This window comes from Pseudomonas sp. MSSRFD41, from assembly GCF_014230245.1.
In the GTDB taxonomy this organism is placed as follows: domain Bacteria; phylum Pseudomonadota; class Gammaproteobacteria; order Pseudomonadales; family Pseudomonadaceae; genus Aquipseudomonas; species Aquipseudomonas piscis.
The window spans coordinates 1-55287 of the sequence record NZ_JACKZK010000010.1; the positions used below are offsets into that span (position 1 = coordinate 1).

57 protein-coding genes and 1 pseudogene (1 of these 58 only partly in view) are annotated in these 55287 nt (G+C 64.3%); 45 read left to right on the forward strand and 13 right to left on the reverse strand.

Annotated elements, in window-relative coordinates; all coding sequences use genetic code 11:
* Positions 1-487: 487 nt before the first annotated feature.
* Together H7A76_RS16470 and H7A76_RS16475 are read left to right on the forward strand one after the other, a co-directional pair.
* Positions 488-1300: an AraC family transcriptional regulator gene (locus H7A76_RS16470; protein ID WP_185699481.1), complete on the forward strand. Its 813-nt coding sequence runs from the start codon at positions 488-490 to the stop codon at positions 1298-1300.
* A 297-nt stretch (positions 1301-1597) separates the two neighbouring features.
* Positions 1598-2140, forward strand: a pseudogene (locus H7A76_RS16475) (amidohydrolase family protein); the annotation flags it as partial.
* On the opposite strand, the gene H7A76_RS16480 reads toward H7A76_RS16475, so the two are convergent.
* The gene (locus tag H7A76_RS16480) at positions 2092-2724 is read right to left on the reverse strand and encodes a LysE family translocator (RefSeq protein ID WP_185699483.1); all 633 of its coding nucleotides are present in this window, start codon (positions 2722-2724) and stop codon (positions 2092-2094) included. The pseudogene H7A76_RS16475 and the gene H7A76_RS16480 sit on opposite strands and share 49 nt — an antisense overlap.
* A 35-nt stretch (positions 2725-2759) precedes the next feature.
* Positions 2760-3386 (reverse strand): alanyl-tRNA editing protein, encoded by a 627-nt coding sequence (locus H7A76_RS16485; RefSeq protein WP_185699484.1) that lies wholly within the window; start codon positions 3384-3386, stop codon positions 2760-2762.
* A gap of 89 nt (positions 3387-3475) precedes the next feature.
* Between H7A76_RS16485 and H7A76_RS16490 the strand changes: the two genes are divergently transcribed.
* Positions 3476-4420 carry a LysR family transcriptional regulator gene (locus H7A76_RS16490; RefSeq protein ID WP_185699485.1) on the forward strand — a complete coding sequence of 315 codons (945 nt, stop codon included), beginning with the start codon at positions 3476-3478 and terminating at the stop codon, positions 4418-4420.
* Positions 4421-4495: 75 nt separating this feature from the next.
* Here H7A76_RS16490 and H7A76_RS16495 read toward each other — a convergent pair whose 3' ends face one another.
* Together H7A76_RS16495 and H7A76_RS16500 are read right to left on the reverse strand one after the other, a co-directional pair.
* Entirely contained in the window at positions 4496-4903 is a 408-nt protein-coding gene (locus H7A76_RS16495; protein ID WP_185699486.1) for a PA2817 family protein, read from the reverse strand.
* An 85-nt stretch (positions 4904-4988) separates the two neighbouring features.
* On the reverse strand, positions 4989-7436 hold the full coding sequence (locus H7A76_RS16500; protein WP_185699487.1) for an acyl-CoA dehydrogenase: 2448 nt from the start codon (positions 7434-7436) through the stop codon (positions 4989-4991).
* Positions 7437-7660: 224 nt separating this feature from the next.
* On the opposite strand from H7A76_RS16500, the gene H7A76_RS16505 reads away from it, so the two are divergent.
* From H7A76_RS16505 to H7A76_RS16520, 4 genes are all read left to right on the forward strand, one after another.
* Positions 7661-8320 (forward strand): transglutaminase-like domain-containing protein, encoded by a 660-nt coding sequence (locus H7A76_RS16505; protein ID WP_185699488.1) that lies wholly within the window; start codon positions 7661-7663, stop codon positions 8318-8320.
* A gap of 42 nt (positions 8321-8362) precedes the next feature.
* The gene (locus H7A76_RS16510; protein WP_185699489.1) at positions 8363-8986 is read left to right on the forward strand and encodes a glutathione S-transferase family protein; all 624 of its coding nucleotides are present in this window, start codon (positions 8363-8365) and stop codon (positions 8984-8986) included.
* Between the two features lie 132 nt (positions 8987-9118).
* Positions 9119-10051: an ABC transporter ATP-binding protein gene (locus H7A76_RS16515; protein WP_185699490.1), complete on the forward strand. Its 933-nt coding sequence runs from the start codon at positions 9119-9121 to the stop codon at positions 10049-10051.
* Positions 10048-10827, forward strand: coding sequence for an ABC transporter permease (locus H7A76_RS16520; RefSeq protein WP_185699491.1), 780 nt, complete (start codon positions 10048-10050; stop codon positions 10825-10827). The genes H7A76_RS16515 and H7A76_RS16520 overlap by 4 nt, the downstream gene beginning before the upstream one ends.
* 54 nt (positions 10828-10881) lie before the next feature.
* On the opposite strand, the gene H7A76_RS16525 is transcribed toward H7A76_RS16520, so the two are convergent.
* Positions 10882-11397: a DUF2062 domain-containing protein gene (locus H7A76_RS16525; RefSeq protein ID WP_031321234.1), complete on the reverse strand. Its 516-nt coding sequence runs from the start codon at positions 11395-11397 to the stop codon at positions 10882-10884.
* 140 nt (positions 11398-11537) lie between these two features.
* Between H7A76_RS16525 and H7A76_RS16530 the strand changes: the two genes are divergently transcribed.
* The 12 genes from H7A76_RS16530 (at position 11538) to H7A76_RS16585 (ending at position 23013) form a co-directional block, all read left to right on the forward strand.
* The gene (locus tag H7A76_RS16530; RefSeq protein ID WP_185699492.1) at positions 11538-13769 is read left to right on the forward strand and encodes a DNA internalization-related competence protein ComEC/Rec2; all 2232 of its coding nucleotides are present in this window, start codon (positions 11538-11540) and stop codon (positions 13767-13769) included.
* A gap of 102 nt (positions 13770-13871) precedes the next feature.
* Positions 13872-14507: a MotA/TolQ/ExbB proton channel family protein gene (locus H7A76_RS16535; RefSeq protein ID WP_185699493.1), complete on the forward strand. Its 636-nt coding sequence runs from the start codon at positions 13872-13874 to the stop codon at positions 14505-14507.
* Complete coding sequence (locus H7A76_RS16540; protein ID WP_022643156.1) at positions 14504-14932, forward strand: ExbD/TolR family protein; 429 nt, start codon at positions 14504-14506, stop codon at positions 14930-14932. Before H7A76_RS16535 ends, H7A76_RS16540 begins: the two co-directional genes overlap by 4 nt.
* On the forward strand, positions 14932-15942 hold the full coding sequence (gene lpxK, locus H7A76_RS16545) for a tetraacyldisaccharide 4'-kinase (RefSeq protein ID WP_185699494.1): 1011 nt from the start codon (positions 14932-14934) through the stop codon (positions 15940-15942). The genes H7A76_RS16540 and lpxK overlap by 1 nt, the downstream gene beginning before the upstream one ends.
* Positions 15943-15967: 25 nt before the next feature.
* The gene (locus H7A76_RS16550; RefSeq protein ID WP_011060103.1) at positions 15968-16153 is read left to right on the forward strand and encodes a Trm112 family protein; all 186 of its coding nucleotides are present in this window, start codon (positions 15968-15970) and stop codon (positions 16151-16153) included.
* Positions 16150-16914 (forward strand): 3-deoxy-manno-octulosonate cytidylyltransferase, encoded by a 765-nt coding sequence (gene kdsB, locus H7A76_RS16555; RefSeq protein WP_053135780.1) that lies wholly within the window; start codon positions 16150-16152, stop codon positions 16912-16914. Before H7A76_RS16550 ends, kdsB begins: the two co-directional genes overlap by 4 nt.
* Positions 16914-17378 (forward strand): low molecular weight protein-tyrosine-phosphatase, encoded by a 465-nt coding sequence (locus tag H7A76_RS16560; RefSeq protein ID WP_185699495.1) that lies wholly within the window; start codon positions 16914-16916, stop codon positions 17376-17378. The genes kdsB and H7A76_RS16560 overlap by 1 nt, the downstream gene beginning before the upstream one ends.
* Positions 17375-18400 (forward strand): UDP-N-acetylmuramate dehydrogenase, encoded by a 1026-nt coding sequence (gene murB, locus H7A76_RS16565; RefSeq protein ID WP_185699496.1) that lies wholly within the window; start codon positions 17375-17377, stop codon positions 18398-18400. Before H7A76_RS16560 ends, murB begins: the two co-directional genes overlap by 4 nt.
* 242 nt (positions 18401-18642) lie before the next feature.
* Positions 18643-19113, forward strand: a complete 471-nt coding sequence (locus H7A76_RS16570) for a (2Fe-2S)-binding protein (protein WP_185699497.1) — start codon at positions 18643-18645, stop codon at positions 19111-19113.
* Complete coding sequence (locus tag H7A76_RS16575) at positions 19110-21425, forward strand: xanthine dehydrogenase family protein molybdopterin-binding subunit (RefSeq protein WP_185699498.1); 2316 nt, start codon at positions 19110-19112, stop codon at positions 21423-21425. Before H7A76_RS16570 ends, H7A76_RS16575 begins: the two co-directional genes overlap by 4 nt.
* Complete coding sequence (locus tag H7A76_RS16580) at positions 21425-22420, forward strand: XdhC family protein (protein WP_185699499.1); 996 nt, start codon at positions 21425-21427, stop codon at positions 22418-22420. Before H7A76_RS16575 ends, H7A76_RS16580 begins: the two co-directional genes overlap by 1 nt.
* Entirely contained in the window at positions 22417-23013 is a 597-nt protein-coding gene (locus tag H7A76_RS16585) for an NTP transferase domain-containing protein (protein WP_185699500.1), read from the forward strand. The genes H7A76_RS16580 and H7A76_RS16585 overlap by 4 nt, the downstream gene beginning before the upstream one ends.
* Before the next feature lie 63 nt (positions 23014-23076).
* Here the strand turns inward: H7A76_RS16585 and rne are convergent, their stop codons facing one another.
* Positions 23077-26280, reverse strand: a complete 3204-nt coding sequence (gene rne / locus H7A76_RS16590) for a ribonuclease E (protein ID WP_185699501.1) — start codon at positions 26278-26280, stop codon at positions 23077-23079.
* Positions 26281-26994: 714 nt separating this feature from the next.
* Between rne and rluC the strand changes: the two genes are divergently transcribed.
* The 3 genes from rluC to sppA are packed head-to-tail and all read left to right on the forward strand — an operon-like array spanning position 26995 to position 29614.
* The gene (rluC, locus tag H7A76_RS16595; protein WP_185699502.1) at positions 26995-27951 is read left to right on the forward strand and encodes a 23S rRNA pseudouridine(955/2504/2580) synthase RluC; all 957 of its coding nucleotides are present in this window, start codon (positions 26995-26997) and stop codon (positions 27949-27951) included.
* On the forward strand, positions 27941-28603 hold the full coding sequence (locus H7A76_RS16600; RefSeq protein ID WP_185699503.1) for an HAD-IA family hydrolase: 663 nt from the start codon (positions 27941-27943) through the stop codon (positions 28601-28603). Before rluC ends, H7A76_RS16600 begins: the two co-directional genes overlap by 11 nt.
* Positions 28604-28624: 21 nt before the next feature.
* Positions 28625-29614 carry a signal peptide peptidase SppA gene (gene sppA, locus H7A76_RS16605; protein WP_185699504.1) on the forward strand — a complete coding sequence of 330 codons (990 nt, stop codon included), beginning with the start codon at positions 28625-28627 and terminating at the stop codon, positions 29612-29614.
* A gap of 50 nt (positions 29615-29664) precedes the next feature.
* Here sppA and H7A76_RS16610 read toward each other — a convergent pair whose 3' ends face one another.
* Positions 29665-30243 carry a nucleoside triphosphate pyrophosphatase gene (locus H7A76_RS16610; protein WP_185699505.1) on the reverse strand — a complete coding sequence of 193 codons (579 nt, stop codon included), beginning with the start codon at positions 30241-30243 and terminating at the stop codon, positions 29665-29667.
* A gap of 104 nt (positions 30244-30347) precedes the next feature.
* Here H7A76_RS16610 and H7A76_RS16615 point away from each other — a divergent pair, with 104 nt between their 5' ends.
* The 21 genes from H7A76_RS16615 (at position 30348) to H7A76_RS16715 (ending at position 48344) form a co-directional block, all read left to right on the forward strand.
* Entirely contained in the window at positions 30348-30875 is a 528-nt protein-coding gene (locus tag H7A76_RS16615; protein WP_053135801.1) for a YceD family protein, read from the forward strand.
* A 13-nt stretch (positions 30876-30888) separates the two neighbouring features.
* Complete coding sequence (gene rpmF, locus H7A76_RS16620) at positions 30889-31071, forward strand: 50S ribosomal protein L32 (protein ID WP_003179396.1); 183 nt, start codon at positions 30889-30891, stop codon at positions 31069-31071.
* 3 nt (positions 31072-31074) lie between these two features.
* Positions 31075-32085, forward strand: a complete 1011-nt coding sequence (plsX, locus tag H7A76_RS16625) for a phosphate acyltransferase PlsX (RefSeq protein WP_185699506.1) — start codon at positions 31075-31077, stop codon at positions 32083-32085.
* Positions 32086-32211: 126 nt separating this feature from the next.
* A complete protein-coding gene (gene fabD, locus H7A76_RS16630; RefSeq protein ID WP_185699507.1) occupies positions 32212-33150 on the forward strand; it encodes an ACP S-malonyltransferase in 939 nt (312 codons plus the stop codon).
* Positions 33151-33166: 16 nt separating this feature from the next.
* Entirely contained in the window at positions 33167-33907 is a 741-nt protein-coding gene (gene fabG, locus H7A76_RS16635) for a 3-oxoacyl-ACP reductase FabG (RefSeq protein ID WP_185699508.1), read from the forward strand.
* A 195-nt stretch (positions 33908-34102) separates the two neighbouring features.
* The gene (gene acpP, locus H7A76_RS16640) at positions 34103-34339 is read left to right on the forward strand and encodes an acyl carrier protein (RefSeq protein WP_004884578.1); all 237 of its coding nucleotides are present in this window, start codon (positions 34103-34105) and stop codon (positions 34337-34339) included.
* 112 nt (positions 34340-34451) lie between these two features.
* A complete protein-coding gene (fabF, locus tag H7A76_RS16645; RefSeq protein ID WP_031321260.1) occupies positions 34452-35696 on the forward strand; it encodes a beta-ketoacyl-ACP synthase II in 1245 nt (414 codons plus the stop codon).
* Positions 35696-36511, forward strand: coding sequence for an aminodeoxychorismate lyase (gene pabC / locus H7A76_RS16650; protein WP_185699509.1), 816 nt, complete (start codon positions 35696-35698; stop codon positions 36509-36511). The genes fabF and pabC overlap by 1 nt, the downstream gene beginning before the upstream one ends.
* Positions 36512-36514: 3 nt before the next feature.
* Positions 36515-37678 (forward strand): endolytic transglycosylase MltG, encoded by a 1164-nt coding sequence (mltG, locus tag H7A76_RS16655; RefSeq protein WP_185699510.1) that lies wholly within the window; start codon positions 36515-36517, stop codon positions 37676-37678.
* A gap of 16 nt (positions 37679-37694) precedes the next feature.
* On the forward strand, positions 37695-38327 hold the full coding sequence (tmk, locus tag H7A76_RS16660; RefSeq protein WP_185699511.1) for a dTMP kinase: 633 nt from the start codon (positions 37695-37697) through the stop codon (positions 38325-38327).
* Positions 38320-39306, forward strand: a complete 987-nt coding sequence (locus tag H7A76_RS16665; protein WP_185699512.1) for a DNA polymerase III subunit delta' — start codon at positions 38320-38322, stop codon at positions 39304-39306. Before tmk ends, H7A76_RS16665 begins: the two co-directional genes overlap by 8 nt.
* 84 nt (positions 39307-39390) lie before the next feature.
* The gene (locus H7A76_RS16670) at positions 39391-40182 is read left to right on the forward strand and encodes a TatD family hydrolase (protein ID WP_185699513.1); all 792 of its coding nucleotides are present in this window, start codon (positions 39391-39393) and stop codon (positions 40180-40182) included.
* A 409-nt stretch (positions 40183-40591) separates the two neighbouring features.
* A complete protein-coding gene (locus H7A76_RS16675; protein ID WP_185699514.1) occupies positions 40592-40933 on the forward strand; it encodes a hypothetical protein in 342 nt (113 codons plus the stop codon).
* Entirely contained in the window at positions 40914-41552 is a 639-nt protein-coding gene (locus H7A76_RS16680) for a TetR/AcrR family transcriptional regulator (RefSeq protein WP_185699515.1), read from the forward strand. Before H7A76_RS16675 ends, H7A76_RS16680 begins: the two co-directional genes overlap by 20 nt.
* 138 nt (positions 41553-41690) lie before the next feature.
* Positions 41691-42659 (forward strand): GTP 3',8-cyclase MoaA, encoded by a 969-nt coding sequence (locus H7A76_RS16685; RefSeq protein WP_185699516.1) that lies wholly within the window; start codon positions 41691-41693, stop codon positions 42657-42659.
* 101 nt (positions 42660-42760) lie between these two features.
* Positions 42761-43363 (forward strand): DUF4823 domain-containing protein, encoded by a 603-nt coding sequence (locus H7A76_RS16690; RefSeq protein ID WP_185699517.1) that lies wholly within the window; start codon positions 42761-42763, stop codon positions 43361-43363.
* 17 nt (positions 43364-43380) lie between these two features.
* Positions 43381-43944, forward strand: a complete 564-nt coding sequence (locus H7A76_RS16695; protein WP_185699518.1) for a DUF1285 domain-containing protein — start codon at positions 43381-43383, stop codon at positions 43942-43944.
* Between the two features lie 149 nt (positions 43945-44093).
* Positions 44094-44807 carry a GntR family transcriptional regulator gene (locus H7A76_RS16700; RefSeq protein ID WP_185699519.1) on the forward strand — a complete coding sequence of 238 codons (714 nt, stop codon included), beginning with the start codon at positions 44094-44096 and terminating at the stop codon, positions 44805-44807.
* Positions 44804-45802 (forward strand): ADP-ribosylglycohydrolase family protein, encoded by a 999-nt coding sequence (locus H7A76_RS16705; RefSeq protein ID WP_185699520.1) that lies wholly within the window; start codon positions 44804-44806, stop codon positions 45800-45802. The genes H7A76_RS16700 and H7A76_RS16705 overlap by 4 nt, the downstream gene beginning before the upstream one ends.
* A 162-nt stretch (positions 45803-45964) precedes the next feature.
* A complete protein-coding gene (locus H7A76_RS16710; RefSeq protein ID WP_185699521.1) occupies positions 45965-47431 on the forward strand; it encodes a purine-cytosine permease family protein in 1467 nt (488 codons plus the stop codon).
* Positions 47424-48344, forward strand: coding sequence for a PfkB family carbohydrate kinase (locus H7A76_RS16715; protein WP_185699522.1), 921 nt, complete (start codon positions 47424-47426; stop codon positions 48342-48344). The genes H7A76_RS16710 and H7A76_RS16715 overlap by 8 nt, the downstream gene beginning before the upstream one ends.
* A gap of 4 nt (positions 48345-48348) precedes the next feature.
* Here H7A76_RS16715 and H7A76_RS16720 read toward each other — a convergent pair whose 3' ends face one another.
* The 4 genes from H7A76_RS16720 to H7A76_RS16735 form a co-directional block, all read right to left on the reverse strand.
* Complete coding sequence (locus H7A76_RS16720; RefSeq protein WP_185699523.1) at positions 48349-48729, reverse strand: Rho termination factor N-terminal domain-containing protein; 381 nt, start codon at positions 48727-48729, stop codon at positions 48349-48351.
* 61 nt (positions 48730-48790) lie between these two features.
* The gene (locus H7A76_RS16725; RefSeq protein WP_185699524.1) at positions 48791-49117 is read right to left on the reverse strand and encodes a hypothetical protein; all 327 of its coding nucleotides are present in this window, start codon (positions 49115-49117) and stop codon (positions 48791-48793) included.
* 84 nt (positions 49118-49201) lie between these two features.
* Positions 49202-50416, reverse strand: coding sequence for an MFS transporter (locus tag H7A76_RS16730; RefSeq protein WP_185699525.1), 1215 nt, complete (start codon positions 50414-50416; stop codon positions 49202-49204).
* 114 nt (positions 50417-50530) lie between these two features.
* A complete protein-coding gene (locus tag H7A76_RS16735; protein ID WP_185699526.1) occupies positions 50531-51172 on the reverse strand; it encodes an HD domain-containing protein in 642 nt (213 codons plus the stop codon).
* 179 nt (positions 51173-51351) lie between these two features.
* Between H7A76_RS16735 and H7A76_RS16740 the strand changes: the two genes are divergently transcribed.
* The gene (locus H7A76_RS16740) at positions 51352-51831 is read left to right on the forward strand and encodes a GNAT family N-acetyltransferase (RefSeq protein WP_185699527.1); all 480 of its coding nucleotides are present in this window, start codon (positions 51352-51354) and stop codon (positions 51829-51831) included.
* A 49-nt stretch (positions 51832-51880) separates the two neighbouring features.
* Here the strand turns inward: H7A76_RS16740 and H7A76_RS16745 are convergent, their stop codons facing one another.
* Positions 51881-52933 (reverse strand): NAD(P)-dependent alcohol dehydrogenase, encoded by a 1053-nt coding sequence (locus H7A76_RS16745; protein WP_185699528.1) that lies wholly within the window; start codon positions 52931-52933, stop codon positions 51881-51883.
* Positions 52934-53116: 183 nt separating this feature from the next.
* Here H7A76_RS16745 and H7A76_RS16750 point away from each other — a divergent pair, with 183 nt between their 5' ends.
* Entirely contained in the window at positions 53117-54007 is an 891-nt protein-coding gene (locus H7A76_RS16750) for an AraC family transcriptional regulator (RefSeq protein WP_185699529.1), read from the forward strand.
* 58 nt (positions 54008-54065) lie between these two features.
* Here the strand turns inward: H7A76_RS16750 and H7A76_RS16755 are convergent, their stop codons facing one another.
* Positions 54066-55287 carry the 3' portion of an electron transfer flavoprotein-ubiquinone oxidoreductase gene (locus H7A76_RS16755; RefSeq protein ID WP_185699530.1) on the reverse strand. 443 nt of this gene lie beyond the right edge of the window, so only the last 1222 of its 1665 coding nucleotides appear in the window; its start codon lies off the right edge, out of view; the stop codon is at positions 54066-54068.

Here is a 55287-nt window from a genome sequence, read left to right on the forward strand (position 1 = left end):
GGGTCGCGAGTTCGAGTCTCGTTTCCCGCTCCAAATTCACAAGAACGCCGCTCATTCGAGCGGCGTTCTTGTTTGCGCTTCATAAAAGCCTCGCCACCACGTTGGTTTATCGCGTGCCCTAGTCCGGGGCTCCAGCGGCCTGCAGCCATGCCGGAAAATGATATTTGATTGATCGAATATGGTATTGAACCCAATGGCGCCGCGACCTGGTTTCTCCATCGAAACCAGCTTGCCCTTGACTATAAAAATAAAGGTACGCGTCGATGACCCCGGAGCGCCCTCGGCCATCACCGCCGAAAGTCGTGGCGGCAACCTGACCGATAGCATCATCATCCTTGGGGCCTTCCCTCCTGTTCAACCAGGTCAACCAACCCTTCGCCAGCGGACGTACGTCGCTCATCCACGCCATGGAGCAGCCTGCCGGGCCCTGAATGACGCTTGGGCTAGCCTGCTGTGATCTCAGGTTGCCGGGAGCAGAGGTAGGAACATGGTGCGCTTGATCGCCACGCAGGAAACCAATCGGATCGCCGCCAACTTCCTGTGCCATTTGGGTCGCTGCCTGCGGGACTTTGCCCCGGCGTTCGACTGGCCGGCGGCGCTGCACCTGAACGGCACCAGGCAAGTGCGCGACGGGCGGGTCGAGGTGATCCTCGATTCGCCCCTGCACCCGAGCAATATCCGGGGCTTGCAGGAGGAATGGCTGGCCTCCACCTGGCACTGGATCTGCCAGCGCCTGCCCGCAGTCAGCGGCAGTCGGGAGCTGCGCCTTGAACTGGATTACCCGGCGCCGGTCTACAAGGCGCTCTATGGCGAGATCTTTCCTGGGCGGATCGAGTTTTCCCGGCCCTGCACCCGATTGTCGTTTCCCGAAGCCTGGTACGAATTGCCGTTTCCGGCGGCCAACCCCTCTATGTCGCGCCTGTGTCATGAACAATGCCTGCTGGTCATGGCCCAGCTCGATGGCAACAAGAGCAATCTGATCGATGAGGTGCGGCGCCGCTTGCTGATGAATCCCCAGCGCGAGTTTGCCAGCCTCGAGGCCATGGCCGAACGGTTCAGGGTGACCCCGGTGACTTTCTACCGGCACCTGGCCAGGGCCGGGGTCAATTACCGCACGGTGGCCCTCGAGGTGCGCATGGGGCTGGCCAGGGAGTACCTGGAGAAGACTCGTATTCCCTTGCGGAAAGTTAGTTACACCCTGGGTTATGACTATCCGCCGAACTTCTACCGAGCGTTCAAGAAGTGGTTCGGCATGACCGCCCAGGAGTGTCGTTTCGGCCTGGAACAAGTCGCTCGTTGATCAACTGGCGGGTTGCCGCCTAATGATATTCGAATGCCGGGAGATGATATTGAGGGCACGTTGGGGTTGATGGATCTTGTTCGCTCGATATCCCTGGCGAAGGTGTCCACATGAGCCGCGACAAGAACAACAACTTCAAGTCGAGCCACACCGGGCATGGCACCGCAAAATCCGACACGGTATTCATCAACGGCAGCATCCACACCGTCGATGAACGACAACCCTGGGCCGAGGCGGTGGCGATAAAGGACGGGGTCTTCGTCGCGGTAGGCAGCAATGCCCAGATCCAGGCGCATGTCGATGAACCCACCCCCGATGCATGCCCTGGTCCGCGCCTATGGCGAAGGCGTGTGGTACCAGGCCGCGAGCGGGGTGGTCGGGACCCAGTACGTGCACGTCTGCGAACATCGCCTCGATGCCCTCAAGACCCTGGATCATGCCGGTGACTTGACCTTGCGGGTGGAGGCGGCGATCAGTTGGCAAGACGATATCTTCCCGGTCAGGCGGCGTTGGGAGTTGCTCGCCGGCGAGCGGCACTTCTATCGCAGTGCCCGCTTGAATGCCGGCGCGGTGAAGTTCCACTTCGACGGCACCCACGAGACCCAGACCTCGTATTTCGCCACGCCCTACAGCGGCGCCGGGCAGTGGCGCGGCAGCCTGAACCTGACCCCGGAGCACATCACCGACCTGGTGGTGGACCTGGACCGCCAGGGCATCCGCGTGATCGCCCACTGCACCGGCGATGCGGCGTCGGATATTTGCCTCGACGCGGTGGCCGAGGCCCGGGCGGCTCAGAGCGAGAGCAGCAAGCGCCCGGCGAACAGCAGCAAGATCAGGCCCATGCCGCGTTCGAACCAGTGACCCAGGCGCATGAACAGCGAGCGCACCCGGGCGCTGGAAAAGAACAGCGCGACGATGACGAACCACACGCCGTTCACCAGGCACATCCAGGCGCCATACAGGGCCTGGATGCTCAGTGGCGTGCTGGCGCTGACCAGGGTGGTGAAGATTGCCAGGAAAAACAGGGTCGCCTTGGGATTGGTCGCGTTGGTCAGGAAGCCGGTGACGAAGGCCCGGGCCGCCGTCGGTTGCGGCTCCTGGCCGGGCGAGTCGCCGGGCAGGGCGGACTTGGCCTTGCTGCGCAGCAGGCTGAGGCCCAGGTACAGGATATAGGCGGCACCCAGTAGCTTGGCGGCGTTCAGCAACCAGGGCGTGGCATGCATCAGGGCGCCGACCCCCAACAAGGTATAGAGCACGTGGACCGAGATGCCGGCGCCGATCCCCAGGGCGGTACAAGTGCCGATCATGCGGCCGAAGCGCACGCTCTGGCGGATGGTGACGGCGAAGTCCGGCCCGGGGGCGAGCACGGCGAGAAAGTGAACCACTGCCAGGGCGGCGAATTCACCGAGATAGGTGGACAGCATGGAAGCTCCGTGAGACAGGTTGAAGGGGCGAGGGGTCAGGCCAGGTCGTAGCTGACCGAGAGCACGCCCTTTTTTTCCGTTACCGATTCAATGCGTACCTGGCCCAGTTCCCGCAGTCGTTGTACATGGGTGCCTCCGCAGCCAAAGGCCGGCAACGGGCCGAAGCCGACCTGGCGCATGCCGTCCTGCAGCTCGATGCGGCGCTGCAAGTCCGCGCTTATCCATTGCTCGATGGCGCTGTGCACCAGGTCGGCATCGATGGCCTGTGCTACCGGCCCCGGCTTGAACGACACCCGGCCTTCGCCCGGCCAGTGGTGGGCCTTGACCGGTATCCAGCCCTGGCTCTGGCCGAAGTGGCCGATCAGGTGCCCGGCCGAGTGCATGCGGCTGTTGAACAGGCGTGGGTCCGGGTCCACCCGGGCGATGAAAGAACCGGGCTCCAGGGGCTGGGACAGCTGGTGCAGGATCCGTTCGCCCTCCTGCAGCACCCGCAATACCCGGGCCTCGCCAATCCAGCCGGTGTCGCTGGGTTGGCCGCCGCCCTGGGGATGGAACGGCGTGGCGTCGAGGGTGGCGATGAACGAGTCGTCCACCTTGGTGCAATCCAGGGCTTGCACCGGGGCATTCAATTCATCGTCTTGGAAATACAGGCGCAGCGTCATGGTCGAGACCTTGCAAGTGAGTGTTTTTTTATTATGTGGCGGCCTCGATTGCGTGATAATCCGTTCGAAACTCAATGGACTATTGCGTCATGAGCATAAATCTATCCCTGCCTTTGCTGGCCGAAATGGCCATTTTCGTCCGCGTGGTGGAGACCGGCAGCTTCTCCGAGGCCGCGCGCCAGCTGGGCTCTTCGCCTTCGGCGGTGAGTCGCAGCGTTTCGCGCCTGGAGAAGGCCCTGGCCACCCGTTTGCTGCAGCGCACCACCCGCAAGCTGCGCTTGAGTGACGGTGGCGAGGAAGTGTTCAAGCGCTGCCGCGAGATGGTCAGCGCGGCGCGTTCGGTGATGGAGATCAGCGGCCAATTCACCCACGAGGCCGAGGGCGTGGTGCGGGTCAGCGTGCCCAAGGCGGTGGGGCGTTTCGTGGTGCACCCGCACATGCCCGAGTTCCTGCGGCGTTATCCGAAGGTGGATGTGGAGTTGCTGCACGAAGACCGGGACGTCGACCTGATCGACGATCATGTCGACCTGGCGATCCGCATCACCGACCGGCCGCCGCCCGGGTTGATCGGCCGCCAGTTGCTGCGCATCGACCATCTGTTGTGTGCCACGCCGCAGTACTTGGCGGAGCACGGTACGCCGGGCCATCCCCAGGACCTGCGCCAGCACAGTTGCATCTACCTGGGCGAGACGCCCAGCGACGCGCGCTGGAAGTTCACCCAGGGCAGCAAGGCGGCCACCGTGGCGGTGCGTGGGCGCTACGCCGCCAACCACACCGGCGTACGCCTGGATGCGGTGCTGCAACACCTGGGCATCGGCAGCCTGCCGTACTTCACTGCGCGCCATGCCCTGGAGCAGGGCTTGATCGTGCAGGTACTGCCGGAGTGGACCTTCCTGGCCTCCTACCACGGCGGCGCCTGGCTGCTGCACTCGCCGACCCGCTACCTGCCGCCCAAGTTGCGGGTGTTCATCGATTACCTGGTGGAGTGCCTGGCCAAGGAGCCAACCTTGGGCCGGCCGGGCAGGGCACCCTAGTCGCCGACAAACCGCGCCCATGAAAAAGGCCCGCCGGTGCAACCGTGCGGGCCTTGATGACGCCAGGCGTATCGATCAGTGCTTGCTGTCCTGGTCGGAGAGCGCCAGCAGCTGTTTTTCCTGGTTCCAGTCGAAGGGCTCGTCGTTCTGCTCGGCCTCGTAGCGGCGCTCCTCGAGGGCCTGGTACAGGTCGATTTCCTCGTCGGGCATGTAGTGCAGGCAGTCGCCAGCGAAGTACCACAGCAGGTCGCGCGGCACCAGGTGGGCGATCTGCGGGTAGCGTTGCATGATCTGGCACAGCAGGTCCTGGCCCAGGTACTGGCTTTCAATCGGATCGATCGGCAGCGAGGCGCGCAGTTCATCGAAGCGCTCCAGGAACAGCGCGTGGCTTTCTTCGGGAACCTGTTCGGCTTCTCCCACGGCCACCAGGATGCTGCGCAGGTGGTCGAGCAGGACGAGATGATCGGCGACGGCGTTGGACATGACAGGGTCCTCAAGAGCAAAACGGGCGCGGGAGTATATAGCCCCCACGCCCGGTTTCATAATCGACCAGCCCAAGGGCGGTCGCTTAGCGGGTCTTGCCTTCGCTCAAGGTCAACTCTTCCTTGGCGAAATCATCCACATCGATGACTTTGCGCCGCGCTGCTTCGGCCGTGTGCAAGCTTTGCGCCTCGGCTGCCTGCAGGACACCGGCCTGCAATGCTGCGTCGATGATCGACTCGCCGGGGGCGGGTTTGAACTGGCCGCTTTTCAGCGCCTCGTGCAGACGCTTGTACTGTGGGTGCGCGGCGCTGAGCCGTTCGCAGGCATGCTGCAGGGCGCCCACCGGATCGTCCGCCGCTTGCGGGCGGTAGCAACCTTCCAGCACCGCTTCCAGGGCCGGGTCGCCCTTGGCCCGACCGATGATCGCCGCCACTTCGGCGTCCAGGCGATCCGAGGGGCCGGCATGGCGCCGGCCGAAGGGAAACACCAGGACCCGCAGCAGGCAACCGAAGGTGCGGCTGGGGAAGTTGCGCAGCAGTTCGTCCAGGGCCCGTTCCGAGTGGCCGAGGCTTTCTTCCATGGCCCAGGCCAGCAGCGGTTGCAGGTACTCCGGCGAGTCCAGGTCGTGGTAGCGCTTGAGTGCCGCCGAGCCCAGGTACAGGTGGCTCAGCACGTCGCCCAGGCGTGCGGACAGGCGCTCGCGGCGCTTGAGTTCGCCACCCAGGAGCATCATCGACAGGTCGGCGAGCAGGGCGAAGGCCGCGGCCTGGCGGTTCAAGGCGCGGAAGTAGCCCTGGCTGAGGCTGTCCCCCGGGGCTTTTTCGAAGCACCCCAGGCCCAGGTTCAGCACCAGGGTGCTGGCGGCGTTGCTCACGGCGAAGCCGATGTGCTTGAGCAGCAGGGCATCGAACTCCTTCAGGGCCTGGTCGTGGTCCTCGCGCCCGGCCAGGGCCATTTCCTTGAGCACGAAGGGATGGCAGCGGATCGCCCCCTGGCCAAAGATCATCAGGTTGCGCGACAGGATGTTGGCGCCTTCCACGGTGATGAAGATCGGCGCGCCCTGCCAGTTGCGGCCCAGGTAGTTGTTGGGCCCCATGATGATGCCCTTGCCGCCGTGCACGTCCATGGCGTGGCCGATGCATTCGCGGCCGCGCTCGGTGAGGTGGTACTTGAGGATCGCCGACAGCACCGAGGGTTTTTCCCCCAGGTCCACGGCGTTGGCGGTGAGCATGCGCGCGCTGTCCATCAGCCAGGCATTGCCGCCGATGCGCGCCAGGGCTTCCTGGATGCCTTCGAAGGCCGCCAGCGGCACGTTGAACTGCTCACGTACCTGGGCGTACTGGCCGGTGACCAGGCTGGTGAACTTGGCGGCGCCGGTGCCCACTGCCGGGAGCGAGATGGAGCGTCCCACCGACAGGCAGTTCATCAGCATCATCCAGCCCTTGCCGAGCATGTCCCGGCCGCCGATGAGGAAGTCCAGGGGGATGAACACGTCCTTGCCGGAGTTGGGACCATTCATGAAAGCGGCGCCCAGGGGCAGGTGGCGACGGCCGATTTCCACCCCGGGGGTGTCGGTGGGGATCAGGGCCAGGCTGATGCCCAGGTCCTCTTCGGCGCCCAGCAGGTGGTCCGGGTCATAAGCCTTGAAGGCCAGGCCCAGCAGGGTGGCGACCGGCCCCAGGGTGATATAGCGCTTTTCCCAGTTCAGGCGCAGGCCGACGGTTTCCTGCCCTTGCCACTGGCCCTTGCAGATGATCCCGGTGTCGGGCATGGCGCCTGCGTCGGAGCCGGCCAGCGGGCCGGTCAGGGCGAAGCAGGGGATGTCGTCGCCCCGGGCCAGGCGTGGCAGGTAGTGGTTGCGCTGTTCGTCGGTGCCGTAGTGCAGCAACAGTTCGGCCGGGCCCAGGGAGTTGGGGACCATGACCGTGGACGCCAGGTCGCCGCTGCGGGTCGCCAGCTTCATTGCCACCTGGGAGTGAGCATAGGCCGAGAAGCCCTTGCCGCCGTACTCCTTGGGAATGATCAGGGCGAAAAAACCATGCTCCTTGATATGCGCCCAGGCCTCGGCAGGCAGGTCCATCTCCTGGCCGATCTGCCAGTCGCTGACCATGGCGCAGAGTTCTTCGGTGGGACCGTCGATGAAGGCTTGTTCTTCCTCGGTGAGCCGGGCCTTGGGGTAGGCCAGCAGGGTGCTCCAGTCTGGACGCCCGCTGAACAACTCGCCATCCCACCACACGGTGCCGGCGTCGATGGCGTCGCGCTCGGTTTGCGACATCGGCGGCAAGACCTTCTGGAACCAGTTGAACAGCGGGGCGCTGAAGTGCTTGCGCCGCAGGTCGGGTAGTAACAGGGGCGCGGCCACTGCCGCCAGGAGCACCCAGCACACCAGCAGCAACCAGCCGGGAGCGTGGCTGAAGAAGCCCATGGCCAGCAGGTAGACGGCCACCGCGCCCAGGGCGGGCAACGGCGCGGTGCGGCGGTGTGCCAGATAGGCGATGCCTGCCAACAGAACCAGTATCCACAACAACAGCATATTCAATCCTCCATGAGGCCAGGGACCCGAAGCACCTTCAGAGCTTAGCCGGCGTGCGACCAAGCAGGGGCCCGGGGCAGTGCGGGGCAGGCTGGCCTGGCCGGTGAACGTCGGCGGCACGTTCGGTCCGGATGGGTGAAGCAGGCCATGATCTTTGGCCGAAACGTCGTTATCTCCTTGCTGGATGCCCCTATAGACTCAGGGTTCACCTGGAGGTCATGCCCATGCACGAGTACCTGCGTCCCAGCCGCTTCATCGATAGTGACCACCCTGCGGTGGTGGAGTTCGCCGAATCTCATCGCGGTGTCGATCGTGATCCCCGGCAGCAGGCGGTGAGCCTCTACTACGCGGTACGCGAGGCCGTGCGCTACAACCCTTATACCTTCAGCCTCGATCCGGGAACCCTGCGCGGCAGCCATGCCCTGGCCACGGGGGAGAGCTATTGCGTGCCCAAGGCGACCTTGCTGGCCGGTTGTGCACGGCATTGTGGGATTCCTGCCCGGATAGGCCTGGCGGACGTGCGCAACCATCTCTCGACCCCGCGCTTGCTGGAATTGTTGCGCAGCGACGTGTTCGCCATGCACGGCTATACCGAGCTGTACCTGGACGGGCGCTGGGTCAAGGCCACGCCGGCGTTCAACCAGGCCCTGTGCGAGCTGTTCGATGTGGCGCCGCTGGAGTTCGACGGCGTGCAGGACAGCGTGTTCCATCCGTTCAACCGCCAGGGCGAACAGCTGATGGAGTACCTGGTGGACCATGGGCAGTTCGCCGATGTCCCGGAGCACTTCTTTTTCGACCACCTGAAAAAATGCTATCCGCATCTGATCGGCCAGCCGCAATTCACGGGACTGGGTGATATGCACAGCGATTTGAGTCGCGGCTGATCAGGCGTAGACTGCCCCGGCATTCATTACCGAGGGATGGTCATGTTGAAGATTTGGGGACGCAAGAATTCATCGAATGTCAGGAAGGCGCTGTGGTGCGCCGAAGAGCTGGGGCTGGCCTATGAGTCCCTGGATGCCGGCGGCGCCTTCGGCGTGGTGGACACCCCCGAGTACCGGGCGCTGAACCCCAACGGGCGGATCCCGATGATCGAGGACGAAGGCTTCGTGCTCTGGGAATCCAACACCATCGTGCGCTACCTGCTGGCCCGGCACGCCGCCGACACCCACTGGTATCCGGCCGACGTGCAGGCCCGCGCCAGTGCCGAGAAATGGATGGACTGGACCACCTCGACCTTCGCCGATGTATTCCGTCCCCTATTCTGGGGGGTACTGCGCACCCCTCCGGCCGAGCAGGATTGGGTGCGGATCGACGCCGCCAGGGACACCTGTGCCCAGTTGCTGGAGCGGGTCGACCAGGCCCTGGCGGACCAGCCTTACCTGTCCGGCCAGGAGATCGGCATGGGCGATATCCCCCTGGGCAGCTTCATCTACGCCTGGTTCGAGATGCCCATCGAGCGTCCGCCGCTCCCCCACCTGCAGGCCTGGTACCAGCGGCTGGCAGCGCGCCCGGCCTACCGTCGGGCGGTGATGACCGCTTTGACTTAATACCCACTATCGATACGCATGACTGTACTTGCAGGGCGCCGGCCCGCAACATGGCGGGCGCCCGGCAAAGTTGCAATCGGCCCGGCCTGCCCTTACCTATAAAACTTCCCCTTCTTGGTGCATGAATCCGATATGAGTTCCGCTCTGTCCATCCGGCAGCTAACCAAAACCTACGGCAACGGTTTCCAGGCCCTGAGTGGTATCGATCTGGACGTCGCCGAGGGTGATTTCTTTGCCTTGCTCGGTCCCAACGGGGCCGGTAAATCCACCACCATCGGCATTCTCTCGACCCTGGTGAACAAGACCAGCGGCACGGTGAATGTCTTCGGCCATGACCTGGACCGCCAGCCGGCCGCGCTCAAGCGCAGCATTGGCGTGGTGCCCCAGGAGTTCAATTTCAACCAGTTCGAGAAGACCTTCGACATCGTCGTGACCCAGGCCGGCTACTACGGCATTCCGGCGAAGATCGCCAAGGAGCGCGCCGAGCAGTACCTGACCCAGCTCGGCCTGTGGGACAAGCGCGATGTGCCTTCGCGCTCGCTGTCCGGCGGCATGAAGCGCCGGTTGATGATCGCCCGGGCCCTGGTCCACGAGCCGCGCCTGCTGATCCTCGACGAGCCGACCGCCGGGGTGGACATCGAGCTGCGCCGCTCGATGTGGAGCTTCCTTACCGAGCTCAACCAGAAGGGCATCACCATCATCCTCACCACCCATTACCTGGAAGAGGCCGAGCAGCTGTGCCGCAACATCGGCATCATCGACCACGGCACCATCGTCGAGAACACCAGCATGCGCCAGTTGCTCAGCCAGCTGCATGTGGAAACCTTCCTGCTCGACCTCAAGCATGACTTGCATGTGGCCCCGCAGCTGGCCGGCTATCCGACCCGCCTGGTCGATAGCCATACCCTGGAGGTCCAGGTGGACAAGGTCGTGGGCATCACGGCGCTGTTCAGCCAGTTGGCGCTGCAGAACATCGAGGTGTTGAGCCTGCGTAACAAGACCAACCGACTTGAGGAGCTGTTCGTGTCCCTGGTGGAGAAAAACCTGTCGAAGGTGGCGGTATGAGTTCGGAGTTCAAGCCCAACCTGGTAGCGCTCAACACCATCGTCTACCGCGAGATCAGGCGCTTCACCCGGATCTGGCCGCAGACCCTGCTGCCGCCGGCCATCACCATGGTCCTGTACTTCGTCATCTTCGGTAACCTGATCGGCCGGCAGATCGGCGACATGGGCGGCTTCACCTATATGGAGTACATCGTGCCGGGGCTGATCATGATGTCGGTGATCACCAACTCCTACGGCAACGTGGTGTCGAGTTTCTTCGGCAGCAAGTTCCAGCGCTCCATCGAGGAATTGATGGTGTCGCCGGTCTCGCCCCACACCATCCTCATCGGCTACACCCTGGGCGGCGTGTTGCGCGGGCTGATGGTGGGGATCATCGTGACCTTGCTGTCGTTGTTCTTCACCAAGCTGCAGGTGCACCACCTGGGGGTCACCGTGCTGGTGGTGGTGCTGACGGCCACGATCTTCTCGTTACTGGGGTTCATCAACGCGGTATTCGCGCGCAACTTCGACGATATCTCGATCATCCCGACCTTCGTGCTGACGCCGCTGACCTACCTGGGCGGGGTGTTCTACTCGATCAACCTGTTGCCGCCGTTCTGGCAGACCGTGTCCCTGGCCAACCCGGTGCTGCACATGGTCAACTCGTTCCGCTACGGCATCCTCGGGGTCTCGGACATCAGCATCGGCACGGCGATCAGCTTCATGCTGGTGGCCACCGCGGTGCTCTACATAGGCTGCGCCAGGTTGCTGGTGAGCGGGCGTGGCATGCGCCAGTAGGCAACGGCCCCATCAACAACGACAACGGCCTCCCTCGGGAGGCCGTTGTCGTTTCTAGCGCCGCTGCAGCTTGCGCCGCTGCCATTGGCGGCCGACCCACCAACGCCAGTACAGCATGGTCAGGCAATAGGCCAGGGCGCCCAGGGCCAGGCCGGCCACCACCGAACCCAGGAGGAAGGGTTGCCAGAGGGTGGCCAGCTGGCTGCTGATCCATTCCCAGGTGAGGCTGTCGGGCAGGGTGCGTGGCGGTACGTTCATCAGCCAGGCTCCTAGCTGATAGGTGCAGAAGAACACCGGCGGCATGGTGATCGGGTTGGTCAGCCATACCAGGCTGACGCTGATGGGCATGTTGCCCCGCAACCAGATGGCCAGCACCGCGGCCAGCAGCATCTGCATCGGGATCGGGATGAAGGCGGCGAACAGGCCCACGGCCATGGCGCGGGCCACGGAGTGCCGGTTGAGGTGCCAGAGGTTGGCGTCATGCAGCAAGGTGCCGAGAAAGCGTAAGGACTTGTGTTCCCGGATGCTGGTGGGATCTGGCATGTAACGTTTGAATAGGCGCCGGGGCATAAGGCTTCTCGGTCGGGTCAAGCGGCAATTATGGCTGGATTGTAAACAGGGCAAATTCAGACATTGTGACAAATGATAAAGCCGTGGCCGGCCGTCCTCGGCTAAGCCAAGGGTAGGGCTCGTCATGGATGGATTGGCTGATGCGAACAGGGATGCTGGGCTTGGCCGCGGGGCTTCTGGCGCTGGGGTTTCTGCCGGCCTTGCCGCCGCTCTGGTGGTTGCTGCCGGTATTGGTGCTGGCCGTGCTGCTGTTGCCGTTTCGTACACATCCGGTGGCATTTTTCCTATTCGGTTTCAGTTGGGCCTGTGCCTCTGCACAGTGGGCGCTCGACGATCGCCTGGCGTCGCGCCTGGACGGCCAGACTCGCTGGCTGGAAGGGCGGATTACCGGCTTGCCGGAGGTCGGGGCGCAGGTGGTGCGGTTCGAGTTGCAGGGGGCCCAGGCCCGACGCGAGCGCCTGCCACGGCGAATTCGCGTGAGCTGGCGTGACGGGCCGCCGGTCAAGAGCGGCGAGCGCTGGCGCCTGGCGGTGACGCTGCGTCGTCCCGTGGGGCTACTCAACGTCCAGGGGTTCGACTACGAGGCGTGGCTGCTGGCTCGGCGTATCGGCGCCATCGGTACGGTCAAGGATGGCCAGTTGCTGGCGCCGGCCCAGGGCGCCTGGCGCGACCGTTTGCGCCAGCGCTTGCTGGCGGTACAGGCCCATGGCCGGGGCGGAGGGCTGGCCGCATTGGTGATGGGGGATGGTTCCGGGCTGACGCGCGAGGACTGGCAGGTGTTGCAAGACACCGGCACCGTGCACCTGATGGTCATTTCCGGGCAGCACGTCAGCCTCCTGGCGGGGGTGATCTACCTTGCCGTGGCGGGGCTGGCGCGGCTAGGCGCCTGGCCCGCGCGTTGGCCCTGGCTGCCGTGGGCCTGTGGCCTGGGTTTTCTCGGGGCGTTGGGCTACGGGTTGCTCGCAGGGTTCGACGTGCCGGTGCAGCGCGCCTGCGTGATGGTGGCCCTGGTCCTGCTCTGGCGCCTGCGCTTCCGTCACCTGGGCAGTGGGTGGCCGCTGCTGCTGGCGCTGGATGCGGTGCTGTTGCTCGAACCCCTGGCCAGCTTGCAACCGGGGTTCTGGCTGTCGTTCGCGGCGGTGGCGGTCCTCATCTTCACCTTCGCCGGGCGGCTGGGGGCCTGGCGCTGGTGGCAGAGCTGGACCCGCGCCCAGTGGCTGATAGCGATCGGCCTGCTGCCACCGATGCTGGCCCTGGGCCTGCCCATCAGTCTCAGCGGTCCGCTGGCCAATCTGCTGGCGGTGCCCTGGGTCAGCCTGCTGGTGTTGCCGCCGGCTTTGCTGGGGTGCCTGTTGTTGCCCCTGCCGGTGGTGGGCGAAGGTCTGTTGTGGTTGGCCGGTGGGTTGCTGGAGGGGCTGTTCCGGGTGCTGGGTCTGATCGCCGGGTGGTGGCCGGCCTGGGTCGCGCCGCTGTTGCCCGGCTGGATCTGGAGCCTCGCCAGCCTGGGGGCGTCGTTGCTGTTGCTGCCGCCCGGCGTACCGTTGCGGATCCTCGGCTGGCCGCTGCTGCTGTTGGTGGCCTGGCCGCCGCAACCGCGAGTGCCCTTCGGCGAGGCCGAAGTCTGGCAACTGGATGTGGGCCAGGGATTGTCTTTCGTCCTGCGTACCCGCAGCCACGCGATGCTGTACGACGCAGGTGCCCGTAGCGGCGATTTCGACCTCGGCGAGCGGGTAGTGGTGCCGACCCTGCAGCGCTTGGGCATCCGCCAGCTGGACCTGATGTTGCTCAGCCATGCCGATAACGATCATGCCGGTGGCGCCCTGGCGGTGCAGCGGGCCTTGCCGGTTCGCCTGGTGCGTAGTGGCGAGCCCGAGGCATTGCCGGCCATCTTGCAGGCCATGCCGTGCGAGTCCGGGGTGAGCTGGCAATGGGATGGCGTGCGTTTCAGCCAGTGGCAATGGGCCGGGGCGCGCGATGGCAACCAGGCTTCTTGCGTATTGCAGGTCGAGGCCCGGGGCGAGCGCCTGCTGCTCACTGGCGACATCGATATCCATGCGGAACAGGCTTTGCTCCAGGGCCCGCTGGCGCAGCGGACCCATTGGTTGCAGGCGCCACACCATGGCAGCCGGACCTCTTCGTCCATGGCCCTGCTACAACGGCTGGCGCCCGATGCGGTACTGGTTTCCCGGGGCCGGGGCAATGCCTTCGGTCACCCGCACCCGCAGGTGGTGGCGCGTTACCGGAGCCTGGGCGTGGCGCTTTATGACAGTGCCGAGCAGGGCGCGCTGAGGTTGCGCCTGGGGGCTTTCGCGCCGCCCTACAGCGTGCGCGAGCAACGGCGGTTCTGGCGTGAGCCGGTAACAATGCCTTAAATAACCGTGGATTATTAAAGCCTGGAAACATGCGACATCACGGTCTTCGGTGCGTCCGGCCCCTATGTTAGAGTGGCGCACTTTTTCGAGGGGGCTGTCACTGTGTGGGAATTGGTCAAATCCGGCGGTTGGATGATGCTGCCGATCATCCTGAGTTCCATCGCTGCCGTGGGCATCATTGCCGAGCGCTTGTGGACCCTGCGGGCCAGCCGCGTGACTCCGCCCCACCTCCTGGGCCAGGTCTGGCGCTGGATCAAGGACAAGCAGCTGAACAAGGACAAGCTCAAGGAACTGCGTGCCGATTCGCCCCTGGGCGAGATCCTGGCCGCGGGCCTGGCCAACTCCAAGCACGGCCGCGAGATCATGAAGGAATGCATCGAGGAAGCGGCGGCCCGGGTCATCCACGAGCTGGAGCGCTACCTCAACGCCCTGGGCACCATCGCTGCCATGGCGCCGCTGCTGGGCCTGCTGGGCACCGTGCTGGGCATGATCGATATCTTCAGCTCGTTCATGGGCTCGGGCATGACCACCAACGCCCATGTGCTGGCCGGTGGTATCTCCAAGGCCCTGATCACCACCGCCGCGGGCCTGATGGTGGGGATCCCCTCGGTATTCTTCCACCGGTTCCTGCAACGCCGGGTCGATGAGCTGGTGGTGGGCATGGAGCAGGAGGCGATCAAGCTGGTGGAAGTGATCCAGGGCGACCGCGATGTCGACCTGGCCGGGGGCGCAGCGTGAAATTCCGTCGCAAACCCCGGGAAACCGTGGACATCAACCTGGCATCGCTGATCGATGTGGTGTTCATCCTGCTGTTGTTCTTCGTGGTCACCACCACCTTCACCCGGGAAACCGAATTGCGTGTCGACCTGCCCGAAGCCGTCAGCGGCTCGCCGGCCGAGGACCAGCAGATCAAGCAGCTGGACATCGCCATCAGCGCCGACGGGGTGTTCTCGGTGAACAACCAGGTATTGCCCAAGAACGACCTGGCGACCCTGATCGAGGCCTTGCAGAAGGAATCCGCTGGCGATACCAACCTGCCGCTGTCCATCAGCGCCGACGGCAAGACCCAGCATCAAGCGGTGATCACTGCCATGGACGCGGCCGGCAAGCTCGGTTTCAGCCACCTGCGCATGACCACCGTCGAGGCGGCGCCGGCTCCCTGATGGCACTTTCCGATCGTTTGCTCGCCGCCTGGTACCAGGGCCACCCCGCACTGAAACTGCTGCGGCCCCTGGAATGGCTGTACCGCCGTGTCGTGGTGGGCAAGCGCCAGCGCTTCCTGGCCGGCGAGGGCCAGATCTACCAGCCGCCGGTGCCCCTGGTGGTGGTGGGCAACATCACGGTCGGTGGTACCGGCAAGACTCCGTTGATCCTGTGGCTGGTGGAGCATTGCCAGCGCCTCGGCCTGCGGGTCGGCGTGGTCAGCCGTGGTTATGGCGCCAAGCCAGCCCAGTTGCCCTGGCGGGTCACGGCCACGGACAGCGCCGAGGTGGCGGGCGACGAACCGCTGCTGATCGTCCAGCGCTGCGGCGTGCCATTGATGATCGATCCCGATCGCAGCCGCGCGGTGCAAGCCCTGCTCGCCGCCGAGCCGCTGGACCTGATCCTCTCCGACGATGGCCTGCAGCATTACCGCCTGGCCCGCGACCTGGAGCTGGTGCTGATCGACGCGGCCCGCGGCCTGGGCAATCGCCGCTGCCTGCCGGCCGGCCCGCTGCGCGAGCCGGTGGAGCGCCTGCACAGTGTGGATGCCGTGCTGTACAACGGTGCCGCTGCCGATCGCGACGATGGTTTCGCCTTTGAGCTCCAGCCTTCGGCGATGGTCAACCTGCAAAGCGGCGAGCGCCGTCCGCTGGCGCATTTCACCCCGGGGCAAGCGGTGCACGCGGTGGCCGGCATCGGCAACCCCCAGCGTTTCTTCAATACCCTTGAAACGCTACACTTGCGACCTGTCCCCCATGCATTTGCCGACCATGCCCAATACAGTGCGCAGGCCTTGGCCTTCACCCCGTCGTTGCCGCTGGTCATGACCGAGAAAGATGCGGTCAAGTGCCGCGAGTTCGCGGCGGCCCACTGGTGGTACCTGGCGGTCGACGCGGTGCCATCGCCAGCCTTCGTCGCCTGGTTCGACACCCAGTTGATGCGCCTGCTGCCTGACCGTCTATTGCCTTAAACCGCTGCTATCCAGGGAAACCCTCATGGACACCAAACTGCTCGACATCCTGGCCTGCCCGATCTGCAAGGGCCCTCTCAAACTCAGCGCCGACAAGACCGAGCTGATCAGCAAGGGCGCCGGCCTGGCCTATCCGATCCGCGACGGCATCCCGGTGATGCTCGAAAGCGAGGCTCGCACCCTGACCACCGAGGAGCGCCTGGACAAATGACCAGCGCCTTCACCGTTGTCATCCCGGCGCGTTTCGCCTCCACCCGCTTGCCGGGCAAGCCGCTGCAGATGATCGCCGGCAAGCCGATGGTCCAGTGGGTCTGGGAACAGGCCCGCAAGAGCCGCGCCGAGCGCGTGGTGGTGGCTACCGACGACCAGCGTATCGTCGATGCGTGCCAGGGCTTTGGCGCCGAAGCGCTGCTGACCCGTGAAGACCACAACTCCGGCACCGACCGCCTGGCCGAGGTCGCCACCCAGCTGGGGCTGGCGGCGGACGCCATCGTGGTCAACGTCCAGGGTGACGAGCCGCTGATCCCGCCGGCGGTGATCGACCAGGTGGCGGCCAACCTGGCGGCCCATCCCGAAGCGCGCATGGCCACCCTGGCCGAGCCGATCGAGGATGCACAGACCCTGTTCAACCCCAACGTGGTCAAGGTGGTCAGCGACCTCAACGGCCTGGCGCTGACCTTCAGCCGCTCGACCCTGCCTTGGGCCCGTGACGCCTTTGCCCGCAATCGCGACGAACTGCCCGCCGGCGTGCCTTACCGCCGCCATATCGGCATCTACGCCTACCGTGCCGGTTTCCTCCATGACTTCGTCAACTGGGGGCCTTGCTGGCTGGAGAACACCGAGTCCCTGGAGCAACTGCGGGCCTTGTGGCACGGCGTGCGCATCCATGTGGCCGATGCCCTCGAAGCCCCGCCCACCGGTGTGGATACCGCCGAAGACCTCGAGCGCGTCCGACGCCTGTTGGAGGCCTGATGCGGGTCCTGTTCGTCTGCCTGGGCAACATCTGTCGCTCACCCACCGCCGAAGGCGTGTTGCGCCACAAACTGCGTGCAGCCGGTCTTGCCGACCAGGTGCAAGTGGCTTCCGCCGGCACCAGCGACTGGCACGTCGGCAAGGCGCCGGATGCCCGCAGCCAGCGGGCGGCGTTGCAGCGCGGCTACGACCTGTCGGCGCAACGGGCGCAGCAGGTCAGCAGCGCCGACTTCGCGTGCTATGACCTGATCTTCGCCATGGACCAGAGCAACCTGCGCAACCTCAAGGCCCTGCAACCGGCCAATGGCAAAGCCGAGCTGGACCTGTTCCTGCGCCGCTACGAGGCGGTGCGCGACGAGGTGCCGGACCCGTACTACGACGGTGAAAAGGGTTTCGAGCAAGTGCTGGACCTGATCGAAGCCGCCTGTGACCGCCTGGTGATCGAATTGCAGGGACGCCTATGAGCCTGGTCATCCAATCCGATGTGTCGCTCAAGCCGTTCAACAGCTTCGGGGTCGAGGTCAAGGCCCGGTTGTTCGCCCAGGCCCATGATGACGCCGATGTCCGTGAGGCCCTGGACTACAGTCGCGAGCACCAGTTGCCATTGCTGGTGATCGGTGGTGGCAGCAACCTGCTGCTGGCCGGGGATATCCAGGCCCTGGTGCTGCGCATGGCCAGCCGCGGTATCCGCCTGCTCGAGGACGATGGGCAGCGGGTGGTGGTGGAAGCCGAAGCCGGGGAGGCCTGGCACCCCTTCGTCCAGTGGACCCTGGCGCAGGGCTTGTCGGGATTGGAAAACCTCAGCCTGATTCCCGGCACCGTCGGTGCCGCGCCGATGCAGAACATCGGTGCCTATGGCGTCGAGATCAAGGACGTGTTCGCCGGCCTGACCGCCCTCGATCGGCAGACCGGCGAGCTGCGCGAGTTCGACCTGCAGCAGTGCCGGTTCGCCTACCGTGACAGCCTGTTCAAGCAGGAGGTCGGTCGTTGGCTGATCCTGCGGGTGCGTTTTGCCCTGAGCCGGGCCGGGCATCTGCACCTTGAGTACGGCCCGGTACGCCAGCGCCTGGTGGAGCAGGGCGTCGAGCAGCCCACTGCCAGCGATGTCAGTCGGGCGATTTGCAGCATCCGCAGCGAGAAGCTCCCGGACCCGGCGGTGCTGGGCAATGCCGGCAGCTTCTTCAAGAACCCGGTGGTGCCGGCGGCGCTGGCGGAGCGCATTCGCCAGGCGCACCCAGGCTTGGTGGCCTACCCCCAGGCGGATGGGCAGATGAAGCTGGCGGCCGGCTGGCTGATCGAGCAGGCAGGCTGGAAGGGCTTTCGCGAGGCCGATGCCGGGGTCCATCGCTTGCAGTCGCTGGTGCTGGTCAACTACGGCAACGCCAGCGGACGGCAGTTGTTGGCGTTGGCCCAGAGGATCCAGCGCGACATCGCCGAGCGCTTCGGTGTCGAACTGGAGATGGAGCCCAATCTCTACGGGGCATGATCGTTCGCCTGCCCTGTAATGCAAAAAAGCCTTGGCCGAATGACGTTCGGGCAAGGCTTTTTGCTTAATTAGGGCTTAACTTAGCAGGCTAAGAATGTGCTTCTTGCTGTGCCCAAGGGTCCGGTGAAGCTCGAACTTCACAAGAGAGCCCGATTAGCCTGAACCGATCTGCGTGCCCTGCGGTCGCGGTGCCGCGCGACAGATGGTTCGACCCCATCCCTCCATAGAATGCGGGCGTGCCCATGATTACCCTGAAACTCAACGGACAAGACCATCCACTGGACGTCAGCGAGGATATGCCCCTGTTGTGGGCGATCCGCGACGTGATCGGCTACAACGGCACCAAGTTCGGCTGCGGCATGGGCTTGTGTGGTGCCTGCACCATCCATATCGACGGCGATCCTGCCCGCAGTTGCATCACCCCGGTCGGCTCGGTGCTGGGCAAGAACGTCAGCACCATCGACAACCTGCACAACGATCCGGTGGGCCAACTGGTACAGCAGGCCTGGCTGGACACCGCGGTGGCCCAGTGCGGCTATTGCCAGGGCGGGCAGATCATGTCCGCCACCGCGCTGCTCAAGACCCACCCCAACCCCAGTGACGAACAGATCGAGGAGGCGATGCTCGGCAATATTTGCCGCTGCGGTACCTACAACCGGATCAAGACCGCGATCCGCCGCGCTGCCGGCCAATTGCAGGAGGCCAAGGCATGAGTCCTCTACCTACTGATTTCACCCTGGCCAACCTGAGTCGCCGGGGTTTTCTCAAAGGCGTGGGCGCCACCGGTGCCCTGGTGCTGGCCGCCAGTTGGGGTTGGCAGGATGCCTTTGCCGAGGACAAGAAGTTCGGCGCCGACGGCATGCCCCACGGCTGGGTCGACGATCCCAAGGTCTATGTCAGCATCGATGCCGATGGCAGCGTGACGGTGACCTGCAACCGCTCGGAAATGGGCCAGGGCGTGCGTACCAGTCTGAGCATGGTGGTGGCCGACGAACTGGAAGCCGACTGGGCCCTGGTCAAGGTCAGGCAGGCGCCGGGTGACGAGGCGCGTTATGGCAACCAGGACACCGATGGCTCGCGCAGCATGCGCCATTGGTACGAGCCCATGCGGCGTTGCGGCGCGGCTGCGCGAACCATGCTTGAGCAAGCGGCGGCGGCCCAGTGGCAGGTGCCGCTGGCGGAGTGCCGGGCGCAGTTGCACAAGGTGGTCCACCAGCCCAGTGGGCGGGAACTGGGCTACGGCGCCCTGGCCGCCGCTGCCGGGGCCCTGGCGGTACCGCCGCGGGACAGCCTGCGGCTGAAGTCGGCTTCGCAGTTCCGCTACATCGGCAAGGAAGCGACCCGGGCGATCGATGGCCAGGACATCGTCAATGGCCGTGCGGTGTACGGCGCCGACGTGCATTTCGAAGGCATGCTGTTCGCCGTGGTGGCCCGGCCCCGGGTCTATGGCGGCAAGCTCAAGTCCGTCGATGACAGCGCCGCGCTGAAGGTGCCGGGGGTGATCAAGGTCATCCCCATCGAAAGTCGGCCCGTGCCCTCGGAGTTCCAGCCCCTGGGCGGGGTCGCGGTGGTGGCGAGCAACACCTGGGCGGCGATCAAGGGCCGCGAGGCGTTGAAGCTCGAGTGGGAGGATGGGGTCAACGCCGGCTACAACTCCATCGATTACCGCAAGGAACTGGAGGCGGCCGCGCACCAGCCGGGCAAGGTGGTGCGCAGCACCGGCAACCTCGAGCAGGCCCTGGGCAGCGCCGACGGCAGCCTGGAGGCTACCTACTACCTGCCGCACCTGGCCCAGGCGCCCATGGAGCCGATGGTGGCCGTGGCGCGCTTCCAGGACGGTCGCTGCGAGGCCTGGGCGCCGAGCCAGGCGCCCCAGGTGACCCGCGAACGCATCGCCGAGCGGCTGGGGATCGGTTTCGACCAGGTCACGGTGAACGTCACCCTGCTGGGTGGCGGCTTCGGTCGCAAGTCCAAGCCTGACTTCATCATCGAGGCGGCGATCCTGGCCAAGGCCTTTCCCGGCAAGGCGGTGCGGGTGCAGTGGACCCGCGAAGACGATATCCACAACTCGTATTTCCACACCGTGTCGGCCGAATACCTCAAGGCCGGGTTGAACAAGGACGGCATGCCTGCGGCCTGGCTGCACCGCACCGTGGCGCCGAGCATCACGGCCTTGTTCGCCCCGGGCATGAACCATGAGGCGGCTTTCGAGCTGGGCATGGGTTTTACCAACATGGCCTATGCCATTCCCAACGTGCGCCTGGAGAACCCCGAGGCGGCTGCCCACACCCGGGTTGGCTGGTATCGCTCGGTGTCGAACATTCCCCATGGCTTCGCGATCCAGAGCTTCGTCGACGAACTGGCCCACAAGGCCGGCGAGGATCCGCTGAAGTACCAGCTGCGGCTGCTGGGGCCTGATCGGCAGATCGATCCGCGAACCTTGAGCGAGGAGTGGAACTATGGCGAGTCCCCCGAGCGCTATCCCATCGACACCGCGCGCCTGCGCACGGTGCTGGAAACCGCCGCCAAGGCTGCCGGTTGGGGGCGTGAACTACCCAAGGGCCGCGGCCTGGGGCTGGCGGTGCACTACAGCTTCGTGACCTACGTGGCAGCGGTGATCGAGGTGGAGGTCAAGGGCGATGGCACCCTGATCGTGCACAAGGCCGATCTCGCCGTGGATTGTGGTCCGCAGATCAACCCCGAGCGTATCCGCTCGCAGTTCGAGGGGGCTTGTGTCATGGGCCTGGGCAACGCGGTGCTGGGGGAAATCAGCTTCAAGGACGGCAAGGTCCAGCAGGACAACTTCCACATGTACGAAGTGGCACGCATGTCCCTGGCGCCGAAGGAGGTGCAAGTGCACCTGGTGACACCGCCCGGGGAGGTGCCGCTGGGTGGCGTCGGCGAGCCCGGTGTGCCGCCGATCGCCCCGGCGTTGTGCAATGCGATCTTCGCCGCTACCGGCAAGCGCATCCGCAACTTGCCGGTGCGCTACCAGCTGCAGGGCTGGCAGCAGGCGAGCGCCTGATGGACAGCGTCGACCTGAATGTCCTGCGCAGTGTCCTGGAGTGGCGGCGCGCCGGTCGGGCGGTGGTGCTGTACAGCGTGGTCCAGACCTGGGGCAGCGCGCCGCGACCGCCAGGCGCCATGCTGGCGCTGCGCGATGACGGGGTGGTGATCGGCTCGGTGTCCGGTGGCTGCATCGAGGACGACCTGATCGCGCGCCTGGGCGATGGGCGCCTGGCCATGCAGGGGCCGCCGGTCCAGTTGGTGACCTATGGCGTGACCCTGGAGGAGGCGGCGCGTTTCGGCTTGCCGTGTGGCGGCACCCTGCGCCTGACCGAGGAGCGGGTCGGCGATCCGGCCTGGGTCGCCGAACTGCTCGAGCGGTGCCAGGCGCACCAGATCGTGGCCCGGGAACTGAACCTGGCCACCGGCGAGGTGCGGCTCGAGCCGGCGCGCAAGAGCGATGAGCTGGCGTTCGACGGAGCCATCTTGCGGGCGATCTACGGCCCGCGCTGGCGCTTGCTGTTGATCGGCGCCGGGCAGCTGTCCCGGTACGTGGCGCAAATGGCCCGCCTGCTGGACTTCGAGGTGCTGGTCTGCGATCCACGGCGGGAGTTCGTGCAGGGCTGGGACGCGGAGGACGGACGGTTTGTCGCCGGCATGCCCGACGATGCGGTCGCGAGTATCGAGCCTGATGAGCGCACCGCGGTGGTGGCCCTGACCCATGATCCGCGCCTGGACGACATGGCCTTGCTCACGGCGCTCGACTCCCGGGCCTTCTACGTCGGTGCGCTGGGCTCCCGGGTCAACAGTCGCAAGCGCCGGGACAACCTGGCGCTGTTGGGGCTGTCGGCCCAGGCTATCGGGCGTCTGCACGGGCCGGTGGGCTTGCATATCGGCAGCCATACCCCGGCGGAGATCGCCTTGTCGCTGATGGCCGAGATCGTGGCACTGAAGAACGGTGTCGAAACCGTGCAGAAGAAGCCCGCGTCCCAGGCCAGCCAGGTGGCCGTATGAGCCTGCTGCCCTGTGCGCTGATCCTGGCGGCGGGGCAGGGCAGGCGTTATCAGGAGGGGGCGGGGCATGGCCAGGACAAACTGCTGGCGCCCTGCCGGGGGCGTGACGGCGTGTTGCGGGCGGTCCTGGAGCAGGTGCTGGTGAATCTGCCGGGGGAGATTGTGCACCGCGTCCTGGTGACCACGGCGCACCGGCCGCAGGTTCTGGCATTAGGCCGGGTCCATGGCTGTGAAGTGTTGGAGTTGGAGTCCGCCGGCATGGGCCATAGCCTGGCGGCAGCGGCGACGGCCGCTGCCGATGCCCAGGGGTGGCTGGTGGTGCTGGGGGATATGCCCTTCATCCGGGTCGACACCATCCGGCAGGTGGTCGAGGCCATGGAGCCGGGGCGGATCTGCGTGCCCAGGCAGGGGGGCGAGCAGGGGCATCCGGTGGGTTTTGGCCGGGCTTATGGCCAAGCACTGCGTGGGTTGTCCGGTGATCGCGGAGGCCGGTCGTTGTTTGCTTCGGGGCTGGTGGTGGAGGTGCCGGTGAGTGATCCGGGGGTCCTGTGGGATGTGGACGTGCCGCAGGCGCTGGACTATCGGCAGGGCTGAAACACGGGTATGAAAAAGCCCCGCCCGGAGGTCCGGAGCGGGGCTTTTTATCAGCCGATGGAATCAGACGAGAGGTTTGGTCTCGTGCTCTTTCTCTTCGGCGTGGGCTGCGTGCTCAGGGTTGTGCTCGACAGCGCGTGGCGCTTCTTCGACCACTGGGACAGGTTGCTGCGCCTCAGGCTCGGCAACTGGCGCAGGAGCTGCGGCAGGAGCTTCGACTGGAGCAGGGGCCGCCTCGACGATGGCAGGGGCTTCGACTACCGGTGCAGCTTCGACGGCAACCACGGCTTCGGCCGGAGCAGCAGCGGCAGCCAGTTCGGCTTCCTTCTGCAGGCGCTCGGCTTCACGCTTGCGGCGACGCACTTCGCGCGGATCGTTGGGCGCGCGACCGTTGCTGGTCAGGGCACTGACCGGAGCCGTTTCGACTACCGGAGCTGGAGCCTCGACCGCTACTGGAGCGACAACCGGAGCAGGCTCCACGGTCGGGGCTGGCTGCTCGGCAACCACGGGCTGCTCGATCACCGGTTCAGCGACTGGAGTGGCTACCGGGGCCGGCGCGGCGGCTGGTTCTTCGAACACTGGAGCTGGGGCAACAGGTTCTACGGCAGGTTGCTCGGCAACCACCGGCTGGGCCTCGACGACCACGGCGGGTTCGGCAACGACCTCGACCGGCTGTTCAGCGGCTGGTTCGACTTCGGCTGCTGGGGCCACTTCCACGGCTGGTGCGACTGGCGCTTCTACCGCGGTGGTGGCTTCGACCGCCGGCGCTTCAGGGGCCGGTTCGGCAACGGCGGCGGTGGCGCGTTCGGCTTGCTGATGAGCTTCGGCTTCGGCGTTGGCGCTGATCACGGTGCTGGCAACGGCAGCGGTGACCGCCAGGCCGGCAGCCAGGTCGGTGCTGCTTGGCTCTTCGGTGTTTTCTTCCGAGCCTTCGATCAGGTTGCCGTTGGCGTCACGCTGACGCTCGCGACGGTTACTGCGACGACGCTGGCCGCGGGAGCGACGACGTGGACGCTCGCCTTCGGCGTTGTCCTGGCCTTCTTCCTGCAGTTGCTCTTCGTTAGGCAGTGCTTCTTCTTCGCTGGCGGCTGCGGCCTGTGCCTGTTCTGCACGAGGTTGACGCTCTTCACGTGGCGGGCGTGGTTGACGCTCTTCCCGTGGTTGGCGAGCCGGACGCTCTTCGGCGACGGCCGCAGTAGCGGCGGCAGCGGCTACCGCTGGAGCGGCGTCCAGGGGTTCGCGCAGTTCGCGTACGCGCTCTTCACGCTCACCGCGAGGCTTGCGGTCTTCACGCGGTGCGCGTGGCTGGCGTTCTTCACGCGGCGCACGTGGCTGGCGCTCTTCGCGAGCGGCCTGGCCTTCATCGCGAGCTTCGCGCAGTTCGCGTGGCTGACGTTCTTCCCGTGGTGCGCGTTCCTCGCGCGGCTTGCGATCTTCGTCGCGACGACCGTTGCGGTTGCGGCTCTGCTGGCGACCGTTGCGACGTTCTTCGTTGCGGGCAGGACGCTCGGGGGCCGGTTTCTCGGCTACCACCGGTGCGGCAGGCTCTTCCTTGCTGGCAAACAGGCTGACCAGGGACTTGACCAGGCCCTTGAACAGGCTTGGCTCGGCAACTGGAGCCGGTGCTGGCGCCGGGGCGGCGGCTTCGGCAGGAATCGGAGCGTTGGCGCGAGCCGGGGCAGTCTTCACCGCGGCTTCCTGGCGAACCAGGGTGCGAGTGCCGGCAGCCGGTTGTGGCTCCTCGGCCTCGGCAGCGGCAGCGGCGATCTCGTAGCTGGACTGGTTGTTGTTGGCGTCCGGGTTGTCATCGCGCAGGCGCTGGACTTCGAAGTGCGGCGTCTCGAGGTGATCGTTAGGCAGGATGACGATGCGGGCGCGTGTACGCAGTTCGATCTTGGTGATCGAGTTGCGTTTTTCGTTGAGCAGGAACGCGGCGACCGGGATCGGTACCTGGGCGCGGACTTCGGCGGTGCGGTCCTTCAGGGCTTCTTCTTCGATCAGGCGCAGGATGGCCAGGGACAGCGACTCGACGTCACGGATGATACCGGTGCCGCTGCAGCGTGGGCAGACGATGCCGCTGCTTTCGCCCAGGGATGGGCGCAGGCGCTGACGGGACATTTCCAGCAGGCCGAAGCGCGAAATACGGCCGATCTGCACGCGGGCGCGGTCGGCTTCCAGGCATTCGCGGACTTTTTCTTCCACGGCGCGCTGGTTCTTGGCCGGGGTCATGTCGATGAAGTCGATGACGATCAGGCCGCCGATATCACGCAGACGCAGTTGGCGGGCGATTTCCTCGGCCGCTTCCAGGTTGGTCTGCAGGGCGGTTTCTTCGATATCGCTGCCCTTGGTGGCGCGAGCCGAGTTGATGTCGATGGACACCAGGGCTTCTGTCGGGTCGATGACGATGGAGCCGCCGGAAGGCAGTTCGACCACGCGCTGGAAGGCGGTCTCGATCTGGCTTTCGATCTGGAAACGGTTGAACAGCGGCACGCTGTCTTCGTACAGCTTGATCTTGCTGGCGTACTGCGGCATCACCTGGCGGATGAAGGTCAGGGCTTCGTCCTGGGCTTCGACGCTGTCGATCAGTACTTCGCCGATATCCTGGCGCAGGTAGTCGCGGATCGCGCGGATGATGACGTTGCTTTCCTGGTAGATCAGGAATGGCGCGGAACGGTCCTGGGACGCTTCCTTGATGGCAGTCCAGAGTTGCAGCAGGTAGTCCAGGTCCCACTGCATTTCTTCGCTGCTGCGGCCCAGGCCGGCAGTGCGGACGATCAGGCCCATGTCGGCAGGTGCCACCAGGCCGTTCAGCGCTTCGCGCAGTTCGTTGCGCTCTTCGCCTTCGATGCGGCGCGAGATGCCGCCGGCGCGAGGGTTGTTCGGCATCAGGACCAGGTAGCGGCCGGCCAGGCTGATGAAGGTGGTCAGGGCTGCGCCCTTGTTGCCACGCTCTTCTTTCTCGACCTGGACGATGACTTCCTGGCCTTCGCTCAGGACGTCCTTGATGTTGACGCGGCCTTCAGGGGCTTTCTTGAAGTATTCGCGGGAGATTTCTTTGAGAGGCAGGAAGCCGTGGCGCTCAGAGCCGAAATCGACAAAGGCAGCCTCCAGGCTAGGTTCGATGCGAGTGATGCGGCCTTTATAGATGTTGGCCTTTTTCTGCTCGCGTGCACCGGACTCGATGTCCAGGTCGTAGAGGCGCTGGCCATCTACCAGGGCAACACGCAACTCTTCGGGTTGAGTTGCGTTAATCAGCATTCTTTTCATGTAGTACCGTCGGTTTCCGGGCTGCCGGAAACGGCGTTCGGCACACACGACTTCTCACGGTCGGTGTCAGGTGCGTCAGGAGTGGTTGACCACTCGAGTGTCTAGCGAGGTTCGTCCCTGTCAACCGGGGACGAAGTCGCGACTCACGCGTCCTGCTTGCTGTGGTGACTAAAGCACCGCTTAAGCAAAAGTCTGTCAGGAGGAGGAATCAACCGGCGACTGTGGACGAGATGAAGCGTCTTGATAAAGCCTAATGCTACACAGTCCGACGGTTGTGCATCTCCACCCTACACGTATCCCTGATAATTCGGGTGCTGCCGCGCGCAGAATCCGCAGCGGGTTGGCATTTACCGTGAACTCCGAAAGGGGAGGTCACGCATCATGGCTAAGGCGTTGTTTCCACAACTTCCGCCTGGGTGTTATTAGCCGCTGACTGCACTTTGTGAACTGGCCGTTAATCGCTGCGTAAGAGGCGAGTGATAACTCTGCTTCCTACGGGTTTCAGGCCTCATGTCACCTGCGCTTGTTACAGCGTCCAACTCGTCCGTTATGTGGCGAGCGTTGCGTAGGACGGCCTTGCGTCCTCATGAATTGCGTTGGTCAGGGCCGGCTGTTGGCCGCTGTTCCTCTGTCCAGCCGCTTTTGGCGGCGTTCGCGACTATAGCAGTAATCATTAAGTGCTTCAAATCCATAAAAATTGTTATTATCCGCGGCATGACGACTACTGCCCCCTCGACTCCAGGCGTTCAACTGCTTGAGGTCACGCCGGAATATGCCGGCCAACGTATTGATAATTTCCTTCTCGCTCGACTCAAGGGCGTGCCCAAGACCTTGATTTATCGCATCTTGCGCAAAGGCGAAGTGCGGGTGAACAAGGGGCGGATCAAGCCCGAGTACAAGTTGCAGGAAGGCGATCTTGTGCGTGTGCCGCCAGTGCGCGTGCCCGAGCGCGATGAGCCTGTGCCTCTGGCCCAGGGGTTGCTGCAGCGCCTGGAGGCTTCGATCGTCTTCGAGGACAAGGCGCTGATCGTGATCAACAAGCCGGCCGGCATTGCCGTGCATGGTGGTAGCGGCCTGAATTTCGGCGTGATCGAAGCCTTTCGTCAGTTGCGGCCAGATGCCAAGGAGCTGGAGTTGGTGCATCGCCTCGATCGCGACACTTCCGGGCTCCTGATGATCGCCAAGAAACGCAGCATGTTGCGTCATTTGCATGCTGCATTGCGTGGCGACGGCGTGGATAAGCGCTACATGGCGTTGGTGCGCGGTCATTGGGCGACGGCCTTGAAGCAGGTGCGGGCCCCGTTGCTCAAGAGCAACCTGCGTTCCGGGGAGCGCATGGTGGAGGTCAACGAAGAAGGCAAGGAGGCTTTGACGGTGTTCAAGGTTCTGCGCCGTTTCGGCGACTTTGCCACCATGGTCGAAGCCAAGCCGGTGACTGGGCGTACGCACCAGATTCGGGTGCATACCCTGCATGCCGGGCATTGCATCGCTGGCGACAGCAAGTACGGCGACGATGATTTCACTCGGGAAATCCGCGATCTGGGCGGTAAACGCCTGTTCCTGCACGCCTATATGTTGACGGTGCCGCTGCCCGATGGTGGCGAGCTGAAATTGCAGGCCCCGGTGGACGAAATGTGGGCCAAGACCGTGGAGCGCCTGAGTGCACCCTGATTACAAGCTGCTGATCTTCGATTGGGATGGCACCCTGGCGGATTCCATTGGTCGGATTGTCGAATCAATGCATGTGTCCGCCGACCGTTCCGGCTTTCCCCGGTGCGATGATTCCGCCGTCAAGGGCATCATCGGACTGGGCCTGCCGGAGGCGATCCGGACCCTGTATCCGGAAATCGATGATGAGCAGTTGGTGACGTTTCGTCAGCACTACGCTGATCACTACATCGCGCTCGATGCCGAGCCCTCGCCGCTGTTTGATGGGGTGGTGCAGTCGCTCGAGAGCTTTCGGGCCGAGGGGTATCGGTTGGCAGTCGCGACCGGCAAGGCGCGGCGTGGCCTTGATCGGGTACTGAAGGCTCATGGTTGGGAGGGGTACTTCGATATCACCCGGGCCGCAGATGAGACTGCCAGCAAGCCGCATCCCTTGATGTTGGAAGAAATCCTTGCACATTGTGGGGTCGGAGCCAGGCAGGCGCTGATGGTTGGGGATTCTTCCTTCGACCTGTTGATGGCGCGCAATGCGGGCATGGATTCGGTCGCCGTAAGCTACGGTGCCCAGCCTATCGAGGCCTTGCAAATGCTGGAGCCGCGCTTGTCCATCGATCATTTTCCTCAATTGCATGCCTGGCTCGGTCGGGCTGCGAGTTAATTTGTTGCTGAGGTAGTAGGCATGACCGACGAATGGAAGGCGCCAGGCACAACGGGCGCCGAAAACCCTGATGACAGAAGCTGGAAGCTCTTGGAAAAGACTCTGTTGGCCAGTGTTCAGGAGCAGCGGCGCTCGCGGCGCTGGGGGATCTTCTTCAAGTTGCTGACCTTTGTCTACCTGTTCGTGGCATTGCTCATGTTCACTCCGTTGATGAGCATCGAGAAGAACGCTACCCGGGGTGGCAGCTACACCGCGGTAATCGATGTGACCGGGGTGATTGCGGACAAGGAGTCTGCCAGTGCGGACAATATCGTCGGTAGTTTGCGCACCGCTTTCGACGATCCGAAGGTCAAGGGTATCGTCCTGCGAATCAACAGTCCGGGTGGTAGTCCGGTGCAGTCCGGGTATGTCTATGACGAGATCCGTCGCCTGCGGGCCTTGCACAAGGACACCAAGGTCTATGCGGTGATTTCCGATCTTGGGGCTTCGGGCGCTTACTACATCGCCAGTGCCGCTGATCAGATTTATGCCGACAAGGCCAGTTTGGTTGGGTCTATCGGCGTGACGGCGGCTGGGTATGGCTTTGTCGGGACCATGGAGAAGCTCGGGATCGAGCGTCGCACCTATACCTCTGGCGAGCATAAGTCGTTCCTCGATCCCTTCCAGCCGCAAAAACCCGAGGAGACTCAGTTCTGGCAGGGTGTGCTGGACACCACTCATCGCCAGTTCATCGCCAGCGTCAAGCAAGGGCGTGGCGAGCGGTTGAAGGACAAGGAGCACCCCGAGCTGTTTTCCGGCCTGGTGTGGTCCGGCGAGCAGGCCTTGCAACTGGGGTTGGTCGACGGGCTGGGCAATACCAGTTCGGTTGCGCGTGACGTGATTGGCGAGAAGGAAGTGGTGGACTTCACCGTCCAGGAATCGCCCTTCGATCGCTTCTCGAAGAGGCTGGGCGCCAGCGTCGCCGAGCAGATCGCCATGTGGATGGGCTTCCAGGGGCCGACCTTGCGTTGAGCCTCTGGCGTCCAATGAAAGCCGGCCTTATGGCCGGCTTTTTCGTGGTCTCAAGGTATGTCCACGCCTTCGACCAGCAGCATGTCCACCAGGCGTATCAGTGGCAGTCCGACTAGGCTGGTGGCGTCGCTGCCGTCAGTGCTTTTGAACAGGCTGACCCCGAGGCCCTCGGCCTTGAAGCTGCCGGCACAATCGAAGGGGCGCTCGGCATTCAGATAGCGCTCGATGCGCTGGTCGTCCAGGGTGCGCATGTGCACTGTGAAGGGAATGCAGTCGACCTGGCATTGGCCGGTCTGGCTGTTGAGCAGGGCCAGGCCGGTGAGGAAGGTCACGCTGGCGCCGCTGGCGTCCAGCAGTTGCTGGCGGGCCTTGTCGAAGGTGTGGGGCTTGCCGATGATTCGTTCGCCCAGTACTGCGACTTGATCCGAGCCGATGATCAGGTGGCCTGGGTGGCTGGGGGCGAGGGCGCGAGCCTTTTCTTCGGCCAGGCGTTTGACCAGTTCCACGGCGCTTTCGCCCGGGCGATGGCTTTCGTCTATATCGGGAGAGCTGCAGATGAATGGCAGTTGCAGGCGGGACAGTAATTCCCGGCGGTAGGTCGAGCTTGAGGCAAGTAGTAAAGGCAGCATGCGCATCTCCTGGGCGGGCCGGGAATTCTAGCGGGGCGGGCAAGTGACGGACAGGGCTGAATTTCCTTTGACATGGCCGGGGGCATCCCTATAATGCTGCGCCTATGTTGAATGACCCGATTCCACCTCACGTTGACCCGCGCAAATTGGCTGACCGTGGTACCACCCTTCAGGGGGAAGTGCTGCTGGCCGATTTGGAGAGACTCTGCGACCCGCTTGCCGACGATGTCGGTACGGTGCAGGCTAAATTCGTTTTCGAGCGTGACGAACGTAAAGCTGTAGTTATCCACAGCTCCATCGACGTCGAAGTCAAGATGGTTTGCCAGCGTTGTCTTGAGCTGGTCACCCTGCCGATCCACAGCGAATGCAGTTACGCGGTGGTGAAGGAGGGTGCGAATACCCAGTCGTTGCCGAAAGGTTATGACGTGCTGGAACTGGGCGAAGATCCTTTGGATCTGCAGGCGTTGATCGAGGATGAGCTGTTGCTCGCCTTGCCTATCGTGCCTGCTCATCATCCGGAAGAATGCCAGCAGCCGGCGGGGCTCGATGAGCCCGAACCGAGCGAGGACGAGGTAACGCGGTCCAACCCGTTCAGTGTATTGGCGCAGTTAAAGCGTGACCCAAACGTTTAGGAGTTAATCAATTATGGCTGTTCAGCAGAACAAAAAATCCCGCTCTGCCCGTGACATGCGTCGTTCCCACGATGCTCTCGAGGCTAGCACCCTGTCCGTAGAAAAGACCACCGGTGAAGTTCACCTGCGTCACCACGTATCGCCTGAAGGCGTATACCGTGGTCGTAAAGTGATCGACAAGGGCGCTGACGAGTAATCCTTGTCCGCTCAAGTCATCGCGATTGACGCAATGGGCGGGGACTTCGGTCCCCGCAGCATTGTTCAGGCCAGTCTTGCCTGCCTGTCTGCTGCCCCCTCGCTGCACCTGACCCTGGTGGGTCAACCCTCCCTCCTTGAAGAATTGATTTCCAGCCATTCGGCCGTGGATCGCGCTCGCCTGTCGATCACCCCTGCGAGCGAGGTGGTCACCATGGACGAAAAGCCTTCCCAAGCCTTGCGCGGCAAGCCTGATTCTTCGATGCGGGTGGCGCTTGAGCTGTTGCGCGAGGAAAAGGTCCAGGCCTGTGTCAGTGCCGGTAATACCGGGGCGCTCATGGCGCTGTCGCGCTACGTGCTCAAGACCCTGCCCGGTATCGATCGCCCGGCGATGGTGGCGGCCATTCCCACCCAGCGTGGCTACTGCCAGTTGCTCGACCTGGGGGCCAACGTCGATTGCAGTGCCGAGCATTTGCTGCAGTTCGCCATCATGGGCTCGGTTGCGGCGGAGAGCCTGGGCATCGCTCGTCCCCGGGTGGCCTTGCTGAACATCGGCACCGAGGACATCAAAGGCAATCAGCAGGTCAAGCTGGCGGCGAATCTCCTGCAGCAGGCCCGGGGCTTGAACTACATCGGTTTTGTCGAGGGTGACGGTCTGTACCGCGGCGAAGCGGACGTGGTGGTGTGCGACGGTTTCGTCGGCAATATCCTGCTCAAGTCCAGTGAAGGCCTGGCGACCATGATCGCGGCCCGTATCGAGGCCCTGTTCAAGCAGAGCATGCTTTCCCGGGCGGTGGGGGCCTTGGCCTTGCCCTTGATGCGGCGGCTGCAGGCGGACCTGGCGCCGGCCCGGCACAATGGCGCAAGTTTCCTGGGTTTGCAGGGGATCGTGGTCAAGAGCCACGGCTCGGCGGGAGTCCAGGGCTTCCAGAGTGCGATCCAGCGAGCGCTGATCGAGATCCAGGAAGATCTGCCGCGGCGCTTGCACGGGCGCCTCGAAGACCTGCTGCCTTAGGCGTTTTCCCGGTGGGGTGCTTAAATGTGACCGCTCGGTTCGATTGGCCATCCAACTGTCAGTTTCTTGCGTCCACTACGGTGTGACGTCAATTCTCCGACGACAAGATCATTAGGGGCTCGTTACATGTCTGCATCCCTCGCATTCGTCTTTCCAGGACAGGGCTCGCAGTCCCTCGGCATGTTGGCCGAGCTGGGCGCGCAGTACCCGTTGATCCTCGATACTTTCAAGGAAGCCTCCGATGCCCTGGGCTACGATCTCTGGGCCCTGACCCAGGAAGGTCCGGCGGAGTTGCTGAACCAGACCGACAAGACTCAACCCGCGATTCTCACCGCGTCCATCGCTCTGTGGCGCCTGTGGCTGGCCGAGGGTGGTGCACGCCCGGCATTCGTTGCCGGCCACAGCCTGGGTGAATACAGCGCCCTGGTCGCTGCCGGCAGCCTGACCCTGGCCGAGGCGGTCAAGCTGGTGGAGCGTCGTGGCCAGCTGATGCAGGAGGCCGTGCCGGCAGGGCAGGGCGCCATGGCGGCGGTCCTGGGCCTGGACGATGCCGATGTAGTGGCCGCCTGCGAAGAGGCGGCGCAAGGTGAAGTGGTCAGCGCGGTGAACTATAACTCCCCGGGCCAGGTGGTGATCGCCGGTGCCAAGGCTGCCGTGGACCGTGCCATCGAAGGTTGCAAGGCTCGTGGCGCCAAGCGTGCCATGCCGTTGCCGGTCAGCGTGCCGTCCCACTGCGAGCTGATGCGCCCTGCGGCCGAGCGTTTTGCCGAGTCGATCGCCGCGATCGACTGGCAGGCTCCGCAGATCCCTCTGGTGCAGAACGTCAGTGCTGCGGTGGCGGTTGACCTGGATGGCCTCAAGCACGATCTGCTGGAGCAACTGTACAAGCCTGTACGTTGGGTCGAGTCGGTGCAAACCCTGGCCGCCAGCGGTGCTACCGAGCTGGTTGAGTGCGGCCCGGGCAAGGTCCTGGCTGGCCTCAACAAGCGCTGCGCCGAAGGCGTTTCGACCTCTAACCTGAATACCCCGGATGCTTTCGCTGCCGCCCGCGCAGCGTTGGCCTGAACTAGGAGAAGCTTGCATGAGTCTGCAAGGTAAAGTTGCACTGGTGACCGGCGCCAGCCGTGGGATCGGCCAGGCCATCGCCCTCGAACTGGGGCGCATGGGTGCCATCGTGGTGGGTACCGCCACTTCCGCCTCGGGTGCCGAGCGCATCGCTGCCACCCTCAAGGAAAACGGCGTTCAAGGCACTGGCCTGGAGCTCAATGTCACCAGCGACGAATCCGTGGCTGCGGTCCTGGCCAGCATCACCGAGCAGTTCGGTGCGCCGGCGATCCTGGTGAACAACGCCGGCATCACCCGCGACAACCTGATGATGCGCATGAAAGATGACGAGTGGTACGACGTGGTCGATACCAACCTCAACAGCCTGTATCGCCTGTCCAAGGGCGTCCTGCGCGGCATGACCAAGGCTCGTTGGGGGCGAATTATCAATATTGGCTCGGTTGTGGGTGCCATGGGCAACGCAGGCCAAGTAAACTACGCCGCCGCCAAGGCCGGCCTTGAAGGTTTCAGTCGTGCCCTGGCGCGGGAAGTAGGTTCGCGGTCGATCACTGTGAACTCGGTCGCTCCTGGTTTCATCGATACCGATATGACTCGCGAGCTGCCGGAAGCACAGCGTGAAGCCCTGCAGACACAGATTCCGCTGGGCCGTCTGGGTCAGGCTCATGAGATCGCGCAAGTGGTCGCTTTCCTGGCATCCGACGGTGCGGCATACGTTACTGGGGCTACAATCCCGGTCAACGGCGGGATGTATATGTAAGGCAAATGTGACGGATTGCTTCAAAAAAGTGTCATACGAGCTGTCTAAAATCCGTTATAAAGCTGCAATCTATTTATAGGCAGATGGCCAAAGGGTTGAGTGGTAAAGCTTTCGGTTGAAAAGCTGAAAAGCCTTTCTATACACTTACCCACTGGCCAGCTGCCTGAATTTGTCCATTAGGAGTGAAAACAAGGTATGAGCACCATCGAAGAGCGCGTCAAGAAAATCGTTGCTGAGCAACTGGGCGTTAAAGAAGAAGAAGTTGTTAACACCGCTTCCTTCGTTGAAGACCTGGGTGCCGACTCCCTTGACACCGTTGAGCTGGTGATGGCTCTGGAAGAGGAATTCGAGACCGAAATCCCTGACGAAGAAGCTGAGAAGATCACTACCGTTCAAGCAGCTATCGACTACGTTAACAGCCACCAGGCTTAATCGTTTGTAGTCGTATTTTGCTGTCATGGAAAAACCGCACTGCCGTCACGGCGTGCGGTTTTTTCTTTAGGCCTGATGCAAAGAGTGTCGTCATTAGAAAAAGGAGAGTGCTGTGTCGCGTAGACGCGTCGTAGTCACCGGTATGGGTATGTTGTCGCCGCTGGGTACGGATGTACCGACTAGCTGGCAGGGCATTCTGGCTGGCCAAAGTGGCATCGGTCTGATCGAGCACACCGACCTTTCTGCCTATTCCACCCGTTTTGGCGGCTCGGTAAAGGGCTTCAATGTCGAGGAATACCTGTCGGCCAAAGAGGCCCGCAAGCTCGACCTGTTCATCCAATACGGCCTGGCGGCCGGTTTCCAGGCGGTACGCAATGCCGGCCTGGAAGTCACCGACGCCAACCGTGATCGCATCGGCGTCGCCATGGGCTCGGGTATTGGCGGTCTGACCAATATCGAAGAAACCAGCCGTACGCTGCACGACTCCGGCCCACGACGGATTTCTCCGTTCTTCGTGCCGGGCTCGATCATCAACATGATTTCCGGTTTCCTGTCCATTCACCTGGGGCTCCAGGGGCCGAACTACGCCATTTCCACAGCGTGCACCACGGGCACCCACTGCATCGGCATGGCTGCGCGCAACATTGCCTACGGCGAAGCCGACGTGATGATTGCCGGTGGCGCCGAGATGGCCGCTTGCGGCCTGGGCATGGGTGGTTTCGGCGCCTCCCGTGCGCTGTCGACCCGCAACGACGAACCGACCCGTGCCAGCCGGCCGTGGGACAAGGGCCGTGATGGCTTCGTGCTGTCCGATGGTTCTGGCGCCCTGGTCCTGGAAGAGCTGGAGCATGCCAAGGCGCGTGGTGCCACCATCTATGCCGAGCTGATCGGTTTTGGCATGAGTGGTGACGCCTACCACATGACTTCGCCACCCGCCGATGGCGCTGGTGCTGCCCGTTGCATCGCCAATGCCTTGCGCGACGCGAAGATTAATGCCGACCAGGTGCAGTACATCAACGCCCATGGCACTTCGACGCCAGCTGGCGACCTGGCGGAAGCCGAAGCGATCAAGAGTGTGTTCGGCGACCATGCCTACAAGCTCGCGGTCAGCTCCACCAAGTCCATGACCGGCCACCTGTTGGGCGCCGCCGGGGCGATCGAGGCGATCTTCAGCGTGTTGGCGATCAACAGTCAGGTCGCGCCGCCCACCATCAACCTGGATGAGCCCGACGAAGGCTGCGACCTGGATTTCGTGCCGCACACGGCGCGCAGCATGGATATCGATGTCGTGCTCTCCAACTCCTTCGGTTTTGGCGGTACCAACGGCTCCCTGGTATTCCGTCGGTTTTCCGAGTGATGCACAGCTGGGTCGACGGTCGTCCGGCTGACGCTCTGTCGCTCAAGGATCGTGGCCTGGCCTACGGCGATGGCCTGTTCGAGACCATCGCCGTCAGATCCGGCAAGCCGCTGCTGCTCGAGCGGCACTTGCAGCGCCTGGCCGAAGGCTGCCGGCGCCTGGCCTTGGTGACGGATCCGGAGCTGGTGCGCGGCGAGGTGCTGGCCTACGCCCAAGCCCTGGACGAAGGGGTGCTCAAGCTGATCCTGACCCGGGGCGATAGCCTGCGCGGCTACGCGGCCGATCCTGTGGCGCCGGCGCGGCGGATCCTCCAGGGCGGGGCTTTGCCGGCCTATCCAGCGGCCCATGCCGCACAAGGGGTTCAGCTGTTTCCTTGCGCCACGCGCTTGTCCGAGCAGCCCTTGCTGGCTGGCCTCAAGCACCTCAACCGCCTGGAGCAGGTCCTGGCCCGCGCCGAATGGCGCGATAGCGAGCATGCCGAAGGCCTGATGCTCGATGGCGCCGGGCGCGTGATCGAGGGCGTGTTCAGCAATCTGTTCCTGGTCGCTGGAGGGCAACTGCTGACGGCGGACCTGAGCCGCTGTGGCGTGGCCGGGGTGATGCGCGGCGAAATCCTCGCCCAGGCCCAGCTGCAAGGCATTCCCGTGGTGATCACCGACATCGGTCTCGAGCAATTGCGGCGGGCTGATGAGGTCTTCGTGTGCAACAGTGTCTATGGCATCTGGCCGGTATTGCGCTGTGCCGGGATGCGCTGGTCGGCAGGACCGCTCACCCGTAAACTGCAGGGCATTACCCGCGCACTACTGGATGCTTGATTCGTGAGACGTAAATTACTGCTCCTGCTGGAAACCGGACTGGTCCTGGCAGGGCTGCTGCTGGGGGGCAGTGCCTGGAAGCTGAATTCGGCCCTGGAGCAACCGTTGAACCTGAGCCAGGAACAACTGCTCGATGTTCCCGCCGGCTCCACCCCCACTGGAACCTTCAACCGCCTGCAAGCCGACGGCGTCATCCAGGATGCTTTCTGGCTGCGCCTGTATTGGCGTTTCAACCTGCCGGGCCAGCCCCTGCACAGCGGTGAATACCGCATGACCCCGGGCATGACGGCCCAGGACCTGATCGGTGTCTGGCAGCGTGGCGAGGTGGTGCAATACAGCCTGACCCTGGTGGAGGGCTGGAACTTCCGCCAGGTCCGCAATGCCTTGGCCAAGAGCGACAAGCTGCAACAAACCCTGGCCGGCCTCAGCGACGCCCAGGTGATGGAAAAGCTCGGCCACGGCGGTGTGTTTCCCGAAGGGCGGTTCTTTCCCGATACCTATCGTTTCGTCCGGGGCATGAGCGATGCCGAGCTCCTGGCCAAGGCCTACGATCGCCTGGACAGCGTGCTGGCCAAGGAGTGGGAAAAGCGCGCCGAGGATGCTCCCTATACCGATCCCTACCAGGCGCTGATCATGGCCTCCCTGGTGGAGAAGGAAACCGGCGTACCCCAGGAGCGTGGGCAGATTGCCGGGGTGTTCGTGCGCCGGATGCAGATCGGCATGCTGCTGCAGACCGACCCCACGGTGATCTATGGCCTGGGTGAGCGCTACACCGGCAAGTTGACCCGGGCCCACCTGAAGGAAGCGACGCCCTACAACACCTACATGAACGCTGGCCTGCCGCCGACGCCGATTGCCATGGTGGGGCGCGAGGCGATCCACGCCGCGCTCAACCCGGTGCCGGGCAAGAGCCTGTACTTCGTCGCCCGCGGAGATGGCAGCCATGTGTTCTCCGATGACCTGGACGCCCACAACAGCGCCGTGCGTGAGTTCCAGCTCAAGCGCCGTGCCGACTACCGCTCCAGCCCGGCTCCGACCGCCAGCCCCGCAGCTCCCGAGGCGCCGAGTCCGAGCGCTGCGCCGGAGCAGGCACCGGCCGAGGTCGAACCGGCTCCGCCAGCGCCTGTTCCCCTCGAGCCCGGGCAAGCGCCGAAAAGCCCGCAATGAATTTGAAGGACTGCCCGTGACTGGTTTGTTTATTACCCTGGAAGGCCCGGAAGGCGCCGGCAAGAGCACCAACCGCGAGTACCTCGCCGAGCGCTTGCGTGCAGCGGGCATCGAGGTGGTGCTGACCCGCGAGCCGGGCGGCACGCCCCTGGCCGAGCGTATTCGCGAGGTGCTGTTGACGCCGGCCGACGAGATCATGAACAGCGACACCGAACTGTTGCTGGTATTCGCTGCCCGGGCCCAGCACCTGGCAACGGTGATTCGCCCGGCACTGCAGCGCGGCGCAGTGGTGCTCTGCGATCGTTTCACCGATTCGACCTATGCCTACCAAGGCGCCGGCCGTGGCTTGAGTCTTGCGCGGATCGAGGCCCTGGAAGACTTCGTCCAGGGCCCGCTGCGCCCGGACTTGACCCTGGTCTTCGACCTGCCGGTGGAAGTCGGCCTGGCGCGTGCCAGCGCCCGCGGTCGACTGGATCGTTTCGAGCAGGAGGGCCGGGAGTTCTTCCAGAAGGTTCGCCAAGCTTTCCTCAAGCGTGCCGAGGCCGCTCCCGAGCGTTATTTCCTGGTGGACGCGTCCCAACCCCTGGCCGAGGTCCAGCAATCCCTGGATGGCTTGCTGCCGCAGTTGCTGGAGCGCGCCCGTGGCTGACGTCTTCCCCTGGCAGGATGCCCTTTGGCAGCAACTGGCGGGGCGCACCCAGCATGCCCATGCCTATCTCCTGCATGGTCCGGCGGGTATCGGCAAGCGGGCCCTGGCCGAGCGCCTGATGACCCGGCTGCTGTGCCAGCGACCGGAGGGCCTGGAGGCCTGTGGGCAGTGCAAGTCTTGCCTGCTGTTGCAGGCCGGTAGTCATCCGGACAACTACATCCTGGAGCCCGAGGAAGCCGACAAGCCGATCAAGGTCGACCAGGTTCGCGACCTGGTGAGTTTCGTGGTCCAGACTGCGCAATTGGGCGGGCGCAAGGTGGTGCTGATCGAGCCGGTGGAGGCGATGAACATCAATGCCGCCAACGCCCTCTTGAAGAGCCTCGAAGAACCTTCCGGGGACACCGTGCTGTTGCTGGTCAGCCACCAGCCCAGCCGATTGCTGCCGACCATCAAGAGCCGCTGCGTGCAGCAGGCGTGCCCGTTGCCCAGCGAGGCCATGAGCATGCACTGGCTAGCCGCCGCCTTGCCCGAATGCAGCGACGAGGAGCGGGTGGAGTTACTGGCCCTGGCCGCCGGTTCGCCCCTGGCCGCCGTCAGCCTGCACACCCAGGGCGCTCGGGAACAGCGGGCGCAGGTGGTGGAGGGCGTGAAGAAGCTGCTCAAGCAGCAGCAATCGCCGACCCAGTTGGCCGAGTCCTGGAACGCCGTGCCGTTGTTGCTGCTGTTCGACTGGTTCTGCGACTGGTCGAACCTGATCCTGCGTTACCAGCTGACCCAGGATGAGCAAGGCCTGGGGCTGGCGGACATGCGCAAGGTGGTGCAGTACCTGGCGCAGAAGTCCGCCCAGGCCAAGGTGCTGGCCATGCAGGACTGGATCCTGGCCCAGCGGCAGAAGGTCCTGAACAAGGCCAACCTCAACCGGGTGCTGCTGCTCGAGGCGCTACTGGTGCAATGGGCGGCGTTGCCTACCCAGAACTGACGCCCGGCGCCTAGAATCAGTTCTTCCCTGGGTCGGATGCAGTCATCCGGCCTTTTCATTTATCGGATGCAAGTTGCCGCCCCTATGCTCGTAGATTCCCATTGCCACCTTGATCGCCTCGACCTGGCCGCCCATGACGGCTCCCTGGATGCCGCTCTGGCGGCGGCCCGCGAGCGCGGCGTCGGACACTTCCTGTGCATCGGTGTCAGCGCCGACAATGCCGCGGACGTGAAGGCCCTGGCCGATCGTTATGACGATGTCGACTGTTCGGTGGGGGTGCATCCCTTGGATGTGCAGCCTGGGGCCGCGCCGGCGCTGGACTGGCTGCTGGACGAACTGAACCATCCACGGGTGGTGGCCATCGGCGAGACCGGCCTGGATTATCACTACGAGCCCGAGGCGGCCGAGCTGCAGCAGGCGTCCTTCCGCCTGCATCTGCAGGCGGCCCAGCAGACCGGCAAGCCGGTGGTGGTGCATACCCGTGGCGCGCGGGCCGATACCCTGGCCTTGCTGCGGGAAGCGGCGCTACCCAATGCCGGGGTTTTGCACTGCTTCACCGAGGACTGGGCCATGGCCAAGGCAGCGCTGGACCTGGGGTTCTATATTTCCCTGTCGGGGATCGTCACCTTCCGCAATGCCGACGCCTTGCGTGATGTGGCCCGGCAAGTGCCGGCCGATCGGCTGCTGGTGGAAACCGATTCCCCCTACCTGGCGCCGATTCCCTATCGCGGCAAGCCCAACCTGCCGCAGTACGTGCGTGAAGTGGCGGAGTTCCTGGCGATGTTGCGCGGCGAATCCTACGAGGCCTTTGCCGCACAGACCACGGCGAACTTCAAGCGCCTGTTCCCCCTGGCACGGGTCAAGGACCAGGCCTGATCCTGGCCTGGAGGAATTCCAGGCAAAAAAAACCCGGGTTCTGGGGGGTGAATCCGGGTTAAGACCATTAGGAGTAAAACTTAGGCACGCGGTCCTTCGGCACCTAGATCGGCGTTTCACTTGGGGGAGATGTCCCGCCGACAGTTCAAGTATTGATCAGGATCGGGTTCAGTCCAGTTTGCCTTGTCCGTTTCTTAAACAAATTTGGAATACGCGCGCTTCGCTTGAGTTCTCACTTTCGGTGAAAGTCGGATCTTGCTCGATAATTTGCCGAAGTTGTCTGGAAATTACCCGGTTTTCAACGAACTAGTCGTTCTTCACCTTTTGTCGTGAGCATCACTGCCCGAAGAGTGCGTCCCTATTGGGCATCGAAGCTGTCGATGTGATTGGCGTGTGATGAGGACAGGGCATGCTGTCGTGGTTGATTGAAAACGACTCGTTGCCTGGTTTTCGTCAAGGACCAGCCCTGGCCAGGGATGGGGGTTCCCATTGTGGGGGAACTGGAGCTTCGTGGTCTGTTCCGGGGCTTGGAATGGCCGGGTGTTTTTTCCTGGAACCGGTTGCCGATCCCGTATTCATGGCCTATACCGGCTTTTCCAGGCCTCTCAAGGCTCTGGCGGTAGGTTGGGTTTTATGCCTGAAACCGCAGCAACGATGGATGATCCGTGCATTTTGGCGCAATTTAGGCATAATACGCGGCTTCGATTTTGACCCCGAACAGATCTTTTCTTATGCAGAAAGAACCTCGTAAGGTCCGTGAGTTTCGCCGCCGTGAGCAAGAAATTCTCGATACCGCGCTCAAGCTGTTCCTCGAACAAGGTGAAGACAGCGTCACTGTCGAGATGATTGCCGATGCCGTGGGTATCGGCAAAGGGACCATCTACAAGCATTTCAAGTCCAAGGCGGAGATCTACCTGCGCCTGATGCTCGACTATGAGCGCGACCTGAACGAGTTGCTGCACTCTGCCGATGTCGACAAGGACAAGGAAGCCCTGTCCCGGGCCTACTTCGAGTTCCGCATGCGTGACCCGCAGCGCTATCGGCTGTTCGACCGCCTGGAAGAAAAGGTGGTCAAGGGCAACCAGGTACCGGAGATGGTCGAGGAACTGCACAAGATCCGTGCTTCCAACTTCGAGCGCCTGACCCTGCTGATCAAGGGCCGCATCAGCGAAGGCAAGCTGGAAGACGTGCCGCCGTACTTCCACTACTGCGCTTCCTGGGCATTGGTGCATGGCGCGGTGGCGCTGTATCACTCGCCGTTCTGGAGCAATGTCCTGGAGGACCAAGAAGGTTTCTTCCAGTTCCTGATGGACATCGGCGTGCGCATGGGCAACAAGCGCAAGCGCGACCCCGACACCTCCGGCAACTGAGCCCACCCGCCTTGGGACTGCGCCATCAGCACCTGTATGGCGCAGAGCCCGAGGCTTATACTCAGGCATGGGACTTGTCAAAATCTGATTTTTGAGTCAGGTTTTGCGCGCCTTTCTCTTCCTTCGCCGGAGTCATCCATGATCGTTGATCGTCAAGGCAGGCGCTTTCGCAATCTGCGGATCAGCCTGACGTCAGCCTGCAACTACGCCTGTACCTACTGCGTGCCCAACGGCAAGCGGCTGGTGGCCGCCCAGGACGAGTTGTCGGCCGAGGCGATGGCCCGCGGCGTGGCCTACCTGATCGAGGCAGCGGGCATCGAGCGCCTGCGTATCACCGGCGGCGAACCCCTGGTCAGTCCCAAGCTGGAGGCCTTCATGGGCGCGGTGGCACGCATGGGCCTGGAAGACATCAGCCTGACCACCAATGGCCAGCTACTGGCCCGCAAGCTGCCGCTGCTGGTGGATGCCGGCATTCGCCGTATCAACGTTTCCCTCGATACCCTGGACGCCGCGGCCTTTCGCGGTATCGCCCGTGGCGGTGACCTGGCCACGGTGCTCGACGGCCTGGAGCAGGCGCGAGCCGCGGGGTTGAAGATCAAGGTCAACATGGTGCCGTTGCGCGGGCAGAACCTGGATCAGGTCATGCCGCTGCTCGATTACTGCCTCGAGCAGGGGTATGAGCTGCGCTTCATCGAGTTGATGCGCATGGGCCACTTGGCCCGCGATAACAACGCCTTCCTGCAGCAATTCGTCAGCCTGCGGCAATTGCTGGACCTGATCGGCCAGCACTACGAGTACCTCCAGGCCGACGCGCCGGTGGATGCCACGGCCGTGCGCTACCAGATTCCCGGCCTTGGCCACTTCGGCGTGATCGCCAACGAAAGCGTGCCGTTCTGCCGGACCTGCTCGCGCCTGCGGCTGTCTTCCACCGGCTGGTTGCACGGTTGCCTGTCGTCGAGCAATCGCCACTATGTCGGTGACCTGCTAGACAAGCCTCGCCACCAGGCCTTGCCAGCCTTGCAACGGTTGCTGGTCAAGGCCCTGGGCGACAAGCAGGATGTGGCCTTCTCGGGTGGTGCCACGGTGATGAAGATCATCGGTGGTTGATTCCGTTGCGCAAACCATGCCCTGCAAGCGTGGAGCTGGCGCGGAAGCTGCATCTCGTGGCCATTCGCCGGTTTTCCGTCACCGGATCTTGGAGGGGTAGGATGCGTAGCCTGGTTTTGCTGCTGGCCTTTTTGGCGCTTGGCGGCTGCATGAATGTCAGTGATATGGGCGAAGGGGTGCGCTACCACCTGAGCGACGCGGGTGTGCTCGATCACAGCGATACCCGTCGCACCAGCTCGTTCCGCATTCAGCCTGATTCGTACATTTTCATCGCCCAGGGGCATTTCGTGCCGCCTGGCAATGCCTATCCACGGCCCAACGTAGTGGCCGAAGAAGCCTTCAACGGTTTCATCGAGTATTTCCCCATGGTCCGTCGGGCCCGGGCTCCGGAAGGCCTCAACGAGGCCATGGCCGAGGCCCGCAGCCAGGGTGCGCACTACCTGCTCTATGCGCGTTTCGCCAAGGCCGACGATCGCATCGGCAACTCCGATGAGTGGCTGGACCAGGAAGCGGTGGACCGTCTTGGCATCGATACCAGTACCATCCAGATCATGTTGATCGAAACCAGTACCCAGTATCTGATCGACTCGGCGCGGATTCGTAGTCGCGGCGGTTTACTGACGTTCCACGACAACAAGCCACAAGACTTGCTCGGCCCGCCCTTGCAGCAATACGCTCGTAGCCTGTTGGGCTTGAGCGACTGATTGACGAGGAGGGTGGTATGAGTGGTCCAGGCAAAGCCAATGATCTGCTGGCGCAGATTCCCAAGGCCGAAAAGGGCCTGCCGCCGGTCCATTCATGGAACCCCGATTTCTGCGGCGATATCGACATGCGTATCGCTCGCGATGGCACCTGGTACTACCTGGGCACTCCTATCGGTCGCAAGCCCATGGTCAAGCTGTTCTCCACCATCATCCGCCGCGATGGCGACGACTATTTCCTCGTCACTCCGGTGGAGAAGGTGGGGATCAAGGTCGACGATGCGCCCTTCGTCGCCGTGACCCTGGAGGTGCAAGGGCAGGGTGAAGACCAGGTGCTGCGCTTTGCCACCAATGTCGATGACCAGGTGTGTGCTGGCCACCAGCATCCGCTGAGGGTGGTCATCGATCCCCGGACCCAGGAGCCGGCGCCCTATATCCTGGTTCGACACAATCTGGAGGCGCTGATCCACCGCAACGTCTTCTATCAGTTGGTGGACCTGGCGCAGACCCGCCTCCTCGACGGCCAGAGCTGGCTGGGGGTGTGGAGCGACGGGGTATTCTTCCCCATTGGCCAGGAGCCCTAGTCCTCTGGAATCTATTGCAAGTTGCCAGCTGTGCGGACGCGCCGGGACATGAACGGCCGGACCCCGCTTGGTCGTCCTGGGGATGTTTCGAGCTGTTGTAAGAAGATACTTCTTGCTCTTTCTCAGGCGTTTCATGTATCACACCGGACATGATCAAACATGTCCGATTCGATAAGAAAAAAAGGGTGGTCGACGAACTGATCCGGCGCATTGAAAGCGGTCTGATGGAAGACGGCTCTCAACTGCCGGGCGAGCATCGCCTGGCCGAAGAATTCGGTGTCAGTCGTGGCACCTTGCGTGAGGCTTTGGCCGAGCTCAAGCGTCGCAACTACATCGCCACGCAAAGCGGGGTCGGTTCCATCGTCACCTTCGACGGTGTCGCCCTCGACCAGAACCACGGCTGGGCCCAGGCGCTGGCCGACAGTGGGGCACTGATCAATACCGAAGTGCTGCGCCTGGAGGCGATCTGCCGCCCGGATCTCAAGCATCGCCTGGGTACCGATCAGTTCATCGCGCTGGATCGGCGCCGGCGCAGCACCGATGGCCGGGTATTGTCCCTGGAGCGTTCGCTGATCCCCGCATCCGGCGAGCTGGAAGGCCTGCCCCGGGTCGGCCTGATCGATGACTCCCTGACCATAACCCTGGCTGCCTACGGCTATATCGGCGAACGCGGCGACCAATGGATCGGCGCCGAGCCGCTGAGCGTCGAAGATGCCGAACTGATGGGGCGCTCCACCGGAGAGGTGTTCCTCAAGGCCCTGCGCACGACTTACGACCGCCAGGGGCGTTTCATGGAGCAGGTCGAGAGCCTGCTGGACCCGCAGCATTTCCGCATGCACCTGCAGTTTGGAGAGTCCCAGTGAGCCCGCTGCAGCGGGCACTAGGCGCTTTTTACGGACTGGCCCTGGGCGATGCCCTGGGCATGCCTACCCAATCCCTGAGTCGCGAGCAGATCCTGCAGCGCTTCGGGACCATCCATACCCTGGAGGACGCCGGCCCGGACCAGCCGATCGCCGCCAACATGCCCAGGGGGTCGATCACCGACGACACCGAACAAGCCATCCTGATCGGCCAGTTACTGGTCCGCGGCCAAGGGCATATCGCGCCCCAGGAACTGGCCCAGAGCCTGATCGACTGGGAAGCGGCGATGCAGGCCAGGGGCTCCCAGGACTTGCTCGGTCCTTCCACCAAGCACGCTATCGAAATGATCCTCGCCGGCCACTCGGTGGAGGAGGCGGGGCGCTATGGCACCACCAACGGCGCGGCCATGCGGATCACCCCGGTGGGCATCGCCAGCGACGTGGCGGCGCCCGAGGCATTCATCCGGGCGGTGGTCCAGGCCTGCCAGGTGACCCATAACACCAGCCTGGGCATCGCCAGTGCCGCCGCTGTCGCGGCAGTGGTCTCCGCCGGTATCAATGGTGCGTCCCTGGGCGACGCCCTGGCCCTGGGCCGGCAGATCGCCAACCAGGCCGAGGTGCACGGGCACTGGGTGGCCGGCGCGAGCATGGCGGCCCGGCTGCAATGGGCCGCGACCCTGGGCGTGGCTGGCGACAAGGCCGGATTCGCCCAGACCCTGTATGAGCTGGTCGGTACCTCGGTGGCCTCCCAGGAGTCGGTGGTGGCCAGCTTCGCCCTGGCCGGGCAGGTGGCGCAGGGCCGGTTGGAGCCGTTCGAGGCCCTGTGCATGGCGGCCAGCCTGGGCGGCGATACCGATACCATCGCGGCGATCCTCGGCGCCATGCTCGGTGCCTGCCAGGGCCTGGGAGGCTGGCCTGGCGAGCTGATCGCCCTGTTGCGGCAAGTCAATGGGCTGGACCTGCAGCCCCTGGTAGAACAACTGCTGGCCCTGCGCTGAATCGCCGGGCCTGACGCTGCATCGTCGGCACGCTGCCGATCGTTAGGGAAAACCCGGTGCCTGCCAGGCAGCGCAGGCGCCGGATACGGCCGGGAATGCCGGGGCGTTCAACGACTTCCGAAATGGCCTGGCATCACAACAATGGCACAAGGAGCGCCACACATGAGTTCATCGACAGCCGGACAGGGTGCCGGACAACTGGAGACCCGGGGTATCGAGCCGGTTCCCGAGGCAGAGTGCGACGGCCATCCGTTGCAACTGTTCTGGGTCTGGTTCGCAGCCAACATCAGCATCCTGGGGTTGCCCCTCGGGGCGACGCTGGTGGCCTTCCGCGGGTTGTCGATCTGGCAGGTGCTGTTGGTGGCGATCCTCGGGTCGGTGGGGTCGTTCGCGGTGGTCGGCCTGATCTCCGTGGCCGGCCGGCGGGGACGGGCGCCAAGCCTGACCCTGTCCCGGGCCATCTTCGGTGTGCGTGGCAACATCGGTCCGACCCTGGTGTCGATGCTGTCCCGGGTGGGCTGGGAAACGGTCAATACCACCACCGCGGCCTTCGTCCTGCTGTCCCTGAGTTCGATCCTCTTCCAGACCCCGGCCTCGGCCAAGGACGCACCGCTGCTGACCTTGCTGTTCATTGCCATCTTCGTGCTGCTGACCTTGAGCGTGTCCGGCCTGGGCCATGCCACCTTGTTGCTGATCCAGAAGTGGGCGACCTACGGCTTCGGTGCGTTGAACGTGCTGGTGGGCGGTTTTCTCTGCGCCACCATCGACTGGACGGCGGTGTTCAACGCCTCGCCGGCGCCCATGAGCGCGATGATCATCGGCGTTGGCACCATGGCCGCCGGCACCGGGATCGGCTGGGCCAGCTCCGGCGCGGACATGTCGCGCTACCAGCAGCGCTCGGTCACTGCCGGCCGCCTGGTGGCCTCGGCGGCCTTTGGCGCCGGCATCCCGTTGGTGCTGCTGATCACCCTGGGCGGGTTGCTATCGGTAGGCAATGACCACCTGGCGTCGGCGGTGGACCCGATCATCGCCATCCGTGACATGCTGCCGACCTGGATGGCGGTGCCGTACCTGATCGCCGCCTTCGGCGGGTTGCTGCTGTCCAACAACCTATCGGTGTATTCCGCCGGTCTCACCGCCTTGACCCTGGGCCTCAAGGTCAAGCGCGTCTATGCGGTGCTGGTGGACATCGTGGCGATCTTCATCGGCTCGATCTACTTCATGCTGATCGCCGACAGCTTCTATGGTCCCTTCATCAGTTTCATTTCCCTGCTGGCGGTACCCATCACCGCCTGGGTGGGGATCTTCGTGATGGACCTGGTCCACCGTCACCACTACAGCGCCGCCGACTTGCTGGATGTCAGCCCGGCCAGTGCCTACTGGTACCAGGGTGGCATCGAATGGCGGGCGTTCGGCGCCTGGGTGCTGGCCATCGTCCTGGGGTTCTGCTTCACCAGCATCGGCACCACCGCCGAGGATGTCTGGTTCACCGGGCCGCTGGCCGATTCCTGGCTGGGCCAGAACGGCCTGGGCTGGGTCGTTACCTTCCTGGTGGCCGGTGGCGGTTATGGGCTCCTGGGCGGCGCTCGCGATCGACGTGCCGCTTTCATCGAGAAGGCCAATGCCTAGGTTGCTGCACAGCGGCCAGGTCATCGTCGACCTGGTCATGGACGTGCCCGGCCTGCCGTCGGCAGGCGGCGATGTGCTGGCCCGCTCGGCGAACTTCGAGGCCGGTGGCGGTTTCAACGTCATGGCCGCGGCGGCGCGCAGCGGTATGCCGGTCGTCTACCTCGGCCGTCATGGCCAGGGGCGCTTTGGCGACCTGGTTCGCGCGGCGATGCAGGCCGAAGGCATTGGCATGAGCCTGGCCTGCAGCCCTGGCGCCGACACCGGTGTATGCGTGGCGCTGACCGATGACAGTGCCGAACGCACCTTCATTTCCCATATCGGCGCCGAGGGCGAGCTGTCGGCCGCAGACCTGGCCCAGGTAGTGGTGACAGCGGGAGACTACTTGTACGTCAGTGGCTACAGCCTGTTGCAGGCGCACAAGGCCCAGGCCCTGCTCGACTGGTTGCTGGGCTTGCCGGTCACGCTGCCGTTGATGTTCGACCCGGGGCCGCTACTGGCTTCGGTGGAGCCGACGCTGCTGGTGGCCTTGCTGCCCCGGGTGGATATCTGGAGCAGCAATCGCGTCGAGGCCCTGCAGTTCACCGCTAGCCAGGGCATCGCCGAGGCCATGCTGCGGCTCGCCCCGCAACTGGCCCGTGATGCCTTGCTGGTACTGCGCGACGGCGCCCAAGGCTGCTGGCTCAACCAGCAGGGCGAAGCGGTGCGGGTACCTGGGTTCGCAGTCGAGGCGGTGGACAGCAATGGTGCAGGGGATGCCCACGCCGGAGTATTCATCGCCGCGCTGGCCGCCGGTCTTGACCCCCTGGCCGCCGCGCGCCGGGCCAATGCGGCGGCGGCCCTGGCGGTGACGCGCCGGGGGCCGGCCACCGCTCCTCGTAGTGCCGAAGTGGACGTGCTGCTACGGGCCGGTTGAAGCTTCAGCCGGCCTTGCGCAGGGCTTCGATCAACTCCTGCTTGCGCATCCGCGAGCGTCCCGCAATGTTCTTAACGCGTGCCTCCTGCATCAGGCTGTCCCTGGTCTGGGTGGCCAGCGACGCCTGGCTGTCACGCGGGTGGCCCTGGCGGCTCGCGGCTGCGCGCCGGGCTGAGTCGCTGCGGGCCCGGGCCTTGTCCGCCGGGTTCTTGTCCCTGCCGGAGCCGCCGGCCCGCTCTCCACCGCCGGACTGTTTGTTGACCGTGGCCCAGGCCCTGGCTTCGGCTTCGTCCGGGGGCAGGCCGCGTTCTTCATAGCTGGCCTCGATGGCCGCCGCCTTGCGGCGCTGGGCCAGGGTGTACTTGGCTTTGCTTCCTCGAGTCATGGCGTCTTTCCTCTTGGATCATGGCAAGCAGGACTGGCTGGATGACAGCGCGAATGGCCCGTTACTGGCTGCTGCCTTCGGAGCCCGAGCCGCCGGTGGTGGTCTTGGAGCCGGCGCCGCTCTTGCCGTTGTCCGGTGCCCCGGAGTCCAGGGTGCCGGCGCCGCCCTGGCGGTCGTTGTCGTTGCCCTGGATCCGTGGATCGGTGCCGGTGGCTGGTGGCAACGAGCCTTCATCCACGGTCGGCGGGTTGATGTTGATCTTCGGTGAGCCTTGGGTGGCCGGGGACTTGGGGCCTTCCACCGGGTTGGTGGGGCCGGTGGCGCCGGCCATGGCCACGCTGGACAACAGTCCGGCCAGGACCAGAGTTGAGAGTTGGACCTTGATCATGATGTCGCCTCCATTCGTTAGAGTCGCTACCTGATATTGGTCCGCCCGGACGGGGCCTTGGTGCCGAGGACACGACGAACGGTGTCAGGCTTCCCGGGCCTGGAGCCGTTGGCGCTGCCGCCAACCCAGGCGGCCAAGGCTGATCAGCCAGTTCAGCACGGCGATCGCCAGGACGCTGGACAGCAGGGCCTGGATGCCGGAGCCGACGATGAGCCTGCCGGCCAGCCAGGGGAAACCGAACACGCCGATGAAATAGGCCAGGCTGAACAGCAGCAATGCCTGGGAGGTACAACCAGTCGGTGCCTCGTTGGCGGCCTGGCCATTGATCACCGAGTAGGTCAAGCCATAACCGACCCCAAGCACCATGGCGGCCAGCAAGTAGCTGGTGCTGCTGTCCACGACGAACAGCAACAGCAGGACCGCCACCACCATCAGCCCCGACAGCAGGCAGGCGGCGCGGTACGGATCACGCTTGACCACCAGGCCAGCCAGCAGCATCCGGCTGGCGATGGCGGCGCTCATGAAGCCGATGAAGAACAGCGAGTAATCCACGCCCCTGGAGGGACCGTAGCTGGTCTGGAAGCTCGACAAGCCGCCGAAGACGCTACCGCTCAGGCCCACCATCAGGATCGGCAACGATGCCCCGGACCTGAGGACTCGGGCACTGCCACTCCAGGTGATCCTGGCCGCAGTGGCCTGCAGGTGGTTGGCCTGGTTGCGCAACCGGCCAGCCAGCTTCCAGAAGATCAGCACGCCCAGCAGGCTGGCCGCCGCGGCGATGAAAAAGGCGCTGCTCAACGGGTAGCCCAGGGCACTGGCCAGGCGCCCCAGCAGTGGCGCGCTGCCGATGCCGGTCATCATGCTGCCCGAGAGCAGGGCGAAGTAGCGGGCTCGGTGGGCCGGTTCCACCAGCATGGCGACGATGATCGGGCCCAGGGTATAGAACACCCCCCAGCCCAGGCCCAGGAACAGGCCGAACCCCAGCAGCGCCGGGCCAACCCCCGGGCTCAGGGCGAACCCCAGGCAGGCCACGGCCAGCAGGCTGCCGAACCAGGCCACCGAGCGGGCGGCGCCGAGCCAGTCGGAAAGGTGCCCGGAACCGATCACCGCGGCGAAAGTGCTGAGCATCGCCACGGCAATCACTTGGCCGGCGTCCTGTTCGTTACCGCCGTGACTGCCGATCAGCAACGCCAGGAGGAAGGTCGAGCCATAGGACAGCGACAACAGGTAGCTGCCCAGGCAGAACACGCCGAACACCGGGCCGGGGACCCGGGTGGCCGGGATAGAGCAGGGGGACATGCAGGCGCCTCTTCATGCTTGTGGTTATGCGGGGCTTTCTAGCATGACGGTGGCGGGCGTTGGTTGTATTCCTCGCTGCCTCAGGGTTAGCCGGCAGCGGAGTAAGAACGGGCGTTATTGGCCGATTTCCTCCAGCAGCGCCTGGCGAAAACGTACGAGGCGCTCATGCCGGACCTGGGCCAGGCGGCTGCCGGCGGCGGTCTGGAAGCCTTCGGCCAAGTGCAGCAGCTTGCTCTGGAAGTGGTCCAGGGTGAAGCGTGAGTCATCCAGTTCGCGGTGGCTGGCGCTTGGGTCGGCCGGGTCGTACAGGGCCCGGCCCAGGCGCCCCGAGACGTAGAAGGTGCGAGCCACGCCGAGCGCGCCCAGGGAGTCGAGACGATCGGCATCCTGGAGGATTCGCGCTTCCAGGGTGGTCGGCGTCAGCCCCGCGGAAAAACTGTGGGTGGCGATGGCATGGGCCACGGCCTCGATATCGCTGGCGCTCCAGTTCAGGTCGGCCAGGACCTGCCGTGCCCGCTCAGCCGAGAGCCGTGACGCCTGGGAGCGCAGCGGCGAGCTTTTTTCCACGTTCACGCAGTCATGGAGCAGGGTCGCGGCCAGCAACAGGCGCAGATCGCCGCCTTCCTCTGCGGCGATACGCCGGACGTTGCTCCACACCCGATACAGGTGGGACAGGTCGTGGGCGCCGTCGTCGTGGGGCTCGAAGGCATGGGGCAGCAGGCTGGCGGCCAAGGACTCCAGGGGCGCGAAAGTCATGGGCAGGCTCCGGTTGGCGGTTGGGCCGCCACTCTAACCGCTGACGCCGGTGGTGATAAGTATCGATGGGGTGCAAGGCCGATACGGAACATGGATGGCCGATGGCGGAGAAATGCCCGTGCATGTCTTTCGGCTGTCGTTCTAATATGGCCGACCTGATTCCGCCATGAGAACCGCCGATGACCGTCGAAATTCGTCCTGCGCTGCCCAGCGACGCCCCGCAGATCCTTGCGTTCATCACCGAACTCGCCGACTACGAGCGAGCCCGTCACGAGGTGATCGCCAGCGTCGCCGACATCGAGCGCAGCCTGTTCAGCGAAGGCGCCACGGCCCATGGCCTGATATGCCTGCGCGACGGTGTGCCGATCGGCTTCGCGGTGTTCTTCTTCAGTTATTCCACCTGGCTGGGCAGCAACTGCCTGTACCTGGAGGATCTCTACATCACCCCCGAGCAGCGGGGCGGAGGGGCCGGCAAGCAACTGTTGCGGCACCTGGCGCAGATCGCCTGCGACAACGACTGCGGGCGTTTCGAGTGGAGCGTGCTGGAGTGGAATGAACCGGCGATCCAGTTCTACAAGTCCCTGGGCGCGCAGCCCCAGGAGGAATGGGTCAAGTACCGCATGGATGGCGAGGTGCTGCGGGCCTTCGCCCGGGGTTGAGGCGCGGGCGCCAGCGATCCGGGTCGCTGGCGCCGTATGCAAGGGCGACTCAGCCCTTGAGGGTCGCCATGTCGATCACGAAGCGGTATTTCACGTCGCCTTTGATCATGCGTTCGTAGGCCTGGTTGATCTGGCGGATATCCAGCATCTCGATGTCGCAACGGATGCCGTGCTCGGCGCAGAAATCCAGCACTTCCTGGGTTTCGGCGATGCCGCCGATCAGCGAGCCGGCCAGCACCCGGCGGCCCATCACCAGCTTGCCGGCGTGCAGTGCCGGGTCCACCGGTTCGATCAGGCCCACCAGGATGTGCACGCCGTCAAAGCGCAGGGTATCGAGGTAGGGGTTGAGGTCGTGGGCTACCGGGATGGTGTCCAGGAGGAAGTCGAACTGCCCGGCCGCGGCCTGCATCTGTGCCGGGTCGGTGGACACGATCACGTGATCCGCGCCTTGTTGCCGGGCTTCCTCGGCCTTGCTCGCCGAGCGGGTGAACAAGGTCACTTCGGCCCCCAGGGCCTTGGCGAACTTGATGCCCATGTGGCCCAGGCCGCCCATGCCGAGAATCCCCACCTTGTCCCCGGCCTTGACGCCGTAGTGCTTGAGCGGCGAGTAGGTGGTGATGCCGGCGCAGAGGATCGGCGCGGCGCTGGCTGGGTCCAGGGACTCGGGGATGCGCACCACGAAATGCTCGCTGACCACGATGCTGTCGGAGTAGCCACCCATGGTGTTGCTGCCATCGATCCGGTCTGGCGAGGCGTAGGTCAGGGTCGGGCCCTGCAGGCAGTATTGTTCCAGGTTGGCGGCACAGGCCTCGCACTGGCGACAGGAGTCCACCATGCAGCCGACGCCGACCAGGTCGCCGACCTTGTGCCGGCTGACGCTGGAGCCGACGGCGGTGACCCGGCCGATGATTTCATGGCCCGGCATCAGCGGGTACACGGCGATGCCCCATTCGTTGCGGGCCTGGTGGATGTCGGAGTGGCAGACGCCGCAGTAGAGGATCTCGATGGCCACATCGTCCGGGCGTGGGCTGCGCCGCTGGAAGCTCATGGGGGCGAGGGGAGTGGTGGCCGACTGGGCGGCATAACCGATGGCGGTGTACATGGGGGGACCTCGCAAAGCGCTGACAAGTGAGGCGGCGCATTGTCGGCGCGAGGCTGGCGGGCAACCATGGCGATTCCTCGGCATGTCATGCCTATTCCTCCGCCATCGACGGTTTTCATGGGGCATTGGCCAACGGACCTGCGATGATGTTGGCATCCCCTCCCTTGCATGAAGTTTGCCCACATGTTGTTGACCCGCCATCTGGATGCCAATGCCCCCCTGGTCGCGCTGCTCGAGCCCCTGGCCAGTCGCGAGGGTTTCGCCGCTACTGCCTTGCCCGGGATCCAGGTGCTGCGGGCCAGCTGCGATGTGGCCCGGGGGCCGCAGATCTACGAGCCGAGCCTGATGATCATCGTCCAGGGCAGCAAGCTGGCCTACCTCGGCACCCGGACCCTGGAATACGGCGCCGGGCATTACCTGATCCAGGCACTGTCGGTGCCGTTCGAGTGCGAAACCTTCGCCTTGCCCGACGCGCCGCTGCTGGGAATCTCCATTGGCATCGACCGCGCCGTGCTCAGGGAGCTGGTACTGGCCATGGGCGTCGGTGATGGGCCCGCAGCCGCGGCGCAGACCCTGGAGTCCATGACCTCGGTGGTCCTCGACGACGGCATGCGCGGTTGTGTGGAGCGCTTGTTGCACTGCCTGCATGATCCCCTGGAGTGCAAGGTCATGGGGCCGGCGCGGGTCCGTGAGCTATTGTTCGCCGTCTTGCGTGGACCCCAGGCCGAAGCCTTGCGGGCACTGGTGGAGCAGCAGGGGCATTTCGCCCGGGTCGCCGCCTCGCTCAACCATTTGCACCAGCACTACACCGAGCCGTTGAATGTCGAGACCCTGGCTCGCTGCGCCAATATGAGTACTTCGACCTTCCATGAGCATTTCAAGCGCAGCACCTTGTTGTCGCCGGTGCAGTACCTCAAGCGCTTGCGGTTGCTCAAGGCCCAGCAATTGCTGCTGGGCGAGGGGCTGGGCGTGGCCCAGGTGGCTCATCGGGTGGGATACCAGAGCACCTCGCAATTCAGCCGCGAGTACAAGCGCTACTTCGAGCGCAGCCCGGGGGATGAGCGCGCGGCTTGAAGGCCGGAATGAAAAAGGCCCCCATTTGGGGGCCTTGGTGGAGGGGCAGGGCGTCGACCTACATGTTCGGGTAGGTCGGCCCGCCGGAGCCTTCCGGGGTGACCCAGGTGATGTTCTGCGCAGGGTCCTTGATGTCACAGGTCTTGCAGTGCACGCAGTTCTGGGCGTTGATCTGGAAGCGCTTCTCGCCGTCTTCCTGAGTGACCACTTCGTACACGCCGGCCGGGCAGTAGCGCTGGGCTGGCTCGTCGTACAGCGGCAGGTTGCGGCCCAGGGGGATGCTCGGGTCGGTGAGCTTCAGGTGGCAAGGCTGTTCTTCTTCATGGTTGGTGCCAGAGATGAACACCGAGCTCAATTTGTCGAAGCTCAGCTTGCCGTCGGGTTTCGGGTAGTCGATCTTCACGCAGTCCTTGGCCAGCTTGAGGCAGGCGTAGTCCGGCTTGGTGTCGTGCAGGGTGAACGGCAGCTTGCCGCCGAACAGGTTCTGGTCGACCCAGTTGAAGCCGCCACCGACGATGGCGCCGAACTTGTGGATCGCCGGGCCGAAGTTACGGCTGGCGAACAGCTCGTCATGCAGCCAGCTGGACTTGAACGCGCTGACGTAGCCGTTGAGCTCGTCGGCGCCTTCGGAACCGGCCAGCAGCGACTCGGCCACGGCATCGGCGGCCAGCATGCCGGACTTCATGGCGGTGTGGCTGCCCTTGATCTTGGCGAAGTTCAGGGTGCCCAGGTCGCAGCCGATCAACGCGCCGCCCTTGAACACCATCTTCGGCAGCGAGTTCAGGCCGCCCTTGCAGATGGCACGGGCGCCGTAGCTGATGCGCTTGCCGCCTTCCAGGTACTGCTTGAGCACCGGGTGGTGCTTGAGGCGCTGGAACTCATCGAACGGCGACAGGTAGGTATTGGCGTAGGACAGGTCGACGATCAGGCCGACCACCACCTGGTTATTCTCCAGGTGATAGAGGAAGGAGCCGCCGGTGTTCTCGGTGCCCATGATGTCCAGCGGCCAGCCGGCGGTGTGCACCACCAGGCCTGGTTGGTGCTTGGCCGGGTCGATTTCCCAGATTTCCTTGAGGCCGATGCCGTAGTGCTGGGCGTCGGCGTCGCTGTCCAGGTTGAAGCGCTTGATCAGTTGCTTGCCGATATGGCCACGGCAGCCTTCGGCGAACAGGGTGTACTTGCCGCGCAGTTCCATGCCCGGGGTATACATGCCGTCCTTGGGATGGCCTTCGCGATCCACGCCCATGTCGCCGGTGAGGATGCCGCGGACCACGCCGTTT

What these genes read in the sequence shown, in the direction of transcription:
- H7A76_RS16470 (WP_185699481.1), top strand. Translation starts at nt 488, where the DNA reads ATGGTGCGCTTGATCGCCACGCAGGAAACCAATCGGATCGCCGCCAAC.
- H7A76_RS16480 (WP_185699483.1), bottom strand. Translation starts at nt 2,724, where the DNA reads ATGCTGTCCACCTATCTCGGTGAATTCGCCGCCCTGGCAGTGGTTCAC.
- H7A76_RS16485 (WP_185699484.1), bottom strand. Translation starts at nt 3,386, where the DNA reads ATGACGCTGCGCCTGTATTTCCAAGACGATGAATTGAATGCCCCGGTG.
- H7A76_RS16490 (WP_185699485.1), top strand. Translation starts at nt 3,476, where the DNA reads ATGAGCATAAATCTATCCCTGCCTTTGCTGGCCGAAATGGCCATTTTC.
- H7A76_RS16495 (WP_185699486.1), bottom strand. Translation starts at nt 4,903, where the DNA reads ATGTCCAACGCCGTCGCCGATCATCTCGTCCTGCTCGACCACCTGCGC.
- H7A76_RS16500 (WP_185699487.1), bottom strand. Translation starts at nt 7,436, where the DNA reads ATGCTGTTGTTGTGGATACTGGTTCTGTTGGCAGGCATCGCCTATCTG.
- H7A76_RS16505 (WP_185699488.1), top strand. Translation starts at nt 7,661, where the DNA reads ATGCACGAGTACCTGCGTCCCAGCCGCTTCATCGATAGTGACCACCCT.
- H7A76_RS16510 (WP_185699489.1), top strand. Translation starts at nt 8,363, where the DNA reads ATGTTGAAGATTTGGGGACGCAAGAATTCATCGAATGTCAGGAAGGCG.
- H7A76_RS16515 (WP_185699490.1), top strand. Translation starts at nt 9,119, where the DNA reads ATGAGTTCCGCTCTGTCCATCCGGCAGCTAACCAAAACCTACGGCAAC.
- H7A76_RS16520 (WP_185699491.1), top strand. Translation starts at nt 10,048, where the DNA reads ATGAGTTCGGAGTTCAAGCCCAACCTGGTAGCGCTCAACACCATCGTC.
- H7A76_RS16525 (WP_031321234.1), bottom strand. Translation starts at nt 11,397, where the DNA reads ATGCCCCGGCGCCTATTCAAACGTTACATGCCAGATCCCACCAGCATC.
- H7A76_RS16530 (WP_185699492.1), top strand. Translation starts at nt 11,538, where the DNA reads ATGCGAACAGGGATGCTGGGCTTGGCCGCGGGGCTTCTGGCGCTGGGG.
- lpxK (WP_185699494.1), top strand. Translation starts at nt 14,932, where the DNA reads ATGGCACTTTCCGATCGTTTGCTCGCCGCCTGGTACCAGGGCCACCCC.
- H7A76_RS16550 (WP_011060103.1), top strand. Translation starts at nt 15,968, where the DNA reads ATGGACACCAAACTGCTCGACATCCTGGCCTGCCCGATCTGCAAGGGC.
- kdsB (WP_053135780.1), top strand. Translation starts at nt 16,150, where the DNA reads ATGACCAGCGCCTTCACCGTTGTCATCCCGGCGCGTTTCGCCTCCACC.
- H7A76_RS16560 (WP_185699495.1), top strand. Translation starts at nt 16,914, where the DNA reads ATGCGGGTCCTGTTCGTCTGCCTGGGCAACATCTGTCGCTCACCCACC.
- murB (WP_185699496.1), top strand. Translation starts at nt 17,375, where the DNA reads ATGAGCCTGGTCATCCAATCCGATGTGTCGCTCAAGCCGTTCAACAGC.
- H7A76_RS16570 (WP_185699497.1), top strand. Translation starts at nt 18,643, where the DNA reads ATGATTACCCTGAAACTCAACGGACAAGACCATCCACTGGACGTCAGC.
- H7A76_RS16575 (WP_185699498.1), top strand. Translation starts at nt 19,110, where the DNA reads ATGAGTCCTCTACCTACTGATTTCACCCTGGCCAACCTGAGTCGCCGG.
- H7A76_RS16580 (WP_185699499.1), top strand. Translation starts at nt 21,425, where the DNA reads ATGGACAGCGTCGACCTGAATGTCCTGCGCAGTGTCCTGGAGTGGCGG.
- H7A76_RS16585 (WP_185699500.1), top strand. Translation starts at nt 22,417, where the DNA reads ATGAGCCTGCTGCCCTGTGCGCTGATCCTGGCGGCGGGGCAGGGCAGG.
- rne (WP_185699501.1), bottom strand. Translation starts at nt 26,280, where the DNA reads ATGAAAAGAATGCTGATTAACGCAACTCAACCCGAAGAGTTGCGTGTT.
- rluC (WP_185699502.1), top strand. Translation starts at nt 26,995, where the DNA reads ATGACGACTACTGCCCCCTCGACTCCAGGCGTTCAACTGCTTGAGGTC.
- sppA (WP_185699504.1), top strand. Translation starts at nt 28,625, where the DNA reads ATGACCGACGAATGGAAGGCGCCAGGCACAACGGGCGCCGAAAACCCT.
- H7A76_RS16610 (WP_185699505.1), bottom strand. Translation starts at nt 30,243, where the DNA reads ATGCTGCCTTTACTACTTGCCTCAAGCTCGACCTACCGCCGGGAATTA.
- H7A76_RS16615 (WP_053135801.1), top strand. Translation starts at nt 30,348, where the DNA reads ATGTTGAATGACCCGATTCCACCTCACGTTGACCCGCGCAAATTGGCT.
- rpmF (WP_003179396.1), top strand. Translation starts at nt 30,889, where the DNA reads ATGGCTGTTCAGCAGAACAAAAAATCCCGCTCTGCCCGTGACATGCGT.
- fabD (WP_185699507.1), top strand. Translation starts at nt 32,212, where the DNA reads ATGTCTGCATCCCTCGCATTCGTCTTTCCAGGACAGGGCTCGCAGTCC.
- fabG (WP_185699508.1), top strand. Translation starts at nt 33,167, where the DNA reads ATGAGTCTGCAAGGTAAAGTTGCACTGGTGACCGGCGCCAGCCGTGGG.
- acpP (WP_004884578.1), top strand. Translation starts at nt 34,103, where the DNA reads ATGAGCACCATCGAAGAGCGCGTCAAGAAAATCGTTGCTGAGCAACTG.
- pabC (WP_185699509.1), top strand. Translation starts at nt 35,696, where the DNA reads ATGCACAGCTGGGTCGACGGTCGTCCGGCTGACGCTCTGTCGCTCAAG.
- H7A76_RS16670 (WP_185699513.1), top strand. Translation starts at nt 39,391, where the DNA reads ATGCTCGTAGATTCCCATTGCCACCTTGATCGCCTCGACCTGGCCGCC.
- H7A76_RS16675 (WP_185699514.1), top strand. Translation starts at nt 40,592, where the DNA reads ATGCTGTCGTGGTTGATTGAAAACGACTCGTTGCCTGGTTTTCGTCAA.
- H7A76_RS16680 (WP_185699515.1), top strand. Translation starts at nt 40,914, where the DNA reads ATGCAGAAAGAACCTCGTAAGGTCCGTGAGTTTCGCCGCCGTGAGCAA.
- H7A76_RS16685 (WP_185699516.1), top strand. Translation starts at nt 41,691, where the DNA reads ATGATCGTTGATCGTCAAGGCAGGCGCTTTCGCAATCTGCGGATCAGC.
- H7A76_RS16690 (WP_185699517.1), top strand. Translation starts at nt 42,761, where the DNA reads ATGCGTAGCCTGGTTTTGCTGCTGGCCTTTTTGGCGCTTGGCGGCTGC.
- H7A76_RS16695 (WP_185699518.1), top strand. Translation starts at nt 43,381, where the DNA reads ATGAGTGGTCCAGGCAAAGCCAATGATCTGCTGGCGCAGATTCCCAAG.
- H7A76_RS16700 (WP_185699519.1), top strand. Translation starts at nt 44,094, where the DNA reads ATGATCAAACATGTCCGATTCGATAAGAAAAAAAGGGTGGTCGACGAA.
- H7A76_RS16710 (WP_185699521.1), top strand. Translation starts at nt 45,965, where the DNA reads ATGAGTTCATCGACAGCCGGACAGGGTGCCGGACAACTGGAGACCCGG.
- H7A76_RS16715 (WP_185699522.1), top strand. Translation starts at nt 47,424, where the DNA reads ATGCCTAGGTTGCTGCACAGCGGCCAGGTCATCGTCGACCTGGTCATG.
- H7A76_RS16720 (WP_185699523.1), bottom strand. Translation starts at nt 48,729, where the DNA reads ATGACTCGAGGAAGCAAAGCCAAGTACACCCTGGCCCAGCGCCGCAAG.
- H7A76_RS16725 (WP_185699524.1), bottom strand. Translation starts at nt 49,117, where the DNA reads ATGATCAAGGTCCAACTCTCAACTCTGGTCCTGGCCGGACTGTTGTCC.
- H7A76_RS16730 (WP_185699525.1), bottom strand. Translation starts at nt 50,416, where the DNA reads ATGTCCCCCTGCTCTATCCCGGCCACCCGGGTCCCCGGCCCGGTGTTC.
- H7A76_RS16735 (WP_185699526.1), bottom strand. Translation starts at nt 51,172, where the DNA reads ATGACTTTCGCGCCCCTGGAGTCCTTGGCCGCCAGCCTGCTGCCCCAT.
- H7A76_RS16740 (WP_185699527.1), top strand. Translation starts at nt 51,352, where the DNA reads ATGACCGTCGAAATTCGTCCTGCGCTGCCCAGCGACGCCCCGCAGATC.
- H7A76_RS16745 (WP_185699528.1), bottom strand. Translation starts at nt 52,933, where the DNA reads ATGTACACCGCCATCGGTTATGCCGCCCAGTCGGCCACCACTCCCCTC.
- H7A76_RS16750 (WP_185699529.1), top strand. Translation starts at nt 53,117, where the DNA reads ATGTTGTTGACCCGCCATCTGGATGCCAATGCCCCCCTGGTCGCGCTG.